Source organism: Streptomyces luteosporeus (assembly GCF_039532865.1).
In the GTDB taxonomy this organism is placed as follows: Bacteria; Actinomycetota; Actinomycetes; order Streptomycetales; family Streptomycetaceae; genus Streptomyces; species Streptomyces luteosporeus.
On sequence record NZ_BAAASL010000005.1, the window covers coordinates 55,940 to 113,610 of the forward strand.

A 57,671-nucleotide genomic window follows, 5' to 3' on the forward strand; every position below is an offset into this window, starting at 1 on the left:
CGCATGATGGTGAGGAATTCCTCCTCCTCGATGCTGCCGAGCACGGTGTTGGTGGTCCGGGCCAGCTCGGCGAACTCGTCGAAGCCCATCGGCCCGGCCGGCACCTGCTCCGTCCCGACGCCCAGCAGGTCGAGGATCCCCCGGTAGTACTCCTCGTGCGCGTGTTCCTCCAGCTCGCCCTCGTCGGCGGCCGGTTTGGCGTCCAGGCAGACGATCAGGGCGACCTCCTGGCCGCGCTCGCGCAGCCGGGCGGCCATGGCGTGGGCCACCACCCCGCCGAAGGAGTGGCCGAGCAGGTGGTACGGCCCCGACGGCTGCACCCGGAGCATCGCCTCGATGCAGTCGTCGGCCACCTCCTCCAGCGACCGCGGCAGGTCGTCGGGGTGCGCCAGGCCGCGGGCCTGCAGCCCGTACAGCGGGACGTCGGCGGCGAGGTGCGGCAGCAGGGCGGCGTAGTTCCAGCTCATGCCTCCACCGGAGTGCAGGCAGAACAGCGGCGGCCGGGCGCCCTTGGTGCGCAGCGGCAGCAGGACGTCGAAGGCGCTGGACCTCTCCCCCTCGCCGCCGAGCCGCTGCGCGAGCGCGGCCACCGTCGGTGCCTCGAACAGGGCCCGCAGGGGCAGCTCGACGCCCAGGACGTCACGGATGCGGCTGATCAGCCGGGTCGCCAGCAGGGAGTGCCCGCCCAGGTCGAAGAACCCGTCGTCGACCCCCACCCCCGGCACCGCCAGCACCTCGGTGAACAAGCCGCACAGCACCTCCTCCTGCGGGGTGCGCGGCGGCCGCGCCGGGCCGCCCCCGTAGTCCGGGGCGGGCAGGGCGCGCCGGTCGACCTTGCCGTTGGGGCTGAGGACGAGCTCGTCGAGGGCGACGACGGCCGCGGGCACCATGTACGCCGGGAGCCGCTCGCGCAGCGCCTCGCGCACGTCCGCGGCGGAGAAGGACTCCGGCTGCTCGGGCACGACGTACGCCACCAGGCGGGTGTCGCCCGCCGCGTGCCGGTCGGCGACGACGACGGCCTGCACGATGCCGGGCAGGCGCCGCAAGGCGGCCTGCACCTCGCCGGGTTCGACCCGGAAGCCGCGGATCTTGACCTGGTCGTCGGCGCGCCCGAGGAACTCCAGCTGGCCCTCGGCATTCCAGCGGACCACATCCCCCGTGCGGTACATCCGCTCGCCCGGGGCGCCGAAGGGGTGGGCGACGAAGCGCTCGGCGGTCAGCCCCGGCCGGCCCAGGTATCCCCGGGCCAGGCCGGCACCGGCCACGTACAACTCGCCCACCACGCCCCGCGGCACCAGGCGCAACCCGGCGTCCAGCACGAACCCGGACAGCCCGTACAACGGCCGGCCGATGGGCACGACCGGGGCCTCCCGCCCGGTCAGCGGCGTGCTCATGGCCGCCCCGACGGTCGACTCCGTGGGCCCGTACGCGTTGATCATGCGGCGGCCCGGGGCCCACCGGCCCACCAGGTCCGGCGGGCACGCCTCGCCCGCCACCAGCAGCACCTCCAGCCCGGCCAGCGCGCCGCCGGGCCCGTACCCGTCCAAGGTGGCCAGCACCGACGGCGGTAGCGTCACGTGCGTGACCTGTTGGCGCCGCATGGTCTCCTGCAACGCTTCACCCGCCAGCGCGTCCGCCGAAACCGCCACCAGGCTCGCCCCGGCGGCGAAGGCCATCACCAGCTCCCACACGGACACGTCGAAGCTGGGCGAGGCGAACTGCAGGACCCTGCTCTGCGATGTGAGGGCGAAGCCGTCCACTTGCGCCTTGGCCAGGTTGGCGATGCCGGCGTGGGTGACGGCCACCCCCTTGGGCCGGCCCGTGGAACCGGAGGTGTAGATGACGTACGCGGGGTGCGCGGGGTAGACGGTCACGTCGGGCGCCGTGTCCGGGTAGCGCGAGAGGTCCTCCCGCTCGGTCCATCCGTCGTCGAGCACCTGGGCGGGCTCCGCGTCCTGCAACATGAACGCGATGCGCTCGGCCGGATAGTCCGGGTCGACGGGCACGTAGGCCGCCCCGGCCTTCAGCACGCCCAGCACGGTCGCGACCAGCCCGGGGCCGCGCCGCATCAGCAGCGCCACGCGCCGCTCGGGCCCCACCCCGCGGTCGAGCAGGCAGTGCGCGATGCGGTTGGAGAGCCGGTCCAGCTCCCCGTACGACAGGTGTCCGGCGTCCCAGCGCAGCGCGACGGCGCCCGGATCCCGGGCCGCTGCCCGGGCGAAGAGCTCCGGCAGCGTCACCGCCGGCTCGTCGGACCGGTCGGCCCGCGACCACTCCAGCAGCTCTTCCCGCTCGCCGGCGCCCAGGATCTCCAGGGCACCGATCGGCCGCCCGGGATCCGCGACCGCCGCCCGCAGCAGCCGGGACCACCGGTCGGCGAGCACGCGCACGGTCTGCGCGTCGTAGAGGTCGGTGGCGTACTCGATCAGGCCGGTCAGCCCGGCGGGACGGCCCTCGTCGTCGAAGGTCTCGGCGACGCTGAAGAACACGTCGAACTTGGCCGACCCCACCCCGATCGGCTCCGTGCGCACGCGCAGCCCAGGCAGCTCGAACCGGGCGTCGTCGCCACTCTGCAGCACCAGCACCACCTGGAACAAGGGGTGATGAGCGGTGGACCGCTGAGGATTGAGCTTCTCGACGAGGTACTCGAAGGGCACGTCCTGGTGGGTGTAGGCCGCAAGGCTCGTCTCCCGGACGCGGGAGAGGAGGGTGGAGAAGGCGGGGTCGCCGGAGGTGTCGGTGCGCAGGACGAGGGTGTTGACGAAGAAGCCGACCAGATCGTCCAGCCCCTCGTCCCCCCGGCCGGCGACGGGCGAGCCCAAGGTGATGTCCTCGCCCGCCCCGAGCCGGGTGAGCAGCGCGGCCAGACCGGCCTGCAGCACCATGAAGAGCGTGGTGCCGGAGGCGCGGGCGAGTTCCTTGAGGGCGGCGTGCGTGCGGGCGTCGACCGCCAGCGGTGCCACGTCGCCCTGATGGGAGGCGACGGCCGGGCGGGGCCGGTCGGCCGGCACGGTCACCTGCTCGGGCAGAGCGGCGAGGTGGTCGGTCCAGTAGCGGGCCTGACGGACGAAGAGGCTGTCGGGATCGCTGTCGTCGCCGAGCACTTCGTGCTGCCAGAGCGTGTAGTCCGCGTACTGCACCGGCAGCGGCGACCACTGCGGCGCACCGCCCTCCAGCCGGGCCCCGTAGGCGGCCACCAGGTCACGTGCCAGCGGCCCCATCGACCAGCCGTCGCCCGCGATGTGGTGGACGACGAGCACCAGGACCGACTCCTCCGGCCCCACGGACAGCAGCCGGGCGTGCACGGGGATCTCCCGGTCGAGCGCGAATCCGTACCGCACGGTCTCGCGCACCCCCTCCGCCACCTGCTCCTCCCGCACCGGCACGACGGGCAGCGGGAGACGGGCCTCCTGCGGGGTGAGGACGTGCTGCCGGGGGCGGCCGTCGGTGTCGGGGAAGACCGTACGCAGCGGCTCGTGACGGGAAATCACGTCGTTGAGGGCTGCCTCCAGGGCCGGCACGTCCAGCTGTCCGGTCAGGCGTAGGGCGAGCGGCATGTTGTAGGTCGAGGAGGGCCCCTCGAACTTGTACAGGAACCACAGCCGCTGCTGCGCGAACGACAAGGGCAGGACGGCGGGACGCGGACGGGGGGCGAGGGCGGTACGGGCGGTGTCCGACGCGGCGCCCACGTGCTGGGCCAGGCCGGCCACCGTCGGTACGTCGAACAGCGTCCGCAGGGCGATGTCCGCGCCCAGCACGCTGCGGATGCGGCTGACGAGGCGAGTCGCCAGCAGGGAGTGCCCGCCGAGGTCGAAGAAGTCGTCGTCGATGCCGACCTCGGGCACGCCCAGCACATCCGCGAAGAGCGCGCAGAGGGCCTCCTCCTGCGGCGTGCGCGGCGCCCGTCGCGTGCCGGATCCGTAGTCCGGCGCGGGCAGCGCGGCCCGGTCCACCTTGCCGCTGGGGGTGAGCGGCAGGGCGTCCAGGACGACGACGGCCGACGGCACCATGTGCGCGGGCAGCCGGGTGCGGAGGACGTCGCGGAGGGAGGTGCTGAGGGAGGCGGACGAGGAGAGCCGCCCGTCGAGAGCGGGGGTCGGCACGACGTAGGCGACGAGGCGGGTGTCGTGTTCCTGGTGCCGGCGTGCCACGACGACGGCCTGGGCGACGCCCGGTTGGGCGTGCAGGACGGATTCCACTTCGCCGGGCTCGATACGGAAGCCCCGGATCTTCACCTGGTCGTCGGTCCGGCCCAGGAACTCCAGCTGACCGTCGCCCGCCCAGCGCACCAGATCGCCGGTCCGGTACATCCGCTCACCCGAGGCATGGAGGCAGGCCACGAACCGTTCAGCGGTCAGGTCGGGGCGGCCGAGGTAGCCGCGGGCCAGGCCGGGCCCGGCAACGTACAGCTCGCCGGGTACGCCGGGAGGGACGAGGCCGAGGCCCTCGTCGAGGACCAGGAGCCGTACGCCGGGGACGGGACCGCCCACGGGTGCTCGGTGGCCGGACAACGGGCGGCTCATCGCCACAGCGACTGTGGCCTCCGTCGGGCCGTAGGCGTTGACCATGCGACGCCCCGGGGACCAGGCCGCTACCAGCTCGGGCGGGCACGCTTCCGCGCCGACGATCAGCGTTTCCAGCTGCGGCAACCGTTCCGGGGCGCCAGCGGGCAGCGACATCAACACGGACGGCGGCAGGAACGCGTGCGTGACCCCGCCGGCCGACAGCAGGGACTCCAGCTCCTCCCCCGCCAGCTGCGCACGATCCGCTGCCACGATCAACGCCGCACCCGACGACAACGCCAGCAGCATTTCGAGAACCGACGCATCGAAACTCAGAGAGGCTGCCCGCAGCACCCGGGCGCCCGGGCGAATGCCAGACCGCTCCCGCAGCCCTGTCGCCAACCCCGCCAAGCCCTGATGCGAGACCACCACACCCTTCGGCGTGCCCGTCGAACCCGACGTATAGATCACATACGCCGGATGCTGCGGCAACCACCGCACCACAGGCCCCGAATCGCGCCGCGTCGCCAGCGCCTCGGCCAAGGCCGCGTCGTCGAGAACGACGGCGGCGTTGGAATCGGCGAGCAGCCGACGGATGCGTTCGGCGGGGTAGTCGGCATCCACGGGTACGTACGCCGCGCCCGCCTTCAGCACGCCCAGCACCGCGGCCACCTGCCCCGCACCCGCAGGCACCGACACCGCCACCACGTCCTCCGGGCCGACCCCGCGCTCGATCAACCACCACGCGACCCGGCTCGCCCGTACGTCGAGTTGCGCGTACGTCCACGTGGTGTCCCCCTCCACCACGGCCACCGCACCCGCATCGGCCCGCACCCGCTCCTCGAACAGGGCAGGCCACGTCCGCTGCGGGCCCGGTTCTCCGCCGGCGCCCCAGTCGTCGAGGAGGCGCTCCCGCTCGTCCTCGGTGAGGACCGGTAGGGCGCTGATCGGCCGGCCCGGTGCGGCTGCGGCAGCTGCCAGCAGCCGTACCCAGCGCGCCACGAGCGCCTCCACCGTCCCCCGGTCGTACAGATCCTTGGCGAACTCCACAACACCTTGAACACCGGCCGGATCGCCCGCGTTGCCGAAGGACTCCGACAGGCTCAGCGTCAGATCGAACTGCGAGCCTGCGGCGCCCGGGTCCTGGTACTGCGCACGAAGTCCGGGCAGCTCGAAGTGGACGTCTGCGGTGTTCTGCAGGGCCAGCATGACCTGGACGAGCGGGTGACGGGCCGTCGTGCGGTGCGGGTTGAGCTTCTCGACGAGGTACTCGAAGGGCACGTCCTGGTGGGTGAAGGCCGCCAGACTCGTCTCCCGCACCTGCTCCAGCAGGTCGGTGAACGTGGGGTCGCCGGAGGTGTCCGTGCGCAGGACGAGGGTGTTGACGAAGAAGCCGACCAGGTCGTCCAGCCCCTCGTCCGTACGCCCGGCGATCGGCGAACCGACGGCGATGTCGGTGCCCGCCCCGAGCCGGGTGAGGAGAGCGGCCAGGCCGGCGTGCAGCACCATGAACAAGGTGGTGCCGCTGGTACGCGCCAGCTCCCTCAGCGCCTCGTGCGCCCGCGCGTCGAGCGAGAAGGAGAGGGTGTCGCTCTCGTACGAGGCGACGGGCGGCCGCGGATGGTCGGCCGGTACCGTCACCTGCTCGGGCAGAGCGGCGAGGTGGTCGGTCCAGTAGCGGGCCTGGCGGGCGAAGACGCTGTCGGGATCGCTGTCGTCGCCGAGCAGTTCGTGCTGCCAGAGGGTGTAGTCCGCGTACTGCACGGGCAGCGGCGCCCACTGCGGCGCCTCGCCCGCCACACGCGCCGCGTACGCAACGGCCAGGTCGCGTGCCAGCGGTCCGGAGGACCAGCCGTCGCCCGCAATGTGGTGCAGGGCCAGCACCAGCACCCATGCGTCCGTTCCTTCCCCCACGGACAGCAGTCGGGCGAGGAACGGAATCTCCCGGTCAAGGGCGAACCCGTGCCGGACGATCTCATGGATCCGGGTGCGGACGGCCTCCCCCTCGTCGACCTGCTCGACGGGCAGCCGCAGTCGGGCCTCCTGCGGGGTGAGGACGTGCTGCCGGGGACGGCCGTCGGTGTCGGGGAAGACCGTCCGCAACGACTCATGGCGGGCGACCACGTCGTTGAGGGCGGCCTCCAGGGCCGGTACGTCCAGCTGCCCGGTGAGCCGGAGGGCCAGCGGCATGTTGTAGGTCGAAGACGGCCCCTCGAACTTGTACAGGAACCACAACCGCTGCTGCGCGAACGACAAGGGCAGGACGGCGGGGCGCGGACGGGGGGCGAGGGCGGTACGAGGCGCGTCGGCACTCCGCAGCTGCCGTACCAGCCGGGCCACGGTGGGGGCGTCGAAGAGGGTGCGGAGGGGCACTTCGGCGCCGAGGGTGGTGCGGATCCTGTTGATGAGTTTGGTGGCGAGGAGGGAGTGCCCGCCGAGGTCGAAGAAGTCGTCGTCGATCCCCACCTCCGCCAGGCCCAGCACCTCCGCGAACAGCCCGCACAGGATCTCCTCCTGCGGCGTGCGCGGCGCCCGCCGCGCGCCCGAGCCGTAGTCCGGCGCGGGCAGCGCGGCCCGGTCCACCTTGCCGCCGGTGGTGAGGGGCAAGGCGTCGAGGGCGACGATCGCCGACGGCACGAGGTGGGCCGGGAGCACCTCCTTGAGCGTGTGCCGCAGGTCGGTGACCAGTTCGCCGGTGCCGCGGGCGCGGGCCGGGTCGCTGACGAGCGCCGACAACGGCCGCTCGGCGACGGGCGCGTACGTCCCTGTGAATGCCCGGGACTCGTCGGAGTACGGGACGAGCACCGCGTCGTACCGGTCCACCTCCTGGGGGTTCCAGGTGAGGAGGGCCCGGCACCCCTGCTGCGCGGCCCAGCGGTGAACAGCTTCCGGATCCGGCCCTGCGTCCTCAGTCACCTCGGCCAGCAGCTCACGGATGCGCTGCACCGGCGCGCTGCCGGCCGCTGCCCGCGCGGCGGCGACCTCGCCGGTCAGGCGGGGGTTGGGGATGCCGGTGATGCGGACGGGGCCGGTGGCGGTGGCGTCGTCCAGGGTACTGATGTCCTGGCCCCAGGTGAGGCTCGGGACAGTGGAAACGTCTGTGGCTTCTCGGGATTTGTGAAGGGTGACCTCGTAGCGGTGACGGGTGAGTTCGTTGTGGCTGGTGCCGCGCTTGAGACGAACGTCGACCGCGATGTGCCGGGCAGCGGCCCAGGTGGTGAAGAAGCCGGGATCGAGGAGAAGTTCCTTCTCGGTGACCACTGCCTGCTCGACCGCTGCCCGAAGGTGATTGGTGTCCGTGGCGTGGGGGGCGTGGACGGCGGTGTGGAAGGCACGGACCGAACCACGGTGGCGGACGTCACCGACCAGGATCCGGCCGCCATCGGCCACGAGCTGCCATGCCTGCTCCAGGACACGCTGCAGGTAGTGGTGGTCGGGGAAGTACTGGACGACCGAGTTGACCACGATCGTGTCGAAGAAACCCGCCGGCAGATCAGTGAAGTCGTCGGCAGGACGGCACAACAGCTGCACGTGCTCCCAGCCAGCCGCGGCGACCTGCGCACTCAACCGGTCGATGACAGCCGGGGAGAAATCGGTGGCCCAATAGGAGTCGACCCCACCCGCCACGCGCCCCAGCAACAGGCCCGAACCTACACCGATCTCCAGCACCCGCCGCGGCTGTCGCTCACACACACGCGCCACAGCAGCATCCCGCCACTCCCGCATCTCACTCAGTGGAATCGGTTCACCGGTGTAGGAGCTGTTCCAGCCGGCGAAGTCCTCACCCAGCACCTCCGAATCCGGCCGGGCATACACCGACTCGTAGATCTCCTGCCATTCATCGACCTGCTCTCCGGCGAACGCGCTGTCCCCACCACCGTCCGAGCCGGACGGCACGATGTAGGCGACGAGGCGGGTGTCGTGTTCCTGATGCCTGCGCGCCACGACGACGGCCTGGGCCACGCCGGGCTGGGCGCGCAGGACGGACTCCACCTCGCCGGGCTCGATACGGAAGCCCCGGATCTTCACCTGGTCGTCGGTCCGGCCCAGGAACTCCAGCTGACCGTCGCCCGCCCAGCGCACCAGATCGCCGGTCCGGTACATCCGCTCACCCGGCACATAAGGACAGGCCACGAACCGCTCGGCAGTCAGATCGGGACGCCCACCGTAACCACGCGCCAGAGCGGGCCCGGCAACATACAACTCGCCCGCAACACCCTGTGGAACCACCCCCAGCCGCTCGTCGAGGACCAGCAGCCGCACCCCGGGAACGGGGGCACCCACCGGCGCGCGCTCTCCCGTCAGCGGGCGGCTCATCGCCACCGCCACCGTGGCCTCGGTCGGACCGTACGCATTCACCATGCGACGGCCCTCCGACCAAGCGGCGACCACCTCCGGCGGGCACGCTTCCGCACCCACCATCAGCGTTTCCAGCTGCGGCAACCGTTCCGACGCACTGGCAGGCAGCGACATCAACACCGACGGCGGCAGGAAGGCATGCGTGACCCCGCTGCCGGACAGCAGCGACTCCAGCCCCTCCCCCGCCAGCTGCCCACGATCCGTCGCCACCACCAACGCCGCACCCGACGACAACGCCAGCAGCATCTCCAACACCGACGCATCGAAGCTCAGCGACGCCGCCCGCAACACCCGCGCCCCCGGCCGGACCCCCGACCTCTCCCGCAGCCCCGCAGCCAACCCCGCCAAGCCCTGATGCGAGACCACCACACCCTTCGGCGTCCCCGTCGAACCCGACGTATAGATCACATACGCCGGATGCTGCGGCAACAACCGCACCACCGGCCCCGAGTCGCGCTGCATCGCCAGCGCCTCGGCCAAAGCCGCGTCGTCGAGGACCACCGCAGCACCCGCATCGTCCAGCACCTGCCGAACGCGTTCCGCCGGGTACTCCACGTCCACCGGCAGGTACGCCGCCCCCGCCTTCAGCACCCCCAGCACCGCAGCCACCTGCCCCGCACCCGCAGGCACCGACACCCCCACCACGTCCTCCGGGCCGACCCCACGCTCGATCAACCACCACGCAACGCGATCGGCACGGGCGTCCAACTCCCCGTACGACCAGGCGGTGTCCCCCTCCACCACCGCAACCGCACCCGCATCGGCCCGCACCCACTCCCCGAACAGCGCCGGCCAACTCCGCGGCTCCGCCACCCCACCGACGCCCCACTCACGCAGGAGGCGCTCCCGCTCCCCGCCCGCCAGGACCTCCAGCTCGCCGATCGCCCGCCCCGGCTCCGCCGCCGCTTCCGCCAGCAGCCGCACCCACCGGGCCGCGAACGCCTCCGCCGTCCCCCGCTCGTACAGGTCGGTGGCGAACTCCACGAAGCCCGTGACTCCGGCCGGGCGGCCCGCCTCGTCGAAGGTCTCGGAGACGCTCACAGTGAGGTCGAACTTCGATGTGCCGGTGCCGAGGGGTTCGGTGCGGACCTGCAGGTCCGGCAGGTCGAAGCGGCCCTCTTCGTTGTTCTGCAGCACCAGCGCCACCTGGAACAACGGATGCCGCCCCGCCGACCGCTGCGGATTGAGACGCTCCACCAGATACTCGAACGGGACCTCCTGATGCGCGAACGCCGCCAGACTCGACTCCCGCACCCGCTCCAGCAACTCACCGAACGACGGGTTCCCCGCCGTGTCCGTCCGCAGCACCACCGTGTTCACGAAGAATCCGACGAGATCGTCGAGGGCCTCGTCCGTGCGCCCGGCCACACCGCTGCCGACCGCGATGTCGGTGCCCGCGCCCAGCCGGGTCAGCAGCGCGGCCAGCCCCGCGTGCAGCACCATGAACAGCGTCGTGCCCGAAGAGCGCGCCAGCTGCCGCAGGGCGTCGTGCGTCTGCGGCCCGAGGTCGACGCGGATCGCGTCACCGGCGTACGAGGCCACGGCGGGCCGGGGCCGGTCGGCAGGGACGGTCACTCCGTCCGGCAGGCCGGCCAGCCGTTCCTCCCAGTACCGGAACTGCTGCCCGAACAGACTTCCCGGATCCGACTCCTCGCCCAGCACTTCACGCTGCCACACCGTGTAGTCCGCGTACTGCACCGGCAGCGCCGACCACTCCGGTCCGGCACCTCCCGCCCGCCGCGCCCCGTACGCCGCCACGACATCCCGCGCCAGCGGCCCCATGGACCAGCCGTCACCCGCAATGTGGTGAATGACGAGCACCAGCACCGACTCCTGCGGCCCCAGCACGAGCAACCGCGCCCGCACCGGCATCTCGCGCTCCAGGCGGAAGCCGAGGCGCGCGGTCTCCTCCACCGCCTGCCGGAGCCGGTGTTCGGCGATCCGCTCGACCGGCAGGTCGAGCCGCGCCTGCTGCGGGGCGAGGACGTGCTGGTACGGGTGACCGTCCCGTTCGGGGAACCGGGTGCGCAGCGGCTCGTGGCGGGCGATCACGTCGTTGAGGGCGGCTTCCAGCGCCGCCACGTCGAGCTGCCCGGTGAGGCGCAGGGCGAGGGGCATGTTGTAGGTCGCCGAGGGGCCTTCGAGCTGGTGGAGGAACCACAGCCGCTGCTGCGCGTACGACAGTGGCAGCCGCTGCGGCCGTGGCCGCGTGGTGAGTGCGGCGCGGACGTCGCCGGGGGCGAGGTGGCGGGCGAGCCGGGCGACGGAGGGTGCGTCGAAGAGGGTGCGCAGGGGCACTTCGGCGCCCAGGGCGCGGCGGATGCGGCTGACGAGCCGGGTCGCCAGCAGGGAGTGCCCGCCGAGGTCGAAGAAGTCGTCGTCGATTCCCACCTCACCGAGCCCCAGCACCTCGGCGAAGAGCGCGCAGAGGATCTCCTCCTGCGGCGTGCGCGGCGCCCGTCGCGTGCCCGGCCCGTAGTCCGGCGCGGGCAGCGCGGCGCGGTCCACCTTGCCGTTCGGGCTCAGCGGGAAGGCGTCCAGCACCACGATCGCCGACGGGACCATGTAGCCGGGCAGCCGCTCGCGCAAGACCTCGCGCACGCCGGCGTCCGACAACCGCGCGCCGTCCTCCGGTACGACGTACGCGACCAGCCGCCTGTCGTCGTCCTGGTGGTCGCGGGCGACGACGAGGGCCTGGGCGACGCCGGGCGCGCGGCGCAGTTGGGCCTCGATCTCGCCGGGTTCGACGCGGAAGCCGCGCACCTTGACCTGGTCGTCGGCCCGGCCGAGGTACTCCAGCTGTCCGTCGGAGTTCCAGCGGACGACGTCGCCGGTGCGGTACATGCGTTCGCCCGGCGCGGTGGCGTACGGGTCGGCGACGAACCGTTCGGCGGTGAGCCCGGGGCGGCCGAGGTAGCCGCGGGCCAGGGCGGGGCCGGCCACGTACAGCTCGCCGCGCACGCCCGGCGGGACGGGCCGCAGCCGGTCGTCGAGGACGTGGACGCGGGCGCCGGTCACCGGGCGGCCGATGGGCGCGCCGGCTCCGGTGAGCGGTCCGCTGGTGGTGGCGTAGACGGTGGTCTCGGTGGGCCCGTAGGCGTTGACCATCCGGCGGCCGGGCGCCCAGCGCCGGACGAGGTCGGGCGGGCAGGCCTCGCCCGCGACGACGACGCAGGCGAGGTCGGGCAGGGCGTCCTCGGTGCCGGGCGGCAGGGTCTGCAGGACGGAGGGCGGGATGAAGAGGTGGCTGATGCGCTGATCGGCGAGGACGCGGGCGAGTTCGTCCCCCGCGAGCCGGTCGGTGCCGGGCAGGACGAGGGTGGCGCCGGCGGTGAAACCCATCAGCAGTTCCATCACCGACACGTCGAAGCTGGGCGAGGTGAACTGCAGGATGCGGCTGCCGGCCGCCACGGCGAAGCGGTCGAGTGTGGCGGCGAGTGCGGGCAGTCCGGCGTGGGTGACGGTGACGCCCTTGGGGTGCCCGGTGGAGCCGGAGGTGTAGATGACGTACGCGGGGTGGTCGGCGCTCGCCCGCACACGGCAGGCGGCGTCGAGCGGGTCGGCGTCCGGTTGGTCGCTCAGTTCGGCGACGACGGCCGGGGCGTCGAGGAGGACGACCTCGGTGGGCAGGCCGGCCGGGAGGCGCTCGGCGATGGCGCGGGTGGTGAGGAGCGCGGCCGGTGCGGCGTCGGCGAGCACGGTGGCGATGCGTTCGGCCGGGTGGTCCGGGTCGACGGGCAGGTGGGCCGCTCCGGCCTTGAGGATGCCGAGGACGGCCGTGATGTGCAGCACGGTGCGGGGTGCGGCGAGGGCCACGATCCGCTCGGTTGCCGTGCCCGTTGGCGTGCCCGGCCACCGGCCCAGGAGCCAGTGGGCGATCCGGTTGGAGCGGGCGTTGAGTTCGGCGTAGGTGAGGGAGCCGGCGGCGTCGGTCAGCGCGGTGGCGTCGGGGGTGGCACGGACCTGTCGTTCGATGAGTGCCGGGAGGGGCAGGGGGGCCGCGGGATCGTCGTTGGTGCCCCAGTGGGTGAGCAGGAGTGCGTGTTCTTCGGCGGTGAGCACGGGCAGCGCGCCGACGGGTTCGTCCGGTGCGGCTGCCGCGGCGTCGAGGAGGCGGGCCCATCGGGCGGCCAGGGCCTCGACGGTGGCGGGTGCGTACAGGTCGGTGGCGTAGTCGATGATGCCGGTGAGCCCGGCGGGGTTGCCGTCGGCGTCGAAGGTCTCGGCCAGGTTGACGGTCAGGTCGAACTGGGAGCCGCCGGGGCCGGGCTGTTCGAGGCGGGTGTGGAGTCCGGGGAGCCCGAAGGTGACGTACGCGGTGTTCTGCAGGGCGAGCATGATCTGGACGAGCGGGTGGTGGGCGGTCGTGCGGCGGGGGTTGAGCTTCTCGACGAGGTACTCGAACGGCACGTCCTGGTGCGTGAAGGCCGCCAGGCTCGTCTCCCGCACCTGCTCCAGCAGATCGGCGAACGTGGGGTCGCCGGAGGTGTCGGTGCGCAGCACGAGGGTGTTGACGAAGAAGCCCACCAGGTCGTCGAGCTGCTCGTCGGTACGCCCGGCGATCGGTGAGCCCACGGCGATGTCGGTGCCCGCGCCCAGCCGGGTCAGCAGGGCGGCCAGGCCGGCGTGCAGCACCATGAAGAGCGTGGTGTCGCTGGTACGCGCCAGCTCCTTCAGTGCCGCGTGCGTCCGCGCGTCCCAGGCGAACCGGAACTCCGCCCCCCGGTAGGAGGCGACGGGCGGCCGCGGATGGTCGGCCGGGACGGTCACCAGCTCGGGGAGGCCGGCGAGGTGGTCGGTCCAGTAGCGGGCCTGGCGGGCGAAGACGCTGTCGGGATCGCTGTCGTCGCCGAGCAGTTCGTGCTGCCAGAGGGTGTAGTCCGCGTACTGCACCGGCAGCGGCCCCCACTGCGGCGCATCGCCCCGCGTGCGGGCTGCGTACGCGCTCGCCAGGTCGTCGGCCAGCGGTCCCATCGACCAGCCGTCGCCCGCGATGTGGTGCAGGACGAGGACGAGTACGGCGACGCCGGGAGCGGTGGCGAGCAGCCGGGCGTGGACGGGCATCTCCCGGTCGAGGGCGAAGTGATGGCGGGCGACCTCGTCCATGCGGGCCGCGAGCTCCTGCTCGGCGACGTCCTCGACGGGCAGCCGCAGCCGGGCCTCCTGCGGGGTGAGGACGTGCTGCCGGGGGCGGCCGTCGGTGTCGGGGAAGACCGTCCGCAACGGCTCGTGACGGAAGATCACGTCGTTGAGGGCTGCCTCCAGCGCCGCCACGTCCAGCTGCCCGGTCAGGCGCAGGGCCAGCGGCATGTTGTACGTCGACGACGGCCCCTCGAACTTGTACAGGAACCACAACCGCTGCTGCGCGAACGACAACGGCAGGACGTCCGGCCGCGGACGAGGAGCAAGGGCGGTACGGGCAGTGTCCGGCCGGCCGCCGATGTGCCGGGCCAGACCGGCCACTGTCGGTAGGTCGAACAGCGTCCGCAGGGCGATGTCCGCGCCCAGCACGCTGCGGATGCGGCTGACGAGCCGGGTCGCCAGCAGGGAGTGCCCGCCGAGGTCGAAGAAGTCGTCGTCGATTCCCACCTCCGCCAGGCCCAGCACATCGGCGAAGAGCGCGCACAGGATCTCCTCCTGCGGCGTGCGCGGCGCCCGCCGCGTGCCGGATCCGTAGTCCGGCGCGGGCAGCGCGGCCCGGTCCACCTTGCCGCTGGGGGTGAGGGGGAAGGCGTCCAGCACCACGATCGCCGACGGGACCATGTAGCCGGGCAGCCGCTCGCGCAAGACCTCGCGCACCGCCGCCTCCGAGAACCGGGCTCCGTCCTCGGGCACGACGTGGGCGATCAGGCGGTTGTCGCCGTCCTGGTGCTCGTGGGCGGTGACCAGGGCCTGGACGACGCCGGGCGCGCGGCGCAGCTCGGCCTCGATCTCGCCGGGTTCGACGCGGAAGCCGCGCACCTTGACCTGGTCGTCGGCCCGGCCGAGGTACTCCAGCCGGCCGTGGGCGTTCCAGCGGACGAGGTCGCCGGTGCGGTACATGCGCTCGCCCGGGGCATGGGGGCAGGCGAGGAACCGTTCGGCGGTCAGGTCGGGGCGGCCGAGGTAGCCGCGGGCCAGGCCGGGTCCGGCCACGTACAGCTCGCCGGGCACGCCCGGCGGCAGCAGGTCGAGCCGGTCGTCCAGGACGTACGCGGACAGGCCGGGCAGCGGGTGCCCGATGGGCACCGGCGCGGTGTCGTGGCCGGTGAGGACGTGCATGGCGGCGCCGACCGTGGATTCCGTCGGCCCGTAGGCGTTGATCATCCGGCGGCCGGGGGCCCAGCGCCCGGCCAGGTCGGGCGGGCAGGCCTCACCCGCCACGGCGAGCGTGCGCAGGCCGGGCAGGACGCCGGTCCCGTCCCCGGCCCCGGTCCCGTCCCCGTCGGCGGCACGGCCCGCGGCCCGGTCGGCGAGCTCCAGGGTGGCCAGGACAGAGGGCGGCAGCGTCGCGTTCGTCACCCGCTGCCGGCGGATCTCGTCGGCGAGTTCGGGTCCGGCCAGACCCGTGCGGTCGGGCAGCACGAGGGTGGCGCCGCCGGAGAAGGTGGTGACCAGCTCGGAGACCATCGCGTCGAAGCTGGACGGGGAGAACTGCAGCACGCGGTCCCCCGTCCCCAGCCCGAACGCCTGCCGCTTGGCAGCGGCCAGCCCGGCGATGCCCAGGTGGGTGACCTCGACGCCCTTCGGCCGGCCGGTGGAACCGGAGGTGTAGATGACGTACGCGGCCTGCGCCGGGTCGACGGCGACGCCGGGGTCGGTGGCGGGGAACCGGCCGAGGTCCTCCTGCGCCCAGGCGTCGTCGAGCACGACGGAGGGGGCGCAGTCGCCGAGCATGTGCGCCCGGCGCTCGGCCGGGTAGTCGGGGTCGACCGGTACGTAGGCGGCGCCGGTCTTGAGCACTCCGAGGAGGGCGGCGACCAGCGCGGGTCCGCGCCGCATCAGCAGGGCCACGCGGTGCCCGGGCCCGATGCCCCGCTGGAGGAGGCAGTGGGCGATGCGGTTCGACCAGCGGTCCAGGCCGGCGTACGGGATCTCGCGGTCGCCGGCGACGAGCGCGACCGCGTCCGGGGTGCTGCGGGCGGCCCGGCCGAACAGCTGCGGCAGGGTGAGCGGAGCAGGTGTCCCCGTCCTCCCGGCGCCCGACCACTCCAGCAGCCGGGCGCGCTCGGCGCGGGAGAGGATGTCCAGCGCGCCGACGGGCCGCCCCGGCTGCTGCGCGGCGGCGGCGAGCAGCCGTACGAAGCGCTCGCCGAACGCCTCGACGGTGGCCGGTTCGTACAGGTCGGTGGCGTACTCGACGAATCCGCTCACCCCCGCCGGGCTGCCGTCCTCGTCGAAGGTCTCGCCGATGTTGACGAGCAGGTCGAACTGCAGACCGCTCTGGCCGGGGTTCTCCAGCCGGGCCCGCAGCCCGGGAAGGTCGAAACGGACGTCGTCGGTGTTCTGAAGAGTGAGCATGACCTGGACGAGGGGGTGGTGGGCGGTGGTGCGCTGCGGGTTGAGCTTCTCGACGAGGTACTCGAAGGGCACATCCTGGTGGGTGAAGGCGGCGAGGCTTGTCTCCCTGACTTGCTGCAGGACGTCGGTGAACGTGGGATCGCCGGAGGTGTCGGTGCGCAGGACGAGGGTGTTGACGAAGAAGCCGACCAGGTCGTCGAGCTGCTCGTCCGTACGCCCGGCGATCGGCGAACCGACGGCGATGTCGGTGCCCGCCCCGAGCCGGGTGAGGAGAGCGGCCAGGCCGGCGTGCAGCACCATGAAGAGGGTGGTGTCGGTGGCCCGGGCGAGTTCCTTGAGGGCGGCGTGGGTGCGGGCGTCGAGGGCGAAGGGCAGCATGGCGCTGTCGTACGAGGCGACGGGCGGCCGCGGCCGGTCGGCGGGGACGGTCACCAGCTCGGGGAGAGCGGCGAGGTGGTCGGTCCAGTAGCGGGCCTGGCGGGCGAAGACGCTGTCGGGATCGCTGTCGTCGCCGAGCAGTTCGTGCTGCCAGAGGGTGTAGTCCGCGTACTGCACCGGCAGTGGCGCCCACTGCGGCGCCCGGCCCTGGAGCCGGGCCGTGTACGCAGTGGCGAGGTCCTCGGCCAGCGGGGTCATCGACCAGCCGTCAGTGGCGATGTGATGGACGACGAGCACCAGCACCCACGCGTCCGGACCGGCACCGAGCAGCGTGGCCCGTACGGGCAGGTCCCGGTCGAGCGCGAAGGTGTGGTGGGCCAGCTCGCGGATGCGCGCGTCCAGGCGCGCGCCGGACGCCCCGACGTCCTCGACCGGCAGAGCCGGACGTGCCTCGCCCGGCGGCAGGACGAGCTGGTGCGGCCGGCCGTCGACGTCCGGGTACAGGGTGCGCAGCGGCTCGTGCCGGGCCACCACGTCGCCGAGGGCGGCGGCGAGGGCGGCCGTGTCGAGATCCCCGCTCAGCCGGAGGGCGAGGGGGATGTTGTACATCGCCGACGGGCCTTCGAGCTGATGCAGGAACCACAGCCGCTGCTGCGCGAACGACAAGGGCAGGAGGTCCGGGCGCGGACGCGCGACGGGCGCCGTACGGGCCGCCCCGCCGGCGCGCAGCTCCTGGGCCAGGCGGGCCACGGTGGGGGCGTCGAAGAGGGTGCGCAGGGGCACTTCGGCGCCGAGGGTGGTGCGGATCCTGTTGATGAGTTTGGTGGCGAGGAGGGAGTGGCCGCCGAGGTCGAAGAAGTCGTCGTCGATCCCCACCTCGGGCACGCCCAGCACGCCCGCGAAGAGGGTGCAGAGGATCTCCTCCTGCGGGGTACGCGGTGCGCGTCGCGGGCCCGAAGTCGCCACGACGTGGGCCGGGTCGGGCAGGGCCGACTTGTCGACCTTGCCGCTGGGGGCGAGGGGCAGTGCGTCGAGGGCGACGACCGCCGACGGCACGAGGTGGGCCGGGAGCCGGGAGGAGAGCGCGGCCCGCAGCGTGGTCACCAGCTCGCCGGCGGAACGGGCCCGGGCGGGAGCGTTGGCGTAGGCCGCGAGCGGCCGCTCGGTGGGCGGAACGTAGGTACCGGTGAGGGGGGTGGAGGCATGGCCGGGCAGGAGGACCAGGTCGACGTCGTCCAGCCGCTGCGGGTTCCACGTGACGGCTGCCCGGAAGCCCCGCTCCTCGGCCCGGCGCAACAGCGCCTCGGGATCGACGGCGTGCTGCCGGCCGCCCTCCGCCAGACGGCGCTGCAGGAGGTGTACGGACAGGCCGGCCGCCAACCCCTCGGCGGCGGCGACCTCGCCGGTCAGGCGGGGGTTGGGGATGCCGGTGATGCGGACGGGGCCGGTGGCGGTGGCGTCGTCCAGGGAGGTGATGTCCTGGCCCCAGGTGAGGGTGGGGATGTGGGATACGTCGGTTGCGGTCGCGGTTTTGTGGAGGGTGACTTCGTAGCGGTGGCGGGTGAGTTCGTTGTGGTTGGTGCCGCGCTTGAGATGGATGTCGACCGCGATGTGTCGGGCAGCGGCCCAGGTGGTGAAGAAGCCGGGATCGAGGAGAAGTTCCTTCTCGGTGACCACTGCTTGTTCCACTGCGGCGCGGAGGTGGTTGGTGTCGGGGGCGTGGGGGGCGTGGATGGCGGTGTGGAAGGCGCGGACCGAGCCACGGTGGCGGACGTCACCGACCAGGATCCGGCCGCCGTCGGCCAGGAGCTGCCATGCCTGGTCGAGAACACGCTGCAGGTAGTGGTGGTCGGGGAAGTACTGGACGACCGAGTTGACCACGATCGTGTCGAAGAAACCCTGCGGCAGATCAGTGAAGTCGTCGGCAGGACGGCACAACAGCTGCACGTATTCCCAGCCGGCCGCGGTGACCTGCGCGCTCAACCGGTCGATGACAGCCGGGGAGAAGTCGGTGGCCCAGTAGGACTCCACGTCGGCTGCTACGTGCCCCAACAGCAGGCCGGATCCGACACCGATCTCCAGCACCCGTCGGGGCTGCTGCTCACGGATACGGGCCACGGCAGCATCGCGCCATTCCCGCATCTCGGGCAGCGGTATCGGTTCACCGGTGTAGGAGCTGTTCCAGCCGGCGAAGTCCTCACCCAGCACCTCCGAATCCGGCCGGGCATACACCGACTCGTAGATCTCCTGCCACTCCCCCACTTGCTCGGCAACGGGTTCGGCGGTGGGGACGACGTAGGCGACAAGGCGGGCGTCGTGTCCCTGGTACCGGCGCGCCACGACGACGGCCTGGGCCACGCCGGGCTGAGCACGCAGAACGGATTCCACTTCGCCGGGCTCGATACGGAAGCCCCGGATCTTCACCTGGTCGTCGGTCCGGCCCAGGAACTCCAGCTGACCGTCACCCGCCCAGCGCACCAGGTCGCCGGTCCGGTACATCCGCTCACCCGAGGCTTGGGGGCAGGTCACGAACCGTTCAGCGGTCAGGTCGGGGCGGCCGAGGTAGCCGCGGGCGAGGCCCGGCCCCACAACGTACAGCTCCCCTGGCACCCCGGGAGGAACGAGGCCGAGGCGCTCGTCCAGCACCATCAGCCGCACGCCGGGAGCGGGACCGCCTATGGGCGCACGGGTGCCGGACAGCGGGCGGCTCATCGCCACCGCCACTGTGGCTTCTGTCGGGCCGTAGGCGTTGACCATGCGACGCCCCGGGGACCAGGCCGCCACCGCCTCCGGCGGGCACGCTTCCGCGCCGACGATCAGCGTTTCCAGCCGCGGCAACCGCTCCGGGGCACCGGCAGGCAGCGACATCAACACCGACGGCGGCAGGAAGGCATGTGTGATCCCGCTGCCGGACAGCAGCGACTCCAACTCCTCCCCAGCCAGCTGCGCACGATCCGTCGCCACCACCAACGCCGCACCCGACGACAACGCCAGCAGCATCTCGAGAACCGACGCATCGAAACTCAGCGACGCGGCCCGCAGCACCCGGGCTCCCGGGCGAATGCCAGACCGCTCCCCCAGCCCTGCCGCCAGCCCCGCCAAGCCCTGATGCGAGACCACCACGCCCTTCGGCGTGCCCGTCGAACCCGACGTATAGATCACGTATGCCGGATGCTGTGGCAACAACCGCACCACGGGCTCGGAGTCGCGCTGCGTCGCCAGCGCATCCTCCAGAGCCGCGTCGTCGAGAACGACCCCGGCCCCCGCGTCGACGAGCAGCTGCTGTATTCGTTCAGCGGGGTACTCCATGTCCACCGGCAGGTACGCCGCTCCCGCCTTCAGCACCCCCAGCACCGCGGCCACCTGCCCCGCACCCGCAGGCACCGACACCCCCACCACGTCCTCCGGGCCGACCCCGCGCTCGATCAGCCACCACGCGACCCGGTTCGCACGGGCACTCAGCTCGGCGTACGTCCACGTGGTGTCCCCCTCCACCACGGCCACCGCACCCGCATCGGCCCGCACCCGCTCCTCGAACAGCGCCGGCCAGCTGCGCGACTCCGCTACCCCACCGGCGCCCCACTCGCCGAGCAGGCGCTGCCGCTCGTCATCGGCAAGCAGCCGCAGTTCGCCGATCGTCCGTCCCGACTCCGCCGCCGCTTCCGCCAGCAGCCGCACCCACCGGGCCGTGAACGCCTCCGCCGTCCCCCGCTCGTACAGGTCCGTCGAGTACTCGACGTACCCTTCGAGGCCCGCCGGTTCGCCCGCGTCGTCGAAGGTCTCCGAGAGGCTCAGCGTCAGGTCGAACTTGGAGGTGCCGGTACCGATTTCCTCCGTGTGGACCTGCAGGTCCGGCAGGTCGAAGCGGCCCTCTTCGTTGTTCTGCAGCACCAACGCCACCTGGAACAACGGATGCCGACCCGCCGACCGCTGCGGATTGAGACGCTCCACCAGATACTCGAACGGCACCTCCTGATGCGCGAACGCCGCCAGACTCGACTCCCGCACCCGCTCGAGCAACTCACCGAACGACGGGTTCCCCGCCGTGTCCGTCCGCAGCACCACCGTGTTCACGAACAGCCCGACGAGATCGTCGAGGGCCTCGTCCGTGCGTCCCGCCACCGGGGAACCGACCGCGATGTCGGTGCCGGCGCCCAGCCGGGTCAGCAGCGCAGCGAGACCGGCATGCAGCACCATGAACAGCGTCGTGCCCGAGGCCCTGGCCAGTGCCTGCAGCTGCGCATGGGTGGTGGCGTCGAGGGCGAGGCGCAGCCGGTCGCCGGCCCAGCTTCCCGCTTCCGGGCGGGGGTGGTCGGGCGGCAGGGTCACGGTCTCGGGCAGGCCGGCCAGCCGCTCCTCCCAGTAGCGGAACTGCTGCCCGAGCAGGCTCCCCGGATCCGACTCCTCGCCCAGCACTTCGCGCTGCCACACCGTGTAGTCCGCGTACTGCACCGGCAGCGCCGACCACTCCGGCCCGGCGCTGCCCGCCCGCCGTGCCGCGTACGCCGCCACGATGTCCCGGGCCAGCGGCCCCGAGGACCAGCCGTCACCCGCAATGTGGTGAATGACCAGCAGCAGTACCGACTTCTGCGGCCCCACGGTCAGCAGCCGGGCGCGTACGGGAATGCCGGTGGCCAGATCGAAGGGGTGGCGGGCAGCGCTGTGCAGTGCCTCGCCGAGTTCGTGCTCCGGCAGGGCGCGGTGGTGCAGGTCCACCGTGGCCTGTTCCGGCGGCAGGATGTGCTGGTGGACGCCGTCGGCGGTCTCGGTGAACAGGGTGCGCAGGGGCTCGTGGCGGGCGACGACGTCGTTGAGGGCGGCCTCCAGGGCGGCCGTGTCGAGGTCGCCTGTCAGCCACAGCGCGAGGGGCATGTTGTACGTCGCCGAGGGGCCTTCGAGCTGGTGGAGGAACCACAACCGCTGCTGCGCGTACGACAGCGGCAGCCGCTCCGGCCGGGGCCGGGGAACAAGCCGGGGAACAAGCCGGGGAACAACAGGGGCACGGTCGGCACGGTCGGCGCCCGGTGTGGTGCCGAGCAGTCCGGCCAGGCCGGCCACCGTGGGCGTCTCGAAGAGGGCCCGCAGGGGCAGCTCGGTGTCGAAGGTGCTGCGGATGCGGCTGATGAGCCGGGTGGCGAGGAGGGAGTGGCCGCCGATGTCGAAGAAGTTGTCGTCGATGCCGACCTCCGGCACGCCCAGCACGTCCGCGAAGAGGGCGCACAGCGTCTCCTCGCGGGGGGTGCGTGGCCTGGCGTGGGCGGAAAGGACGCCGGGTGCGGGGGAATCGGGGTCGGGCAGCGCCGTGCGGTCGATCTTGCCGTGGGCGGTGAGCGGGAGGGCGGGCAGGACGACGACCGCGGCGGGGACGAGGTGGTCGGGCAGCAGGGCCCGGAGGTGGTCGCGGAGGGTGTCGGGCGTGAGGGTGGCATCGGGTTCGGGGACGGCGTAGCCGATCAGGCGCAGGTCCCGGCCGTCGTGGTCGGCGGGGCGGGTGGTGACGGCGGCCTGGGCCACGCCGGGCAGGCCGGCGAGGGCGGTCTCCAGCTCGCCGGGTTCGGTGCGGATGCCGCGGATGCGCACCTGGTCGTCGGTGCGGCCGAGGAAGACGATCCGGCCGTCGTCGGTCCGGCGGCCGAGGTCGCCCGTGCGGTACATGCGGGTGCCGTCGGCACGGAAGGGGTCGGCGACGAAGCGCTCGGCGGTCAGGTCGTGGTGGCCGGGGTAGCCGCGGGCCACGCCGGGGCCGGCGACATAGAGTTCGCCGGCCCGGCCGGCGGTGACAGGGCGCAGGGCGTCGTCCAGGACGTACACGCGGGCGTCGGCGACGGGGGCACCGATGGGGGGCGGGCCGTCGTCGGGGCGCAGGGGGGTGCTGAGGGTGGTGGCGACCGAGCATTCGGTGGCGCCGTAGCCGTTGATGAGCCGTACCCGGTCCGACCAGCGTGCGACGAGGTCGGGCGGGCAGGGTTCGCCGCCGGTGTTGACAGTGGTGAGGTCGGGCAGCCGGTCCGGGGCGTCGGGGGGCAGGGTGGCCAGGACGGGGACGGGGAGGGTGACGTGGGTGATGCGGTGGCGGGCGAGGGCGTCGGCGAGGTCGGTGCCGAGGAGGCCCTCGTCGTGTGCGTCGCGCGGGACGACGAGGGTGCCGCCGGTGGCGAAGGCGGTGAGCATCTCCCAGACGGCGACGTCGAAGGTGGCGGGGGCGAACTGCAGGATGCGCGCGGGCCGGTGGGCGGTGTAGTGGCGCACGATGGTGGTGACCAGGCTGGCGAGGCCGGTGTGGGGGACGCCGACGGGCTTGGGGCGGCCGGTGGAGCCGGAGGTGTACATCAGGTAGGCGAGGTTCCGGTGGTGCAGCGGTGAGCGGCGGTCCTCGTCGCGGGGTGCGGTGGGGGCGTACGGCGAGCGGGCGCCGGTCGCGTCGGGGTCGTCGACGCGGGCGACGGGGGTGCCGGGTGGCACGGGCAGGGGCGTCGTGGCGTGGGTGAGGACGAGGGCGGGTGCGGCGTCGGCGAGGAGGTGGGCCAGGCGTTCGGCGGGTTGTCGCGGGTCCAGGGGGAGGTAGGCGGCGCCGGCCTTGAGGATGCCGAGGAGGGCCGCGGTGTGGGTGGTGCCGCGGGGCAGGGCGATGCCGACGACGTCCTCCGGGCCGGTGCCGCGGTCGATGAGCCAGTGGGCGATGCGGTTGGCGTGCGCGTCGAGTTCGGCGTACGTCCACGTCGTGTGCCCGTCGGTGAGGGCCGGCGCGTCGGGCGTGACGGCGGCCCGGGCCTCGAAGACCTCGGGGAGGGTCAGCGGGGGGTGGGCTGCGGCCGGCGCGTCGGCATGGCTCATGAAGAATTCACTCCCCTGGTGAGGAACACATGGCGTGGAACGGGAATGGCGAGGGCGGTGCCCGGGGCGGTCCGGTCAGGCGCGTCGTACGGCGACCGGGAACTCCTTGAGTCCGGCAATGCTCGGATTCCGGTAATAGCGCAGCGGGGCGTCGGTGCGTTCCATGGAGGTGAATCGCCGCAGGAGCCCGGTGAGGGCGGTGGCGATCTCCAGACGGGCCAGTGGTGCGCCGAGACAGTAGTGAATTCCCTGGCCGAATCCGAGGTGCTGGTTGGGTGTGCGGTGGATGTCGAAGCGGTCGGGGTCGGTGAACCGGCGTTCGTCGTGGTTGGCGGAGAGCAGGGAGAGGGAGACGAACTGGCGGGCGGGAATGGTGACGCCGCTCAGCGTGGTCTCGCGGGTGGTCAGGCGCAGGCTGGTGAGAACCGCGGGGCGGTGGCGGGCGGCTTCCTCGACGGCGGCGGGGACGAGGGCCGGGTCGGCGCGCACCTCGGCGAGTGCGGTGGGGTGTTCCAGCAGGGACTGCACCAGGCTGCCGAGGGAGCAGGCGGTGGTGACGTGGCCGCCGACGAGGAGGAGTTTGCCGAGGTTGACGACTTCGTCCTCGGTGAGGGTGCGGCCCTCGACCTCGGCGGTGGCGAGCCGGCTGAAGAGGTCGTCGCGCGGGTGCGCGCGGCGTCTGCGGTAGTGCTCGCGCAGGTAGGCGATCAGTTCGGCGCCGGCGGCGTCGATGGCCTTGACGAGGTCCTCGCCCTGCAGGTCGCCGGCCTCGAAGGAGAGCAGGCCGTCGGCCCAGCCGCGGAAGAGCGCGTGGTCCTGGGACGGCAGGCCGATGAGGTCGGCGATGACGGTGACGGGCAGGGGGTCGGCGAGGTCGCGGGCGAGGTCGATCTCGTCGCGGTCGGCGACGGCGTCGAGGAGGCCGGTGACGGTGCGCTCGATGCCGGGGGCCAGGGCGGCGACGGTGCGGGCGGTGAAGGCCTTGCCGATGAGGGTGCGCAGCAGGCGGTGGCGGGGCGGGTCCATTTCCGTGAGCCGACCCTGGCTCCAGGCGTCGCCCTTGCCCCATTCCTCGGGGTAGGCGCGCCACAGTTCGGCGGAGAAGGTGCTCCAGTCGGAGCCGGCGGCGGCGACGTCCTCGTACCGCAGGACGGACCAGGCGCCGGTGGCGGGGTCCTGGTGGACGGGGTGCCGGTCGCGCAGGGTGCGCAGCCGGGCGAGCAGGGAGGTGCCGCCGTCGAGCGCGTAGGACGGCAAGGGTTCCGTGGTAGTTCCGGTGTTGCCGGTGTTTCCGTGATCAGGTTGCACGAGGGTCCCCTCTGCACATGACGACGGGCCATCCGTGACGGTCCGGGTCGCCGGCAGCGCGTCTTTTCGCGGTGGGCGGTGGAACCGGCCGTGGGCATGCGGAATCGAGCCTCGATCAGTCGTCGCCGGGTGTCAAGTCCCGTACTGCTGACGCATCCTGAGGCGAAAAGGAGGCGGAATTTTTCCTTGAATGCCAGGGCAGTCACGGCACTGCTTCGGTGCTAACGTCCGGTGCCATGACCGCTTTCGAGAACCGTTCATTCCGATTCGGTGTCGCCCTGGTCTCCCCCGCTGCGCGAGGCGAATGGGCCGCGAAAGCACGCAAGGCCGAGGACCTCGGCTTCGACGTCGTGGCGGTGCCCGATCACCTGGGCGCGCCGGCCCCGTTTCCCGCCCTGGTGGCGGCGGCCGAGGCGACGCGGCACGTGCGCGTGGCCTCGTTCGTCCTCAACGCCGCCTTCCACAACCCGGCGTTGCTCGCCCGCGAGGTGGCCACGACGGACCTGCTGACCGACGGCCGGCTGGAGGTCGGCCTGTCGGCCGGGGCGATCCGGGAGGGCACGGTCCCGGGCCGGGTGCCGTTCCCGCCGGCGCGGGAGCGGGTGGATCAGCTGGAGGGCACGGTACGGGAGCTGCGCCGGCTGTTCGCCGATCCGCAGTTCGGCCCGCGTCCGGTGCAGCAGGGCGGTCCGCCGCTGCTGGTGGCGGGCAACGGGGACCGGGTGCTGCGGCTGGCGGCGGAGCACGCGGACGTCATCGGGTTCACCGGCATCGTGCAGCGGCGCGAGGGCAATCCGCAGCTGGCGAGCCCGGAGCAGCTGGCGGCGCGGGTGGACTTCGTCCGCGGGCACCTGGGGCAGCGGGCGGCGGCGGTGGAGCTGAACCTGCTGGTGCAGCAGGTGGTGCTGACCGAGGACCGGCGGGCGGCGGCCGAGGAGTGGTCGAGGCATCCGCTGGCGCACTTCAGCCCGGAGCAGTTGCTGGCGTCGCCGAGCTGGCTGCTGGGGACGGCGGAGGAGATCGCCGGGCAGTTGGTGGAGCACCGCAAGCGGTTCGGGTTCAGTTACATCGTGGTGCTGGAGCCGTGGATGGAGGCGTTCGCCTCGGTGATCGAGCGGCTCCGGTAGGGGCCGGGGCCCGGCCGTCACTGCGTGCCGCGGTCGCCGTCCTCCAGGGCGGTGATCGCGGCACGGATGCGTTCCAGGGCCTCGTCGCGCAACTCCATGGCGTGGCGGTAGTAGTCCGCCTGCCGTTCGGGGTGGCGGAGCATGGCGTCGCGTACGGTCGTCAGGCCCGCGGGCTCGACGGGCGGCAGGTGGGGGAAGCCGGGTCCGTCGACGCCGTTGAGCAGGTCGAGGGTGCGCCAGGCGAAGAAGTAGAAGGCGTCGGTGTAGACCGCGGCCCAGTCCCAGGCGTCCAGGAAGCGTTTGTGGCCGGCGGGTTCGTCGCCCCAGGAGGCGGGGTCGAGGGCGTCGACGACCTTGGCGAGGAGCATGTCCAGCTGGCCGAACCGGGTGTGGATCTCGGCGACGGCGCCGGCGTCGGGGTCCTGGCCCGCGGCCGTGCCGGTCAGGAGCACCGAGTAGCGCATCCACGCTTCGACGACGGGCTCATACATCCGCCCGAGTATGGCAGGTGCCGGCCCGCTATTCGAGGGCCCCGCTAGTCGAGGGCGTAGCGGGCGGCGGGGTCGGTGTGGCGCAGTTCGGGCGAGAGGTAGACCTTCAGGCGGGGCCGTAGCCGGCCGGGGCGCCAGGCGATGTAGTTGTGGATGCCGCGGGCGCCGTCCAGGGGCCGGGCGGCGGCCTCGCGCAGGACGCGGTCGTACAGTTCGGCGCTCCGTCCGGTGGTGGCCAGGACCTGGTGGAAGCGCTGCCGGACGGCTTCGTCGTGCGGGGCGTAGGTCCACATCGGCAGGTAGAGGGTGGCGGCGACGGCGGGGCCGCCGGTGCCGGTGAAGGTCAGGCAGGTGGCGGGGGCCTGTTCGGCGAGGCTGTCGCGCCCGTCGGTGAGGGTGGTGCAGAAGTCGGCGACGGGGTCGGCGGAGAAGCCGGGGTAGGGCTCCATGAGCGTGGCCATGTATTTGGTGTCGGCCTCGTAGTGGCGGAAGTAGACCTTGACGCGGGCGGCGGCGCCGGGGGCGAGGTCGAGGGAGAACAGGAAGGGCCGGTCGCGGCGCTCGTCGCGCTGGACGTGGGCGGCGACGGTGGGGTGCGCGGCGCCCAGGCCGAGGCGGTCCAGTGCCCGGGTGCACCGTTCGAGGGGGTGGTCGGCGGCGAGGTAGAACCAGACCTTGAACCGCACGGGCCGGCCGCGGGTGACCTCGGCCCCGTACATGGCGAGGTGGTCGGTGGCGGGGTCGGTGGCGGGGTCGGCGGGCAGGAAGAGGTCGGCGACGGCCGTGTGGCGGTCGGCGCAGGCGCCGTGGTGGCGGGCCAGGGCGGCCATGGTGTGCCGGGCGGCGGCCGCGCGGTCGGCGGGGGTGCCGCCGGGGGCGAGGGGTTCGACGGCGAACTGCAGGGAGGGGTGGGTGTCGTCGAAGCCGACGGCGAACTCCAGGGGGGAGCCGTCGGAGGAGACGTCGGACTCGCCGAGTCCGGTGACGGTCGCGGTGCCCCAGGATCCGGTCATCGCCCGCAGGGCGGCGGTGCAGCTCGCGGCCCGGTCCGTCAGGCCGAGCGCGCGCAACAGCCTCACCAGGCGGGCCGTGCAGACGGCCCGGGCCGTTGGTGAGCGGTCCACGTGTCCTCCCCCTCTTCGGTGCGCCGCCGGTCGTGGGCGCGCGCGTCGGTCAGTGCTCCAGGGCGACGGGCAGTGCGGCCAGGCCGCGCAGGGTGCCGTTGGGGCGTACGACGGGTGCTCCGGCCGGGCGCCAGGTGCCGCGGCGCAGCAGGGCGGCGAGGACGATGCGGGCCTCCAGGCGGGCGAGGCCGAGGCCGAGGCAGGAGTGGGAGCCGCGGCCGAAGCCGAGGTGCGGGTTGGGGGTGCGGTCGAGCCGCAGGGTGTCGGGGTCGGGGAACTGCTGCGGGTCGCGGTTGGCGGCGCCGATGAGGGCGGTGACGACCTGGCCCTTGCGGACGGTGCGGCCGCCGATGGCGGTGTCGGCGGTGCAGGCGCGGGCGAGGGCCTGGACGGGGCCGACGTGGCGGATGAGCTCCTCGACGGCGCTCTCCAGCGGGATGTCGCCGGCGCGCAGGGCCTGCCAGGCGCCGGGGGTGGCGAGCAGGGCGGCGACGGCGTTGCCGAGGAAGCGGCTGGGCACTTCGAAGCCGGCGTGGAAGAAGGCGCGCACGGAGTTGACGAGGACGTCGTCGGCGGCGACGCCGGAGCCGGGCAGGTGGGCGACGACGTGGGCCAGGACGCCGTCGGGGCCGGGGTCGGCGAGCCAGGAGCGTACGAGGTCGTTGAAGTGTGCGCGGGCCTGCCTGCCGGGTTCGGCGGCGTCGGGGTCGAGGCTCTCGTCCATGCTGTGGTCGAGGTCGTCGTTGCGGCGGGCGAACTCCTCGTCGGCGGCCGGGGGTTCGGTGCCCAGGAAGCGGGTGATGGCCGTGAGGGTGAAGGGGTCGGCGAAGTCGCGGACGAAGTCGAAGCTCCCGCGCGGGGTGAGGGTGGCGAGGAGGACGTCGGCGTGGGCGGCCAGTTCGGTGCCCAGGGCGTCGAGGTCCTGGGCGCGGACGGCGCCGAGGGCGAGGTGGCGCAGCGGGGTCTGGTCGGGCGGGTCGAGGGTCTGCAGGCTGAGCAGGGTGTCGGGGGTGGGGATGCCGATGCGGCGGAAGTCGGCGGTGAACAGGTCGGTGTCGCGCAGGACGGTGGCGCAGTCGGCGTAGCGGGTGAGGATCCAGGAGTCGATCTGCTCGTGCCAGTGGACGGGGTCGCTCTCGCGCAGGGTGCGGTAGACGGGGTAGGGGTCGGCGAGCACCGCCGGGTCGAGGGGGTTGAACAGCGGGTCGGCCGTCTCAAGGCCGGGCGTCGTGGTCACGGCTGTCTCCGTCGTCTCGGTCGGTGGTGCCCACGGCGGCGGGTACGGGCACGGGTGCCGCCCGCCGGTGCGGGGGCGTGCCGCCGGTGGGGGCGGGGCAGCCGGCGGGTGGTTGCCGGCTGTCGGGGCGGGTGAAGCCGGGCAGGGGGGTGCCGTCGTCGTAGTAGCGGTGGAAGACGGGGGTGATGCCGCCGGAGAGCGGTGGCACGATCCACGACCAGTCGGCGGGGACCTGCCGGCCGGCCTTCTCCTCGCGGGTGAGGTGGCGCAGGAAGCGCTCGGATTCGGTGTGGTGGTCGCTGATGGTGACGCCGGCGCGCCGGAAGGACCACAGGACGGCGACGTTGAGTTCGACCAGGGCCCGGTCCTTCCAGAGGGTGTGGGGGGCGGTGGTGTCCAGGCCCATGCGGTCGGCGATCAGGGGCAGCAGGTCGTAGCGGTCGGCGTCGACGAGGTTGCGGGCGCCGATCTCGGTGCCCATGTACCAGCCGTTGAAGGGGGCGGCGGGGTAGCGGACGCCGCCGATGTCGAGGGTCATGTCGGAGATGACGGGCAGGGCGTGCCAGCGCAGGTGCAGGCCGGCGAACCAGGCGAGGTCGGGGTGGGCGAGGGGCACTTCGTGGACGGCGTCGGCGGGCAGGTCGTACAGCCGGGGCGGTCCGGTGGGGCCCTGGAGGATCAGGGGCAGGACGTCGAAGGGGGTGCCGTTCCCGCCGCTCCAGCCCAGGGCGCGGGCGTGGTCGGTCAGCAGGGTGTGGGCCCGGTCGCCGGTGACGTGCCCGTCGGGGTGGCGGTGGCCGGCGTAGCGGACGAGTTGGGGGTTGTGGATGCGCGGGCCGCTGCCGTCGGGGTGCTGGGGGGCGAAGACGGTGATGGTGGGCCTGATGCGGCCGCCGTTGTAGGCGGTGTGCAGGTGCTCGACGCAGGCCTGGTGCAGGGCGTCGGGGGTGCTCAGGTGCCGGCGGTCGCGGACGACCAGGCTGCGCCAGTACAGCCGGCCGATGCAGCGGTTGCTGTTGCGCCAGGCGACGCGGGCGCCGAAGGCGAGTTCGTGGGGGGTGTGGGCGTAGGTGCCGTGCCGGCCGATCTCGGCGCGGATCTGCCGCAGGCGGTCGGCCAGGGGGCGGCGGACGGTGTTCTCGGCGTGGAACAGCCGGAGGAATTCCTCGGCCTGTGCCTCGGTGTCCGAATTCCCGTTGCCGGCCGGCCTGGTCATGCGGATCGACCCCCAGGAGAGGAGCCGTGGCCCGGCACGATCGTGCCGGGCCACGGCGACGCATCATTTCTCGCGGAATCAGTGCAGGTAGCGCATGGCGGTTCACCTCCTCCGCCTCGTCCGCGTTCATGCCGGACGCTTCGCGCCGTGGAAAGACCGTCGGACCGCCCGGCGCCGCACAAATCTAGGACCGGCCTTTCCGGGGTGTCAAAGAAGGTTTCTGAACACCGCGACCGCACCGCGGGCATTGTTTTACGGTGAAGAATTCCCGGCCCCGGAAAGGTGGTTCAGAGAGTGACGGGCAGGGCCGTCAGGTGCCAGCTGCCGGGGTTGGGCAGGCGCGGTACGTCCTGCGGGGGCACGGCGAGGGCGAGGCCGGGGTGGCGGCGCAGCAGGGCGGTGAGGGCGACCTCGGCCTCCAGCAGGGCCAGGGAGCCGCCGATGCAGTAGTGCGGGCCGTAGCCGAAGCCGTAGTGGACGGCCGTTCCGGCGGGGCGGGTGACATCGAGGCGGTCGGGGTCGGCGAAGGCCCTGGGGTCGCGGTTGGCGCTGGCGATGACGGCGACGACGGAGTCACCCTTGGCCACCGGCACGCCGCACAGGTCGGTGTCCTCGCGGGCGTAGCGGATGGCGGTGAGCAGCAGCGGGGGGCGCCAGCGCATGAGTTCCTCGACGGCGCGCGGCATCAGGTGGGGGTCGGCGCGCACGGCGGCGAGCTGGTCGGGGTGGGAGAGCAGGCCCACGACGGAGTTGGCGATGAAGTTGGCGAGGTTGTCCTGGCCGGCGAGGACGGTGTGCCAGACCATCGTGATCATCTCGGTGTCGGTGATCCGGTCGGGGTCCTCGGCCTGGGCGCGCAGCAGGTCGGAGACGAGGTCGTCGCCGGGTTCCTTGCGGCGCAGTGCGATGACGGCGCGGGCGCCGTCGACGACGGCGCGCAGGGCGGCGTCGTAGCGGGCGCCGCCGGCGCCGATCTCGGCGATGTGCTCGCGCCAGCGGGGGCGTTCGTCCTCGGGGATGCCGACGACGGCGCCGACGACGGCGGTGGGCAGCGGGCGGGCGTAGTGCTGCAGCAGATCGACGGTGCCGTTCGCGGCGTGGCCGGGCAGGTCGTCCAGGAGGCGGTCGGTGATGCGCTCGACCAGCGCTCTGCGCTCGGCGGCGCGGCGGGTGCCGAAGGCGGGCAGGGCCAGCCGGCGCAGCCGGGTGTGCTCGGGGCCGTCCATGTGGGACATGGTCAGCATGTAGGGCCGGATGTCGTCGGGTATGCGCTGGTTCCAGCTGTCGGCGGTCATGGCGAACCGGGGGTCGTTCAGGAGCGCCTTGGCGTCGTGGTGGCGGGTGACCGCCCAGATGCCGCCGAAGCCGGGCGCCACGAGCCGCACCACCGGGGATTCCTCCCGGGCTCGTCCGTAGGCGGCGACGGGATCGCGCAGCACCTCGGCGTCGGTCATGGAGATTTCCGGGATTCCGCTCCCGGCTGGTGCGCTGTGCAGCACGGCATTCCCCCATCGATGTCCGGCCCGTGGGCCGGTGCCTCTCGGTCGGGTGGTGCGGATTTCCGTTCGCCCGACGAGGCTATCCGGCCCGTGAACGGGCAGCAATGTTCGGGGGAATGCCGTGCGCCCGCTGCGCGGGTTTATCAGCTCTTGCGGTAGCGCAGGAGGCTGAGCGGCACGAAGACCAGGAGCAGGACGGCGCAGGAAATCAGGGCGGGGCCGAGTTCGCCGGGGTGGTCGCCGTTCATCAGCTGGCGTGCGGCGGTGACGACGAATCCGACGGGATTGATGTCCACGAATGCCTTGAGCCAGCCGGGCATGGTGCCGGGGCTGACGAAGATGTTGCTGGCGAAGGTGAGCAGGGACAGGATCAGCATGCCGAGGGCGGAGACGCCCTGGGGGGTGCGCAGGGCCAGGCCCAGCAGGGTCCAGATCCACGAGACGCAGAAGCCGAAGAGCACCACGAGCAGGATGCCGGCGACGACGCCCGTGAATCCGCCGTGCGGCCGGAAGCCCAGGGCCAGTCCGACGGCCACCACGACCACGGAGGAGATCAGGTAGCGCGCGACGTCGCCGAGGAGGGCGCCGGTGAGCGGGGAGGGCCGCCAGATCGGCAGGGACTTGAAGCGGTCGAAGATGCCCTGCTGCAGGTCGGTGGTCAGGGCGACGCCGGTCTGGGTGGAGATGAACAGCACGCCCTGGACGAGCACGCCCGGCAGCAGGAACTGCAGGTAGTCCCCGGTGCTGCCGCCGAGTGCCCCGCCGAAGAGGTAGGTGAAGATCAGGGTGAACATCACCGGGGTGATGGTGGCGTTGAACATCTGCCCCGGCGACCGCTTGATCTTGGTCATGGCGCGCCAGCCCAGGGTGAGCGTGGAGGACAGCGCTCCGGGGCGGGCGGGGCGCACGTCCTCGCCGAGGACCTGGTCGAGCGTGTGCCGCGCCGGTGCGGGGTGAGCGGCCGTCGTCATCGGGGCTCCCTGTGTGCTTTTCCGTGCTTGCCGTTGCGGGGGGTGCCCGGCTGCTGCTGCGGGACCTCGGTCGTCGCGGGGCGCCCGGTGAGGGCGAGGAAGACCTCGTCGAGGCTGGGGCGGTCCATGGAGAAGTCCTCGACGTCGATGGACTGGGTCAGCACGCCGAGGGCCCGGGCGACGGTGTGCGGGTCGGCGCCGCGGGCGGAGATCTGGGTGGGGCCGCCGGGGCGGGCGGGCACGCCGAGGGCGGAGGTGAGGATGCGGGTGGCGTCCTCCAGGTCCTGCGGGTCGCGCAGTTCGACGCGCAGGGAGCCGTTGCCGGCGGATTTCTTCAGGTCCTCGGGGGCGCCTTCGGCGACCAGCTTGCCGTGGTCGATGACGGCGACGCGGTCGGCGAGGTGGTCGGCCTCCTCCAGGTACTGGGTGGTGAGCAGGACGGTGGTGCCGCGCTGGACGACGGCCCGGATGATCTCCCAGACCTGGTTGCGGCTGCGCGGGTCCAGTCCGGTGGTGGGCTCGTCGAGGAACATCAGCTCGGGGCGCACGACCAGGCCGGCGGCCACGTCGAGCCGGCGGCGCATGCCGCCGGAGTAGGTGCGGGCGGGGCGGTCGGCGGACTCGGCGAGGTCGAAGGCCTCCAGCAGGTCGCGGGCGCGGGCCCGGGCGGCCTGGGCGGAGTGGCCCAGCAGCCGGGCGAGCAGGAAGAGGTTCTCCTCGCCGCTGAGTTCGTTGTCGACGCTGGCGAACTGCCCGGTCAGGCTCACCCGGCGGCGCACGTCGTCGGCCTCGCGCACGACGTCGTGGCCGAAGACGCGGGCGGAGCCGGCGTCGGGGGCCAGCAGGGTGGCCAGGATCCGCAGCGTGGTGGTCTTGCCCGCGCCGTTGGGTCCCAGTACCCCGTAGACGGCGCCGGCGGGGACGGACAGGTCGAGCCCGTCGACGGCACGGGTCTTTCCGAAGGACTTGACCAGCCCGCTGGTCTCCACTGCAAGGTCGGTACGCACGGTCACCTTCGGGTTCGGTCGTCGTCGCGGCTGTCGTCCTTGCGGCCGAGGGAGCGGCCGCAGCGCTGCTGGGCGGCCTGGGCCGAGCGCAGGCCCAGGCCGAAGGCGATCTCGGCCCAGGTCATGCCCGCTTCCCGGGCGAGGAACATCAATCCCGCCTCCAGCGCGTCCAGTTCGGCGCGGGCGCGCGGCAGCAGGGTCAGGGCGGCCAGCAGGTCGGTGGTGTCCACCGCCGGCGCCCCGCCGGGCCCGGACCTGCCGCCCGCCAGGGCGCTGACCAGGGCCACGGCCTCCTGTGCGGTCGGGCCGGGACCCGCTGCGGGGTCCTGCCCGTCCTCGGCGAGGCCGCCGAAGCGCTCCCGTATGCGGGCCAGTGCCAGGTGTTCGCGCCGGGCCCGGGCCTGGTCCGGATCCTCGGGCCGGAACGGGGTGTTCGTCGATTCGCGGTTGTCCACGTCCGGCATCGTGGCGCCGCCAACATCGCGTTGTCAACGGGACGTTGAAAACGCGGAATTGAAGATACCGTTTCGAGTGACGCGCCCTCGCACGGTCAGGCGAGGGGCGTGCACAGGACCGGAAGCCGGGAGAGGAAGCGGAAGTTGACGTTCTCGATCCGTACCGGCTCCTCGGCCAGGCGCAGGTCCGCGGTACGCGCCAGCAGCCGGGCGACGGCGATCTCGGTCTCGGCGAGCGCCAGGGCCGCGCCCAGGCAGTAGTGGATGCCGTGGCCGAAGGACAGGTGGTCGCTCGCCCGGCGCGTCACGTCCAGCCGCTCGGGGTCGGTGTACCGGCGCGGGTCGTGGTTGCCCGCGCCCAGCACCAGCGCCACCGAGTCCCCCGCCGCGATGCGGTGGCCGGCCAGCTCGATGCCGGCCAGGGCGACCCGGCTGGTGAACTGCACCGAGCTGTCGTACCGCAGGAACTCGTGCGCGGCGTTCGCGGCCAGTTCCGGCTTGTCGCGCAGGAGGTGCAGCTGGTCGGGGTGGCGCAGCAGCGCCAGGACGGCGTTGCCGATCATGTGGGTGGTGGTGGCCTGCCCGGCGTCGATGAGCAGCAGGAAGTTGGCGAAGACCTCGTCGTCGGTGTACCGCCCGCCCTGCAGCTGATCGGCGATCAGGCGGCTGAACAGGTCCGTGCCGCTGCCGTCGTGGCGGGCCCGGGCCCCCTCGTCGAACAGCTCGCGCAGGGCCCGGATGCGCGGGACCTGCCGGGCGGACTGGGTGTAGAACTCGAACAGCAGGCCCTGCCAGTTCTCCAGCAGCGGCATGCCGTGCCCGGGCACGCCGGCCAGCCGTGCGACGACCTCCCGCGTCAGCGGCTCGGAGTAGTCGTGGATCACGTCCAGGCTGCCGCCGGTGAGCGCGCGGTCGAGCAGCTCGTCGGCCTTCTCCTCGATCAGCGGCCGCATGTCGTGGATGAAGCGGGGGGTCAGTCCGGGTTTGATCAGCCGGCGCAGCCGGGTGTGCTCGGGCGGCTCGTTGAAGAGCATCATGCGCGAGAGCACGTCCCTCAGCGCCGACATCTCCGACTTCGCCGAGGCCGGCAGCTGCTCGTAGAACGCCTCGATGCGGGCGCCGGTGAGCCGTTCGTCCCGGGAGAGGCGGGTGATCTCCTCGTGCCCCAGCACCAGCCAGCTGCGCATCCACCGGTCCCAGTGGACGGGGCCCTGCTCGCGCAGCGTCCGGTACAGCGGGTAGGGGTCGGTGCCCCACTCGGGGCCGAACAGGCTCAGCAGGCTCAGGGTGCGTGCCCGGCCGGGCACGTCATGTGCCCGGCCGGTCGGCGGCCTCGGCCGCGGCGGCGTCCATTGCGTCGACGAGGCTCTTGGGCCGCATGTCGGTCCAGTTCTTGTTGACGTATTCCAGGCAGTCCGCCCGGCTCGCCTCGCCGAACACCACGCGCCAGCCGCCGGGCACCTCCAGCGCATTCGGCCACAGGGAATGCTGGAGTTCGTCGTTGATCAGCACCACGTAGGACGCGTTCTCGTCCTCGAACGGATTGGCCATCGTCCCTCCCCATTGTCGTTTCCGGCATGACATTGTCACGGCCGCGGTACGGCGGCAAGGCGTTCAATCACCAGGCGCACAACGGCGTCCGCCTGCGCGGCGAGATAGAAATGCCCGCCGGGAAACACGTGCACGCCGCCGAACGCGGCCGTGGTGTGCGCCCGCCACCGCGCGGCGTCGTCGGGGCCGGTGGTGGGGTCCTCCCGGCCGACCAGCGCCGTGAGGGGGACGCCGGTGGCCGCGCCGGGCGCGCAGGCGTACGCGGCCAGGGCCCGGTAGTCGTCCCGCAGCGCGGGCAGGTTCATCCGCAGGGCCTCGTCGTCCGGGAGCATCCCCGCGTCCGTGCCGCCCAGGCGCCGCACTTCCGCGGCGATCTGCTCGTCGCTCCACGTGCCGCGCCGGGCCTCGGCGCGCGGGTGGGCGGGGGCCCGGCTGCCGGAGGCGAACAGGTGCAGCACGCCGCCCGGGTGGCGGCTCTCCAGCAGGCGCGCGGTCTCGAAGGCGACGAGCGCCCCCATGCTGTGCCCGAGGAAGGCGGTGGGGGCCGGCGGCAGCGCCGCCACGGCCTCGGCGGCGCCCCGCGCCAGGCCGTGCAGGTCGCCGACGGCCGCCTCCGAGCGGCGCCACTGCCGGCCCGGGTACTGCACGGCGACCACGTCCAGTTCCGGTGGTGCCGCGGCGGAGAGCGGGAAGACGGAACCTGCCGATCCGCCGGCGTGCGGAAAGCACACCAGGCGCAGGGGGCATGCGGCCGGTTCGCTGCGGAAGGACATCAACCAGCGGCTGTTTCCCCCCAGGTTTTCCCTCGGGTTTCCCCTCATTCCTCCGTCCCTTTCTCCCAGCCGGGGCATTCGCGGCCCAGATGGTCCGCGAGCTCCCGGGGGCTGGGATAGTCGAATATCAGGGTCGGGGGCAGCCGGACGGACGTGGCGGCCGAAATCCTGTTGCGCAATTCGATGGCGCCGAGGGAATCGAGCCCCATCTGGGGGAAGAGCGCGTCCGGGGCCACGGCCTGCGGCCCGTCGTGCCCCAGCACGGCCGCCGTCTCCGCCCGCACCAGCTCCAGCAGCGGCGGCCGGGCCGCATCGCTCCGGGAACCGGGCTGCGGCGCGACGGTGGCCTGCGCTTCCATGAGCCGCGCGGCCACGACCGTGGGGGCGCCCGCCCGTACCGCCTCGTCGAACAGGGCGAGCCCTTCCTCGGCCGAGAGGGCACCGATGCCCTGCCGCGCGAGCCGCTGCCGGTCGAGGGCGCTCAGCCGCCCGGTGAGGGCGCTGGGCGGCTCCCACAGGCCCCAGGCGATGGACAACCCCGGCAGCCCGCCCGCGCGCCGGCGCTCCGCCAGGCCGTCGAGGACGGCGTTGGCCGCCGCGTAGTTGGCCTGCCCGGCGGAGCCGGTCGTCCCGGCCACCGAGGAGAACAGGACGAAGGCGGACAGGCCGGCGTCCCGGGTCAGCTCGTCCAGGTGCACGGCGGCGTCCGCCTTGGGGCGCAGCACCTCGTCCACGGCGGCCCGGGTCATGGTGGCGACCGCCGCGTCGTGCGTCACGCCCGCCGCGTGCACCACGGCCCCCGGCGCGATGCCCCGGCGGTCCAGGTCGGCGAGCAGTTCGGCGAGGGCCTTCCGGTCCCCGGCGTCGCAGGCGGCGACGGTGACGTCGGCGCCCAGCCCTTCCAGCTCGCGGGCCAGTTCCGCGCAGCCGGGGGTGTCCGCGCCCCGGCGGCCGGTCAGGACCAACTGCCGTACGCCGTGCGCCCGCACCAGGTGCCGGGCCACCAGCCCGCCCAGGGTGCCCAGGCCGCCCGTGACCAGCACGGGCCGGTCCGTCTCCCAGTCGCGCAGCGCCAGGACGACCTTGCCGGTGTGGCGCGCCTCGGCGACGTGCCGGAACGCCTCCGGGGCGCGGGTCGCGTGCCGCACGTCCACCGGGAGGGGCGGGAGCGCCCCGCGTTCGAGGAGGCGGGTGAGGGTGGCGAGCATGCCGCCGATGCGCTCGGGACCCGCGTCCCTGATGTCGAACCGCGTGTAGCGGGCACCCCGGTGCTCGCGGGCGACGGCGGCGGGGTCGCGGACGTCGGTCTTGCCCATCTCCAGGAAGCGCCCGCCGTCGGCCAGCACCCGCAGGGACGCGTCGGTGAGCTCCCCGGCCAGGGAGTTGAGGACCACGTCGACGCCCCTGCCCCCGGTGGCGCGGCGGAAGGCCGCGGCGAAGGCGGCGTCGCGCGAGGAGGCGATGTGGTCGTCCGGGATCCCCATCGCGCGCAGGGTCGCGTGCTTGCCGGGGCTCGCCGTCGCGAAGACCTCCGCCCCCAGGTGCCGGGCCAGCCCGGCCGCCGCCATGCCCACGGCCCCGGTGGCGGTGTGCACGAGCACCGTCTCGCCGGCCCGCAGCCCGGCCAGCTCCACCAGGCCGTAGTACGCGGTCAGGTACGCCACCGGCACCGCGGCGGCCTGCGGGAACGACCAGCCCCGCGGCATGCGGGCCACCAGGCGGTGGTCGGTGACGGAGACCGGGCCCGCGGCCGCGAACAGCCCGGCCACCCGGTCCCCCACCGCAAGCCCTGCGACGCCCGGCCCCACCTCGGTGACCACGCCGGCGCCCTCGGCGCTCTGCTCGACGGCGGATGCCCGGACGCCGTCGCGGGGACCGATCACGCCCAGGGTCAGCAGCACGTCGCGGAAGTTGACGCCCGCGGCGTGCAGCGCGACCCGTATCTCGCCGGTGCGCAGGGGCGCCGCGGCCTCCGGCCAGGGCACCAGCGCCACCTTCTCCGGGGTGCCCCGGCCCACGTGGTCCAAGCGCCAGGGCCCGGCCGGGGGCCGCAGCCCCGTGCCGGGGGCCGCGGCCGTACGGGCGGGGACGTACGCCCGGCCGTCGCGCAGGGCCAGCTGCGGTGCGCCCGCGCCGAGGGCGGCGGCAACGAGGGCGAGGGTGGGCGGCGTACCGTCGTGGTCGAGCAGCGCGAACCGGCCGGGCTCCTCCGCCTGCGCGGCCCGCAGCAGGCCCCAGACGGCCCGGCCGGCCAGGTCCGCCGGCGCCTCGCCGTCCGCCACGCCCACGGCGCCGCGGGTGACGACGGCCGTCCGGCACCCGGCCAGGGACGGCTCGGCCAACAGCTGCTGGACGAGGGCCAGGACGCGCCGCACGGTACGGCGGATCGCTTCGGCACCGCCGGCCGGCGGCGTGCACGGCACGACGACCACGCCGGGCGCCTCACCGCCGGCGGCGAGGGCCCGGACGAGCGCCGCCGGGTCCGCGTACCGCGCGGCACCGGGCAGGAGCGGGGAGGCGCCGGCCGGCGGGGCGAGGACGGCGACGCGGACGGGCTCCTGCGCCGCGGGCAGCGGGTACGGCGTCCACGCCGGGCGCCACAGCTCCGGGAGCCCAGGGGTGGTGGGCGGCCGGCGCAGGGTCAGGGAGGCCACGCTCATCACCGGCGCGCCCTTGTCGTCGGCCAGTTCCAGCCCGACCCGGTCGGTGCCCAGGGGGAGGATGCGTACCCGCAGGGCGGTGGCGCCCGTGCCGTGCACCCGCACCCCGCTCCACAGGAACGGGATGCGGGCCTTGTCGTCCTGTGCGGAGGCGTGGTGGGCGACGGCGTGCAGGGCGGCGTCGAGGAGGGCGGGGTGCAGGACGAAGCGCCCCGCTGCCGGGCCCGCGGTGGCGGGCAGTTCGACCTCCGCGTGGAGGGCGCCGTCCGCTTCCGTGCGCCACAGTGCCTTCAGGCCCCGGAACGCCGGCCCGTAGGCCAGTCCGCGCGCGGCGAGTGCGGCGTAGGCGTCGGCGGGGTCGAAGGGGAGCGGTTGTGCGCCGTCGGGCGGCCAGGTGGCGGGGCCGGCCGGTGGCGCGTCGGTCGCGGGCTGCTTGGTCAGGGCGCCGCCGGCGTTGCGTGTCCAGGCGGCGGCCGGGGCCCGCGGCGCGTCGCCGGTAGGCGGGGCCGGGCGGGAGTGCAGGGCGAAGGGGCGCCGGTCCGCCCCGTCCGGTGCCTTGAGGACCAGGCGCAGCTCGACGTCGGTGCCGTCCGCCAGGGACAGGGCCTCCTCCAGGACCAGCTCGTCCACCCGGCCGTACCCGGCCTCGCGCCCGGCCCTGCAGACCAGTTCGGCGAGCACGGCACCCGGCAGCAGCGTCCGGCCCCCGACCACGTGCTCGGTCAGCCAGGGGTGGTCGCGGGGCGAGAGCCGCCCGGACCACACCACGCTGCCGCTCTCCGGATCCTCCAGCCCGGCGCCGAGGAACGGGTGGCCGCCGGCGCCTGCCGCAGGGGTCGCCGGGCCGGGGTCGAGCCAGTACCGGCGGTGCTCGAAGGGGTACGTGGGCAGGGGCGTCGTACGGCCGGTGCCCCACGCGCCCGCGACGGTGGTCCAGTCGACGGCAAGGCCGCGGGCGTACCCGGCGGCCAGGCCCTCGACGAGCGCCACCGCCTCGTCGCGGGCGCCGCGCTGGAGCGCGACGACGTTGCGGCGGGGGCGGTCCGGGCGGCCGGGGCGCTCGGGCCCCGCGTCCGCCTCGGCCAGGACGGCCGACGCGAGCGCCGCCAGGGTGCTGCCCGGGCCGATCTCCACGAAGTGGACGGCTTCGGCGGCCCGCGCGGCGCGCACCCCCTCGGCGAAGAGGACCGGGCGGCGGATGTGCTCCACCCAGTACTGGGGGGTGGCCAGTTCGGCGGGGTCGGCCGGGCCACCGGTGACGTTCGACAGCACGGGCAGCAGCGGCGGACGGTGGGCGATCTTCTCCGCGACGTCCCGGAAGGGCTCCAGCACCGGCTCCATCAGCGGGGAGTGGAAGGCGTGGCTCACCGTGAGCGGAACGGCCTTGTGGCCGCGGGAGGCCAGCTCGGCGGTGATCTCCGCGACCGTGCCGGCCTCGCCGGAGACGACGACGGCCGTGCTCGTGTTGACGGCCGCGACGCCCGCCCGGTCCTCGCGGCCGTCCAGCAGCGGCTCGACCTCCGCCAGTGACGCCCGCACGGAGACCATGCTCCCGTCGGCGGGCGCCGCCTGCATCAGCCGGCCGCGCGCGGCCACCAGCGCCGCGGCGTCCTCCAGCGAGAACACGCCGGCGACGTGGGCCGCGACCAGCTCGCCGACGGAGTGGCCCATCACCAGGTCCGGCACCACGCCCCAGGACCGCACCAGGCGGTACAGCGCCAGCTCGGCGGCGAACAGCGCGGGCTGGGCGTACTCGGTGCGGTCGAGCAGCAGCGCCTCGGCCGTGGCGGGATGCGCGTGCACGACGGAGCGCAGGGGGCGCTCCAGGTGCGTGTCGAGGGCGGCGCACGCCTCGTCGAAGGCACCGGCGTAGACGGGGAAGGTGTCGTACAACTGCCGTCCCATGCCGGCACGCTGGGTGCCCTGCCCGGCGAACATGAACAGACGCCTGCCGGTGGGGGCCTTGTCGTCACGATCGGCCGGATCGCCACCGGCCAGCTCGCCGAGCCCGGCCAGCAGCGCGTCCCGGTCGCGAGCGGGGAACGCGGCGCGGTACGGGAAGCCCGAGTCGCGCACCGCCATGGTGTGGGTGACGTCGGCGGTCTCGGGTGGGGTGGGGGTGGTGGTGAGGTGGTCGTGGAGGGTGCGGGCGAGGCTCTGCAGGGCGGTGGGGGTCTTGGCCGACAGGACGAGGGGCAGCGGGGTGCCGGGGCGGGGCGGCGGGGTGGGCTCCGGGGGCTCTTCGAGGATGACGTGGGCGTTGGTGCCGGAGATCCCGAAGGAGGAGACACCCGCACGCCGGGGCCGACCGGGCTCGGCGGTCCATGGACGGGCCTGGGTCAGAAGGGCAACACCAGCACCGTTCCAGTCGACTTCTGGTGTGGGCTCGGTGACATGGAGCGTGCGCGGCATCAGACCGTGCTGCATGGCGAGGACGGTCTTGATGACGCCGCCGACGCCGGAAGCGGCCTGGGCGTGGCCCATGTTGGACTTCAGCGAGCCGAGCCACAGTGGTTTGCCGGGCCGGCGATGCTTGCCGTAGGCCTCGATCAGGGCACGTGCCTCGATCGGGTCGCCGAGGCGGGTGCCGGTGCCGTGGCCTTCCACGAGGTCGATGTCCGAAGGGCGTAATCCGGCGTCGGCGAGGGCGGTGGTGATGACGCGTTGCTGGGCGAGGCCGTTGGGGGCGGTCAGGCCATTGCTCGCACCATCCTGGTTCACCGCGCTGCCCCGGATCACGGCAAGGACCGGATGCCCCAGACGCCGGGCACGCGACAACCGCTCCACCACCAGTGCGCCCACGCCCTCGGCCCATCCGGTGCCCGACGCGTCCGCGGAGAAGGAGCGGCATCGGCCATCGGGCGACAAACCCTGCTGCCGCGAGAACTCCACAAAAGCACCCGGCGTCGACATCACCGTCGCACCACACGCCAACGCCGAAGAACACTCCCCCAACACCACCGACCGCACAGCCCAATGCAACGCCACCAACGACGACGAACACGCCGTATCCACCGTCACCGCCGGCCCCTCCACCCCCAACACATACGCCACCCGACCCGACAACACCCCACCCGACGAACCCGTCAACAAATAACCCCCCGACTCCCCACCCCCCTCGAACAACCGCGGACCGTACTCATACGACATCCCACCGACAAAAACCCCCACCTCGCTACCCCGTAGCCCACCGGGCGCCACCCCCGCACGCTCCAACGCCTCCCACACCACCTCCAACAACAACCGCTGCTCCGGCACCATCGCCAACGCCTCCCGCGGCGACACACCAAAAAACCCCGCATCAAACAACCCCACACCCGAAACGAACCCACCCCCACCCACACCACTCAAACCACCAACATCCCACCCCCGATCCACCGGAAACCCCGACACCACATCCAAACCACCCTCCACCACACCCCACAAACCCTCCGGCGACACCACTCCACCCGGAAAACGACACCCCATACCCACAACCACCACAGGATCATCAACCAACGAACCAGCAGGCAGAGGAAGGGGATCGACCCTGCTTTCCGAGGCGCCGGAATCCCCTGTCAGAGATTCCAGATATCCGGCGAGAGCGCTCGGGGACGGATAGTCGAAGACGACGGTGGACGGCAAAGCCAACCCCGTCTCCGCCGACAGGCGGTTCCGCAGCTCCACCCCCATCAGCGAATCCAGCCCCAGGTCACGGAACGAGGCGTCCTCGTCGAAGTCGCTCCATCCGGAGACCTCGGTGACGGCTGAGGTGACGAGGTCGCGCACGGCTGTCGCGGGCACCGCGGCAGCGCCGGGAGCGGGTGGGCGGGTGCCGGTCAGGGCGCGGAAGAGGGGCGGGGGCGCCGGCTCCGCGCGGCGTACGGCGGACAGGTCGAGCGGGGTCGCCACGACGACGGGCTCGCCGACGGCCCTGGCGGCGTCGAGGAGTCGTGGCCCGAGCCCGGTGCCGACGGGCAGCAGTCCGCCGCGGGCGAAGCGCTCCCTGTCGTGCCGGGTCAGCCGGCCCGCCATGCCCTCGTCGTGCTCCCACAGTCCCCAGGCGAGCGAACGGGCCGGCAGTCCGATGGCGTTGCGGTGCTCGGCGAGGGCGTCCAGGAAGGCGTTGGCGGCCGCGTAGTTGGCCTGGCCGGGCGTACCGGTGGTGCCGGAGACGGACGAGAAGAGGAGGAACTCCCGTACCGGCAGGTCGCGGGTGAGTTCGTGCAGGTGCCAGGCGGCGTCGGCCTTCGGCCGCAGGACGGTCGCCAGGTGCTCGGGGGTGAGCGAGGCGAGGGTCGCGTCCTGCAGGGTGCCGGCCGTGTGCACGACGGCTGTCAGGGGCCGGTCGGCGGGGATCGTGGCGAGCAGGGCGGCCAGGGCTTCCCTGTCGGCGATGTCGCAGGCGGCCGTACGTACGTGTGCGCCGAGCCCAGTGAGTTCGGCGGTGAGCGCCGCGGCGCCCGGGGCGGCGGGGCCCCGCCGGCTCGCGAGCAGCAGATGGCGTACGCCGTGCCGCGTCACCAGGTGCCGGGCGGTCAGCGCGCCCAGCGCACCGGTGCCGCCGGTGATCAGGACGGTGCCCTCGGGATCGAGCCGTTCCGCAGGGGCTCGACCGGCGGTGGGTGCGGTACGGACCAGGCGGGGGGCGTACAGCTTGCCGTCCCGTACGGCCAGTTCGGGCTCCCCGGTGTCGAGGGCGCCGGCCAGGAGGTCGGCCGGCAGTTCGGTGGGGGCGACCGGGTCGGCTGGGTCGGTGTCCAGGAGCAGGAACCTGCCCGGCTCCTCCGCCCGGGCGCTGCGGATCAGCCCCCACAGGGGGGCGTGGACGAGGTCGGGGCCCGGGTCCTGCTCCCGGACGCGGACCGCGCCGCGGGTCAGCACCACGAGGCGCGCGCCCGCGAAGCGCTCGCCGGCCACCCAGCGCCGTACGACGGCGAGGGCGCGCTGCGCCGCATCATGGACGGCCGTGGGAAGCGCGGAGCCGGGGTCGGAGGCCGGGAGGAAGGGGACGACGACCGCGCGCGGTGCCGGGCCCGCGCCGGTGGCGAACCGTTCCTCCAGGGCGTCGGGGCCGGCTACGGCCGGATCGCCCGGCACCCACCACGCGTCGTTGCGCGGCGTGCCGGGTGCGGCGTCGGGCGCGGAAAGGGGCTGCCAGTCGATGCGGAACAGCGCGTCCTCGACGGCCGCGTCCGCCGTCGGCGTGCCGGGCGCGGCCCGCAGCACGAGCGCGTCGACGGTGGCGACAGGCGCGCCGTTGCCGTCGGCGATCCGGATGCCGATCGTGTCGTCGCCCGACTGCGCGACGTGCACCCGCAGGGACGTCGGCGCGCCACGGCCGTGCAGCCGTACTCCGCGCCAGGCGTACGGCAGGCGCAGGTGCCCGTCGGCGGCCGCGTCGAGCACGGTCAGGTGCAGGGCGGCGTCCAACAGGGCGGGGTGCAGGGCGTACCCGTCACCGGTGGTGCCGTCGGGGAGGTCGAGGGCGAGGTAGGTGTCGGGGCCGTGCCGCCATGCGGCTCGCAGGGCGCGGAAGGCCGGCCCGTACGCGTACCCCAGGTCGGCCAGCCGGTCGTAGGCGGCGTCCGTCGGGACGGGCGCGGCGCCGGGCGGCGGCCAGGGGGCGAAGCCGGTCCGCTCGACGGGCCCGGCCGGCTCCGCCTGCGGTACGAGGGTGCCGCTGGCGTGGTGCTGCCAGCCGTCCCCGGCGTCGGGGGCCGGACGGGCGTGCACCGTCACCGGTCGGTTGCCGGTGGCGTCCGGTGCGTCGACGACGAGCTGCAGGTCGATCGCCGAGCCGGCGGGCACGGGCAGGGGCAGGGGCTTGTGAAGCGTGAGCTCGCCGATGCCGGCGCAGCCGGCGGCCTCAGCGGCCCGTAGCAGGCAGGCGACGAAGGCCGTGCCGGGCAGGAGGACGTCGCCGCCGATGGTGTGATCGGCCAGCCAGGGATGGGTGTCCCGGGAGAGCCGGCCGGTCAGCACGTACGCGTCGCGGTCGGCGAGGGCGACGACCGTCGGAAGCAGCTGCTGCGTCGACGGGGTACCGGGAGCAGCGGGTGTCGCGTCGAGCCAGTACCGCTGCCCGGCGAACGGATAGGTCGGCAGCGCGACGTGGCGGCGCTCGCCGTGCGGCACCGACCAGTCGACGGCGACACCGCGGACGTGGGCCTCGGCGAGCCGGTGCAGGAAGTCCGCCGGGCCCGTGCCGTCGTCGTACGGGCCCGCGATCAGCACCGCACCGGGCGCGGGCCCGTGGGCCGCCTCCGCAAGGGCCCGGGCGAGGGCGTCCGCTGGCGGGACGCAGGGGCTGATCTCGACGAACGCCCCGTGGCCGGCCTCGCGCAGGGCCCGCACCGCCGCGCCGGCGTCGCCGGTGCGGTCGGGGTGGCCGGGGGTGGGCAGCCAGTGGGCGGCGGAGGCGAGGTCCTGCGCGGTGCACGGGTGCGGGCTGCGGTCGGAGTAGTACGCGATGCCGGCCGGCCGGAAGTCGAGGGAGGAGAGGGCGTCTTCGAGGTGCCGGTGTGCGGTCCCGGCCGGTCCGGCGAGCGCCCGGGCGCGTACGGCCCAGAGCAGGGCGGCGTCGTCGAGGGTGAGGACACCGGCGACGTGGGCGGCGGCGATCGCGCTCCGGTCGGTGCCGAGCACGGCGTCGGGCCGTACGCCGTGCTGCTCCCACAGACGCGCCAGGCCGACGGTGACGGCGAAGAGGAGGGCTTCCGCCGTCTCGGGGTCGGCACTGCGCAGGCCGTCCAGGACGTCGTGTCCGAGGTGCGGGTGCAGCGCGTCGGAACAGGCGCGTACGTGGGCCGCCAGGCCCGGCGTACGCGCCAGCAGGTCCGCGGCCGCGGCGGGCGACCACGGTGCGGCGGCACCGGGGAGGACGAACACCGTCCCGCCCCGCTCGGCCGCGGTGCCGGACACCACACGCGGGTCGTGCCCGCCCGCGGCGAGCGCCCGCAGCCCCGGGAGGTGGTCGCCGGCGTCGGGCAGGACCGCGGCGCGATGGGCGAAGTGCGTGCGTCCGACGGCCAGGGTGTGGGTGACGTCGGCGGTCTCGGGTGGGGTGGGTGTGGCGGTGGTGAGGTGGTCGTGGAGGGTGCGGGCGAGGGTCTGCAGGGCGGTGGGGGTCTTGGCCGACAGGACGAGGGGCAGCGGGGTGCCGGGGCGGGGCGGCGGGGTGGGCTCCGGAGGTTCTTCGAGGATGACGTGGGCGTTGGTGCCGGAGATCCCGAAGGAGGAGACACCCGCCCGCCGGGGCCGGCCGGGCTCGGCGGCCCACGGGCGGGCCTCGGTCAGAAGGGCAACGCCCGCACCCTCCCAGTCAACTTCTGGTGTGGGCTCGGTGACATGGAGCGTGCGCGGCATCAGACCGTGCTGCATCGCCAGCACCATCTTCATCACACCGCCCACCCCCGCGGCGGCCTGCGCGTGGCCGATGTTCGACTTCAGCGAGCCGAGCCACAGGGGACGCCCGGCGGGCCTTCCCTCGCCGTACGCCTCGATCAGCGCGCCCGCTTCGATCGGGTCGCCGAGCCGCGTACCGGTGCCGTGGCCCTCGACCACGTCGATGTCGGCCGGAGTGAGGCCCGCGGAGGACAAGGCGCTCGCGATGACGCGTTGCTGGGCGAGGCCGTTGGGGGCGGTCAGGCCATTGCTCGCGCCATCCTGATTCACCGCACTACCCCGGATCACCGCGAGAACCGGATGCCCCAGACGCCGGGCACGCGACAACCGCTCCACCACCAGAGCGCCCACACCCTCCGCCCATCCGGTGCCCGACGCATCAGCGGAGAAAGACCGGCACCTGCCGTCGGGCGACAAACCCTGCTGACGGGAGAACTCCACAAAAGCGCCCGGCGTCGACATCACCGTCGCACCACACGCCAACGCCAAAGAACACTCACCCAACACCACCGACCGCACAGCCCAATGCAACGCCACCAACGACGACGAACACGCCGTATCCACCGTCACCGCCGGCCCCTCCACCCCCAACACATACGCCACCCGACCCGACAACACCCCACCCGACGAACCCGTCAACAAATAACCCCCCGACTCCCCACCCCCCTCGAACAACCGCGGACCGTACTCATACGACATCCCACCAACAAAAACCCCCACCTCACTACCCCGCAGCCCACCGGGCGCCACCCCCGCACGCTCCAACGCCTCCCACACCACCTCCAACAACAACCGCTGCTCCGGCACCATCGCCAACGCCTCCCGCGGCGACACACCAAAAAACCCCGCATCAAACAACCCCACACCCGAAACAAACCCACCCCCACCCACACCACTCAAACCACCAACATCCCACCCCCGATCCACCGGAAACCCCGACACCACATCCAAACCACCCTCCACCACACCCCACAAACCCTCCGGCGACACCACCCCACCCGGAAAACGACACCCCATACCCACAACCACCACAGGATCATCAACCAACAAATCCCGGGAGACGGAAGGCGATTCGCCCCTCAATTCCGGGGCACGGTGTTTTCCTGTCAGCGACTCCACATGTCCCGCCAGGGCATCGGGCGTCGGATAGTCGAAGACGACGGTCGACGGCAAAGCCAACCCCGTCTCCGCCGACAGCCGGTTCCGCAGCTCCACCCCCATCAGCGAATCCAGCCCCAGGTCACGGAAGGACGCCTGTGCGTCGAACGTGCTGCGACCGAGGACGTCCGCGACCGCCGCGAGCACCAGGCGGCGCCCGGTACGGGGGTGGGCCGGGCGGTCCGGGGAGCGGTGGTCGGGGGCGTCGGCGGCGGGCCACCAGTGACGGGTGCGCTGGAAGGCGTACGTGGGGAGGTCGGTCACCCGCGCGGAGCCGTGGCGGAAGGCCGGCCTCCAGTCGACGTCCGCCCCGGCGACGTGGAGCCGGGCCAGTGCGGTCAGGAGGCAGGGGGCGTCGGCGGCGGTGATGTCGGTCAGGAGCGCGTTCGCGGGCAGATCGTCCGTGCGGTCAGGGGGCGTGGTCCAGGCGTCCGCCCGGTCCTCCCCCGCCTCCTCCCCGGAGTCCCCCGCGGTCAGGAGGCGCGCCGCCTCGGGCAGGGGGAGCGTGCCGGTGACGACTGCGGCCGCCGCCGCGTCGTGCGGGGCGCCGACGACTGCGGCGGGTTCGATGCCGTACGCCGCCCACACGGCCGCGAGGCAGACCAGCAGCGAGAAGCGCCGGGGTGGCTCGGTGGGTGCGAAGGCCCGCGCACACTCCTGCCTGCGGATGCGGAACGCCTCGACGTCCCCGAACAGTTCGTGCGCCCGGTCCGCCCATGCCTCGTCGTCGCCGTCGGGGAGCACGAAGACGACGTCCTTGTTGTCCCGTACCACTCCCGTGACTGCCGTGGCCGGCGTCCGGCCGCTCGCGATGGCGGCCAGGCCGGCCAGGGCCTCCTCCCGGCCGGCTGCGGCCGGCAGTACGGCCCGGTGCGGGAAGGGAGTGCGGGTGGTGGCGAGGGAGAAGGCGGCGTCGGCGGGGCGCAGGGCGGGGTGCTGTTCGAGGTGCCGGTGCAGACGCCGGGCCTGGGCCCGCAGGGCCGCCTCGCTGCGGGCGGACAGCACCCAGGGCAGCGCGCCCGGTGCGGCCGGTGTTTCCGCCTCGTACGGGCCTTCGGCCCCGTACCGGCTCACGGCGGCCGGGGGCGCGCAGAGCACGACGTGGCAGTTGGTGCCGCCCATGCCGAACGACGAGACGCCCGCCACCTTGCGGTGCCCGGGGCGGGGCCAGGGGGTGAGGGCGGTCTGGACGCGCAGGCCCAGGGCGTCGAGGTCGATGGCGGGGCCGGGTGCGGTGAAGTTCAGGGTCGGCGGCAGGGCGTCGTGGGCGACGGCGAGGGCGACCTTGATCAGGCCGGCGACGCCCGCCGCGGCCTCCAGGTGGCCGATGCCGGGTTTGACGGAGCCGACGCGCAGCCGGTCCCCGGCGGGCCGGCCGGCGCCGAGGGCGGTGCCGAGGGCGGCGGCTTCGACGGGGTCGCCCACGGTGGTTCCGGTGCCGTGCAGTTCGACGTACTGGACGTCGGCGGGGGCGATGCCGGCCCGTTCGCAGGCGCCGCGCACCGCGGCGGCCTGGGCGGGGGCGCTGGGGACGGTCGGGCCGTCGCTCCGGCCGCCGTGGGTGACGGCGCTGCCGGCGATCACCGCGTAGACGCGGTCGCCGTCGGCGAGCGCGCGGGCGAGGGGTTTGAGGACGACGAGGCCGGCGCCCTCGCCCCGGACGTAGCCGTTGGCGCGGGCGTCGAAGGTGCGGCAGTGGCCGTCGGGCGACAGCGCGCCGGAGGACTCGGCGAGGCGGGCGCTCTGCTCGGCGAGGTTGAGGTGGACGCCGCCGGCGAGCGCGAGGTCGCTCTCCCCGGCGCGAAGGGCGGCGCAGGCGGCGTGCACGGCGGTCAGGGAGGAGGACTGGCCGGTGTCGAGGGTCTCGCTGGGGCCGCGCAGGTCCAGGGCGTGGGAGACGCGGCCCGCGATGAGGCTGCGCTGGGTGCCCGGGGTGGCGTGGTGGGTGGGCGGTGCGGCGCCGTCGCGGTGCAGGACGAAGGCGTAGTCGTGGGAGGCGGCTCCGATGAAGACGCCGGTCGTGCTGCCGCGCAGGCGGGCGGGGAGCACGCCGGCGTCCTCCAGGGCCTCCCAGCTCAGTTCGAGGACGATCCGCTGCTGGGGGTCCATGGCGTCGGCCTCGCGGGGCGAGATGCCGAAGAAGTCGGCGTCGAAGAGGTCGGCGCCGGCGAGGCGGCCCTCGCGCCGGCCGTTGCCGGCGAGGTCGGTGACCGCGGAGGTGCCGTCGCACAGCAGGCGCCAGTACGCGGCCGGCGAGGCGGCGCCGGGGAAGCGGCAGGACAGCCCGACGACGGCGATGGGCTCGGCGGTCGCCTCCGCGGCCGGTTGCCGTTCGCTGCTGCTGTCACCGGTGCGGGGTGCGGCCATGGGTCGTTCAGCTCCTTTGCTCGACTGCTGCGTGGGGAGCGGTGGGCCCGGGCGCGTCCCACCGGTGCGGTGGTCACCAGGTGACGACGAGCCGTGCCAGGCCGCGGGTGACGAGGCCGTCCTTCCACACCACGGCTTCGCCGGGGGCCAGGGCCGGGAAGCGCGTGAAGAGCCCGGCGAGGGCGGTGCGGATCTGCAGGCGTGCCAGGGGGGCGCCCAGGCAGCGGTGGATGCCGTGGCCGAAGGCGAGGTGGGGGGCGGTTCTGCCGGGGCGGATCTCGTCGGGTTCGGCGAAGACAGTGGCGTCGCGGTTGCCGTGCAGGAGGGAGACGACGACGCCCTCGCCGGCGCGGACGACGACGCCGGCCAGCTCGACGTCCTCGGTGGCGACGCGGGGGAAGCTGAGCGGGGTCGAGGGGGTGGTGCGCAGGAGTTCCTCGACGGTGTCCTCGGCCAGGGCCGGGTCGGTGAGGGCGGAGGCGGGCAGGACGCCCTGGAGGACGGCGAGGGCGGCCAGCGCGATCTGGCCGACGGTCGTCTCGTATCCGGCCGTGAGCAGGGCCAGGCCCAGGCTGACGAGTTCGGCCCGGGAGAGCACGCCGTCGTCGTGGGCGCGGATGAGCTCGGTGAGCAGGTCGTCGTCCGTACGGCTGCGCTTGTGGTCGATGAGGGCGGCCATGTAGTCGACGAGCAGGAGGCGGTGGCGGGCCTTGTGCTCGTCGCTGCTGGCGGTGATGTCGAAGAGGACTTCCACCGAGGCGTCGAAGACGGGCCGGTCGGCCGGCGGGACGCCCAGCAGGGTGCCGAGCACGGCGACGGGCAGGGGTGCGGCGAAGGCGGCGACGAGGTCGGCCGGCGGGCCCTGGCGGGCCATGTCCGCCAGGAGGCCGTCGCTCACCTTCTGCACCATGGGTGCCAGGCGGGCGACCCTGCCGGTGGTGAAGGCGGCGGCGGTGACGCGCCGCAGGCGGGCGTGGTCGTGGCCGTCCATGCTCATGATCGAGGACGGGGAGGGGCTGGCCGTGTTGAGCCTGGGGGCGTGCGGCGCGGCGGCCGCGGCCCGGCTGAATCGCGGATCGGTGAGGACGGTGCGCGCCAGCGCGTAGTCGCTCACCAGCCACATGTCGTCACCGGTGGGGGTGCGCACCCGGGTGGGCGCGGCCGTGTCGCCCGTGTCGCCCGTGTTCAACAGCTCCGGCAGCGGCCCCAATAAGTCGGTGTGCAGCACTCCCGGTTCCTTTCCAGAGGTGACCTGTGGCTAAGTTTTCTGTCGGGAACGAAATGCACTCTAGCCTTCTCGCCGCTGTCAGCCCATGGAGGGTGTGTCCGTGAACATGCCGATGGAGCAGGGGTTCTTCAGCACCGGACTTCCCTACCTGGCGTTCGGAACGGGCACGCCACTGGTGTACCTCTCGGATTTCACGATGACGCACACGGTGCCGCGTCCGGGTGCCGGGCGGGCGGCCGCCGCACGATTGGTGAGGCCTTTCGTCTCCGCCGGGTACCGGGTTTTCTGGACGAATCGGCGGCCGGGCATGGTGCCGGGTACGACCATGGGAGAGATAGCCGGCGAGCACGCGGCCGCCCTGCGCGAGGAATTCGGTCGGCCCGTGCCCGTCGTGGCGCACGGCACGGGCGGTTCCGTCGCGTTGCAGCTGGCGGTCGACCATCCGACGGGGGTGATCAGCCGGCTGGTGCTGGCGGGCGCCGCCCATGCGCTGGGGCCGGTCGGGCGACGGTTCCACCGCGACATGCTCGCGGCGGCGGAGCGCGGCAGGTCGGCCATGCACCGGGCGGCCCCGGCCATCACCCGCGACCCGCTGCTGCGCGCGCTCCTCGTCGTTCCGCTGTGGATCGCGGGCCGATTCGACGGGCCGCCGGCGGACCACTCGGACATGAAGGCGATGCTGCTGGCCGAGGACGCCTTCGACGTCCACGACCGCCTGCACCGGATCGCGGTGCCCGTGCTGGTGGTGTGGGGGGCACGCGATCATCTGTGGCCCGTGGAAATGTTCCGGCAGACCGCCGATGCGATTCCGGGGGCCAAGGGGATCGAGTATCAAAGGGCGGGTCACTCCGTCGTCTCCAGGGCCGATTTCTTCCGCGACGCGACCGCTTTCCTGAAGGCGGCCTGATCCTTTCGGGGCCACCCGGGGACCTTTCACGGGGGTTTTTCGCGGGGGCCTTTCGCGGGGACTCTTCAGGGGGCCGTGGCGCCGACGCGCTCGGCGAGCCGGTCGGCGAGGTTCTGCCACATCACGGCGCATTCGCGGGCGAGCGAGGCGATGGTCTCCTGCCGGTGGGTCGGCACGGCGTCGACGATGCGCGCCCACTGCTCGGCGTCGACGGCACAGATCCGCAGCGAGCGCAGCAGGATCTTCCCGGCGGCGGTGAAGCGCAGGGAGGGGTCCTTGGTGAGGCTGGTGAGGACGTCGGCGCTGATCCTCTTGGGGGCGCGGTGGCCGGTACGGCGCAGTGGCGCGGCTTTGCCGGGCGCGGCCTGCGCCGTGGGTAAGGCGTCCGGCGGCGGCCCGTCGTGCGCTCCGGTGCGGTGGATCCGCCGGCGTACGTCGCCCGCGGTGCCCGGTGAGATGCCGGCGGCCTTGGCGATCTCCCGCAGGGACGCCCCGGGGTGTTCCTTGAGGTAGGCCTCGGCCCGGCGGCGGCCCTCGGCGGAGTTGCGGGGCCTGATGCGGCCGTCCTGGCCGACGGTGGTGTTCAACTGCTCGTCATGAGCAGTTGAACACCGGCGTATGGCGCCGACGGTGTTGGCGGCCAGGCCCACCACCTTGGCGATGCGGCGGTCGGACCACTGTCCGTGCGAGGCGATGATCCGCTCGGCGGCCGCCTTCCGGTCGGCCAGTGACAGGGGCAGCCCGTGGGTGCCGTTCAACTCGACGGCCAGGACGAAGGCGTCGGCCGTACTGCCCTCGAAGAAGCACACGTCGACGAAGTCGTCGCCGCGCAGCACGGCGGCGCGCAGCCGGTGGGCGCCGTCGATGACGTTGAGGGTGGAGCGGTGCACCACCAGGGGTGGCAGGTCGACGTCCATCTCGGCCAGCGTGCGGACGTGTTCGGCGTCCTCCCCGGCCGTGCGCGGGGAGTCCGCGAGCTTCAGGGCGTCGACCGGCACCCGTTCCACCAGGTGTGCGCTGTGCGTCAGGGGGCGCTGCTCGGAGCCGGTGGGCCCTTCGGGGCGCAGGCTTCGTCCCATCTCCAGGTTCTTGATCATCGATCGACCCTCTCGGCTGCATGTCTGTCGTCCCCGGCGGAAAGGCCGGAGGTCTGTCCACTTCTGCAGTCAGAAAAATGCGGTGATCGCGTCTTGGCAGGCGCTGTCGCGCCAGGATCTGCCGTGCAAAAAGAGAAAGCGGCCGTTCCCGACGGCGGGGAATGTCGCCCGTCTTCGGGGAGGCCACTCATCGGTCGGGTACGGGACAAGTGCAGGATGTGTCGGTTCTGTACACGTATCCCCCCGACCGGCAGGCCGCGTTCGACGGCCGACTCCGCCGGATCCACTTGCTCGACCCAAAACGAACAGAACGAATCAAGAACGGAACGAATCAAGAACTGCAACATTCTGATCGCTGGCCCCGCCCGCGTGTCAAGCCTGCCGAACTCGCCCAAAGCACTGCCGCTGCATGCCCGAACACTGCGGTGCAGCTGTCCGGTTCACGCCTTGCGCGTGTCACGGTTCGCTCGTAGCGGGCCGGGGGCCAGGAATCAGAAAAGGCGACAAATCTTCATGACGTCATGGCGTCATACCGATGGATCGACAGACAGCGGGGCGGACCTACGGCCTGACGTAGGGGCGGGTCATGATCTCCATGTTGTGGCCGTCGGGGTCGGCGAAGTACGCGCCCCTGCCGCCGAAGAGGGTGTTGACCCTGCCCGGTTGGCCGTGGTGGGGGTCGGCGTAGTAGGTCACTCCGGCGGCCTCGAGACGGTCGATCATGCCGTCGAAGTCCTCCTCGGGCACGAGGAAGGCGAAGTGGCTGGGGGTCAGCGTCAGTTCGGTGTTCTCGTAGAAGTCGAGCGTGACGTCGTTGCTCAGGTCGACCGGGACGAACGGTCCGAAGGGGGCGCCGGCCCGGAGACCGAGGATGCCGGCGAGGAAGTCGGCCGAGGCGCGCTTGTCGGTGGCGTGGACGACGGTGTGGTTGAGCTGGACTGCCATGGGGTTCCTCGTCATGAACGTCAGGAGGTGAGGACGGAAAAAGGGTGCGGAAGGGCCCCGGAGGCGGTGGTGAAAAGCGCCGGAGCACTGCGTCCGGCTGCGGCGGGCTCCTGGCCCGCCCCGTCCTCACTCGGAGGCCGGGCAACTCTTTCGCTCGCGGCCCAAGGCCGACCCGGCAGTCATGGCAATCAGTCTAGGTCGATGCATCGTTGCAGGTCAACGACCTGATGCCGACCAGGGACGGCGTGCCACCCCCTTTACAGCGGCGAGCGGCGGACAGCGGGCGAGCCACGCCGGACGGACCCGGTTTTCCCCCGGAAAACCCGGGTCGGCCTCCCCCGTCCGGACCTGATCCACTACCGAATGGAGCAATACGGCTACCGTGCAGATGCTCCGTCCGAATTGCCGGGTGAATCTCGGATTCGAAGGAGGTACACCCAATGAAGTCAATTCGTACCGCTCTCTGCGGCGCTCTGACGGCAGCCGCCGTCGTCGCCGCACCCGCCGCCGCATTCGCCCTCGACAGCTCGGCCGCCGTGAAGGCCGGTCAGGTCGAGAGCCGTCTCGTGGCCGGTCACTCCGACTGGGACTGCGACGACGACCACGACCACGGCCGCCACGACCGTGACCGGGACTGCGACGACGACCACGGCCGCGAGCACGGGCGTGACCGCGACTGGGACGACCACGGGCGTGACCACGGACGTGACCACGACCGCGACGACCACGGGCGTGACCACGGCCGGGACCACGACCACGGGCGCGACCACGAGCACGGTCGCGACCACGAGCACGGACGTGACCACGACCACGGTCGCGACCACGAGCACGGGCGCGAACACGGCCGGGACCACGACCACGGGCGCGACCACGACCACGGCCGTCCGCACGGTCGCAACCACGCGGGTGGCGGTGCCACGGCGACCGTCGCGGCCGAGGAGTCCTCGCCCGTGAGCACCCCGGCACTCGCCCTGGCGGGCGCCACGGTGGGCATGGCCGGTGGCCTGATCTGGTACCGCCGTCGCGTGAACGCGGCGAAGCGGTAACAGGAGGCTGACCTGCGTCATGTCACCAGCGCGCACGGGCGGCAGGAATCGCCGCCTGCTGACGGGAACGGCCTGGGCGGCCTTGCTGCTCGCCCTGTGGCTGTGCGGTCACCACTCGGTCGACGAGTCGACGACCTCGGCTCCGCAGACCGGTGCCACGGCCGCACCACGCCGTAGCCATGCGCGCGACCTGCCCCCGGCGATCGATCCGTTGCCGGGGGCAGGCCCCCAGGGGCTCGCCATCAAGGCCATGGGGCTGGAGGCCCCGATCGAGGCCCACGGCCTCGATCCCCGCGGCGGCGTCGAGACTCCGCCGTACAGCAGGCCCAACGCCGTCTCCTGGTACCAGGACGGGCCCGCCCCCGGCAGCACGGGTGCCGCCGTCCTCGTGGGGCACGTGGACACCCAGCAGTCGCCGGCCGTCTTCTACGAACTGAGCACCATCAAGCGCGGCGTGAAGATCACGGTCACCCGCAAGGACGGCAGCGTCGCCGAGTTCACGGTCGAGGACGTCACGGTCGTCGACAAGGACCACTGGGACGACGAGAAGGTGTACGCCCCCAAGGACCCCGAGCGCGCCGAACTGCGCCTGATCACGTGCGGTGGCGACTACAACCGCACCAAGCACGAATACACCGCCAACGTCGTGGTCTCGGCCTATCTCACCGGGGTCGGCCACACCGCCGCCGCCCCCAAGCCGTCGCCGGCCGCCCCCGCCGAGGAGGGCGAGGAGGACGAGGGCCAGACGCAGGCCCGGGCACTTGCCCGGACCCGTGCCTGACGAACGCCCGTGACCTGGCGATCAGTTGCTCTCCCGGGCAGGCTGTCCCCTCTCGGTACGTCGAGGAGGGTGAGCCGATGGACCCCCACTCGGGCCGGCGGGTTCCCGCCGTCTCCCGCATCGCCCTGACGCCCGCCGCCGCCCGGCTGGTCCGCCGGCTGCGGGAGCGGCACGGGCCGCTCATGTTCCACCAGTCCGGCGGCTGCTGCGACGGCAGTTCGCCCATGTGCTATCCGCTCGGGGAGTTCCGCACCGGCGGCTCGGACGTGCTGCTGGCGGAGCTGGCCGTCGAAGGGGTGCCCGAGCGCGTCGGCTTCTGGATGGCGGCCGAGCAGTTCGAGCTGTGGCGCCACACCCACCTGACGGTGGATGTGGTGCCCGGTCGCGGCAGAGGCTTCTCGCTGGAGGCGCCCGAGGGCGTGCGCTTCCTGATCCGTTCGCGGTTGCTCACGGACGCCGAGGCGCGCGTGCTGGACAGGCTGGACGAAGGGGCCGGCTGACGTGCCCGTCAGGAGGCGGCCGGCGGGGCGCCGGCCGGGCAGGTGGCGGCGTCGGCCAGCGAGAGGGCGTGCAGCCGGTCGGGCGGGCCCGGGCGGGCGTAGTACCAGCCCTGGGCCGTGTCGCAGCCGAGTAACCGCAGGTGGTCGGCCTGGGTGCCGGTCTCCACGCCCTCGACCGTGACCGACAGGTCGAGCGTGTGGGCGAGGGAGACGATGCCTTCCACGATCTTGACGTCGACGGGGTCGGCGGGGGCGCACTGCATGCCGCGGGTGAAGGAGCGGTCGAGCTTGAGCGTGCTGACCGGCAGCCGGCGCAGGTAGGAGAGGTTGGAGTAGCCGGTGCCGAAGTCGTCGAGGGCGATGTCGACGCCGAGGTCGGCGAGTTGGCGCAGCGGGCGCAGTTCCGCCTCGTCGGCGCCGATGAGGGCGTTCTCGGTGACCTCCAGGCACAGGGCGGAGGGGTCGAGGCCGGCTCCAGCCAGGACGGCGACGGTGTCGGCGACGAGGGCGGGGTGGCGCAGCTGGGACGGCGAGAGGTTGACGTTGACGCGGAAGGGGTGGTCGGCGGCGTGCCAGGCGCGGGCCTGGCGGACGGCCTGTTCCAGCACCCAGCGGCCGAGCGGGACGATGAGCCCGGTGCTCTCGGCCAGGGGTATGAAGCGGTCGGGGCCGAGGACCCCGTGGACGGGGTGCAGCCAGCGCACGAGTGCCTCGGCGCCGCGTACGGTGCCGTCGTCGAGCCGGACGAGCGGCTGGTACTCGATGAAGAACTCGCCGTTGTCGAGGGCGGCGGGCAGCCGGGTGGTCAGGCCGTGCCGGACGATGACGCGGGCGTCGGAGTCGGCGTCGGCCAGCTCGTAGCGGTTGCCGCCGGCCGCCTTGGCCCGGTACATGGTGATGTCCGCGCTGCGCAGCACCTCCGCCGCTTCGAGCTCGCCGGCGGCGCCCTCGACGACGCCTATGCTCGCGCGCACCGACAGGTCGCGGTCGTCGAGGCGGACGGGGTCGGCGAGGGCCGTGAGCATGCGCCGGGCCAGGGCCGGGGCCTCGCCGGGGGCCGGGTCGTGGACGAGGGCGACGAATTCGTCGCCGCCGAGCCGGGCGACGAGTTCGCGGGGGGAGGCGGCGCAGGCGCGCAGCCGGTCGGCGACGGCGACGAGCAGGCGGTCCCCGACCGTGTGGCCGAGGCTGTCGTTGACGGCTTTGAAGCCGTCGAGGTCGAGGTAGCACAGGCCGAACCGGCCGGGGGTGCCGGCCTCCGGCG

23 protein-coding genes (2 of these 23 running past the window's edge) are annotated in these 57,671 nt (G+C 73.3%); 5 read left to right on the forward strand and 18 right to left on the reverse strand.

Annotated elements, in window-relative coordinates; translation table 11 throughout:
- Together ABD361_RS07565 and ABD361_RS07570 are read right to left on the reverse strand one after the other, a co-directional pair.
- Positions 1–23,573 carry the 5' portion of a non-ribosomal peptide synthetase gene (locus tag ABD361_RS07565; RefSeq protein WP_344434036.1) on the reverse strand. The gene continues 244 nt to the left of window position 1, outside the view, so 23,573 of the gene's 23,817 nt are visible here — the first part of the coding sequence; the start codon lies at positions 23,571–23,573; the stop codon falls past the left edge of the window.
- A 75-nt stretch (positions 23,574–23,648) separates the two neighbouring features.
- Complete coding sequence (locus tag ABD361_RS07570) at positions 23,649–24,830, reverse strand: cytochrome P450 (RefSeq protein WP_344434037.1); 1,182 nt, start codon at positions 24,828–24,830, stop codon at positions 23,649–23,651.
- Positions 24,831–25,117: 287 nt separating this feature from the next.
- On the opposite strand from ABD361_RS07570, the gene ABD361_RS07575 reads away from it, so the two are divergent.
- Positions 25,118–26,008, forward strand: coding sequence for an LLM class F420-dependent oxidoreductase (locus ABD361_RS07575; RefSeq protein WP_344434039.1), 891 nt, complete (start codon positions 25,118–25,120; stop codon positions 26,006–26,008).
- 17 nt (positions 26,009–26,025) lie between these two features.
- Here ABD361_RS07575 and ABD361_RS07580 read toward each other — a convergent pair whose 3' ends face one another.
- From ABD361_RS07580 to ABD361_RS07640, 13 genes are all read right to left on the reverse strand, one after another.
- Complete coding sequence (locus ABD361_RS07580) at positions 26,026–26,499, reverse strand: hypothetical protein (RefSeq protein WP_344434041.1); 474 nt, start codon at positions 26,497–26,499, stop codon at positions 26,026–26,028.
- Between the two features lie 44 nt (positions 26,500–26,543).
- Positions 26,544–27,623, reverse strand: coding sequence for a tryptophan dimethylallyltransferase family protein (locus ABD361_RS07585; RefSeq protein ID WP_344434042.1), 1,080 nt, complete (start codon positions 27,621–27,623; stop codon positions 26,544–26,546).
- 49 nt (positions 27,624–27,672) lie between these two features.
- The gene (locus tag ABD361_RS07590; RefSeq protein ID WP_344434043.1) at positions 27,673–28,860 is read right to left on the reverse strand and encodes a cytochrome P450; all 1,188 of its coding nucleotides are present in this window, start codon (positions 28,858–28,860) and stop codon (positions 27,673–27,675) included.
- Positions 28,838–30,076, reverse strand: coding sequence for a nitric oxide synthase oxygenase (locus ABD361_RS07595; RefSeq protein WP_344434044.1), 1,239 nt, complete (start codon positions 30,074–30,076; stop codon positions 28,838–28,840). The genes ABD361_RS07590 and ABD361_RS07595 overlap by 23 nt, the downstream gene beginning before the upstream one ends.
- Before the next feature lie 287 nt (positions 30,077–30,363).
- Complete coding sequence (locus ABD361_RS07600; protein WP_344434045.1) at positions 30,364–31,530, reverse strand: cytochrome P450 family protein; 1,167 nt, start codon at positions 31,528–31,530, stop codon at positions 30,364–30,366.
- A gap of 188 nt (positions 31,531–31,718) precedes the next feature.
- Entirely contained in the window at positions 31,719–32,546 is an 828-nt protein-coding gene (locus ABD361_RS07605) for an ABC transporter permease (RefSeq protein ID WP_344434046.1), read from the reverse strand.
- On the reverse strand, positions 32,543–33,553 hold the full coding sequence (locus ABD361_RS07610) for an ATP-binding cassette domain-containing protein (protein ID WP_344434047.1): 1,011 nt from the start codon (positions 33,551–33,553) through the stop codon (positions 32,543–32,545). Before ABD361_RS07610 ends, ABD361_RS07605 begins: the two co-directional genes overlap by 4 nt.
- 2 nt (positions 33,554–33,555) lie before the next feature.
- Positions 33,556–34,008, reverse strand: a complete 453-nt coding sequence (locus ABD361_RS07615; protein WP_344434048.1) for a DNA-binding protein — start codon at positions 34,006–34,008, stop codon at positions 33,556–33,558.
- A gap of 95 nt (positions 34,009–34,103) precedes the next feature.
- Entirely contained in the window at positions 34,104–35,315 is a 1,212-nt protein-coding gene (locus ABD361_RS07620) for a cytochrome P450 (protein ID WP_344434049.1), read from the reverse strand.
- A gap of 1 nt (position 35,316) precedes the next feature.
- Entirely contained in the window at positions 35,317–35,559 is a 243-nt protein-coding gene (locus tag ABD361_RS07625) for an MbtH family protein (protein WP_344434050.1), read from the reverse strand.
- A 35-nt stretch (positions 35,560–35,594) separates the two neighbouring features.
- On the reverse strand, positions 35,595–36,332 hold the full coding sequence (locus ABD361_RS07630) for a thioesterase II family protein (protein WP_344434051.1): 738 nt from the start codon (positions 36,330–36,332) through the stop codon (positions 35,595–35,597).
- 44 nt (positions 36,333–36,376) lie between these two features.
- Positions 36,377–49,903 (reverse strand): SDR family NAD(P)-dependent oxidoreductase, encoded by a 13,527-nt coding sequence (locus ABD361_RS07635; protein WP_344434052.1) that lies wholly within the window; start codon positions 49,901–49,903, stop codon positions 36,377–36,379.
- A gap of 73 nt (positions 49,904–49,976) precedes the next feature.
- Positions 49,977–51,131, reverse strand: coding sequence for a cytochrome P450 (locus tag ABD361_RS07640; RefSeq protein ID WP_344434053.1), 1,155 nt, complete (start codon positions 51,129–51,131; stop codon positions 49,977–49,979).
- Positions 51,132–51,237: 106 nt separating this feature from the next.
- Here ABD361_RS07640 and ABD361_RS07645 point away from each other — a divergent pair, with 106 nt between their 5' ends.
- Positions 51,238–52,038 (forward strand): alpha/beta fold hydrolase, encoded by an 801-nt coding sequence (locus ABD361_RS07645; protein WP_344434279.1) that lies wholly within the window; start codon positions 51,238–51,240, stop codon positions 52,036–52,038.
- 65 nt (positions 52,039–52,103) lie between these two features.
- On the opposite strand, the gene ABD361_RS07650 is transcribed toward ABD361_RS07645, so the two are convergent.
- A complete protein-coding gene (locus ABD361_RS07650; RefSeq protein WP_344434055.1) occupies positions 52,104–53,135 on the reverse strand; it encodes a ParB and winged helix-turn-helix domain-containing protein in 1,032 nt (343 codons plus the stop codon).
- Positions 53,136–53,696: 561 nt separating this feature from the next.
- A complete protein-coding gene (locus ABD361_RS07655; RefSeq protein WP_425583180.1) occupies positions 53,697–54,080 on the reverse strand; it encodes a VOC family protein in 384 nt (127 codons plus the stop codon).
- 440 nt (positions 54,081–54,520) lie between these two features.
- Between ABD361_RS07655 and ABD361_RS07660 the strand changes: the two genes are divergently transcribed.
- The 3 genes from ABD361_RS07660 to ABD361_RS07670 all read left to right on the forward strand — a co-directional run bounded on the left by ABD361_RS07660 (position 54,521) and on the right by ABD361_RS07670 (position 56,407).
- On the forward strand, positions 54,521–55,126 hold the full coding sequence (locus ABD361_RS07660; protein ID WP_344434057.1) for a hypothetical protein: 606 nt from the start codon (positions 54,521–54,523) through the stop codon (positions 55,124–55,126).
- A gap of 19 nt (positions 55,127–55,145) precedes the next feature.
- On the forward strand, positions 55,146–55,907 hold the full coding sequence (locus tag ABD361_RS07665; protein WP_344434058.1) for a class F sortase: 762 nt from the start codon (positions 55,146–55,148) through the stop codon (positions 55,905–55,907).
- A 77-nt stretch (positions 55,908–55,984) separates the two neighbouring features.
- Complete coding sequence (locus ABD361_RS07670; protein WP_344434059.1) at positions 55,985–56,407, forward strand: DUF779 domain-containing protein; 423 nt, start codon at positions 55,985–55,987, stop codon at positions 56,405–56,407.
- An 8-nt stretch (positions 56,408–56,415) separates the two neighbouring features.
- On the opposite strand, the gene ABD361_RS07675 is transcribed toward ABD361_RS07670, so the two are convergent.
- Positions 56,416–57,671, reverse strand: the 3' portion of a protein-coding gene (locus ABD361_RS07675; RefSeq protein ID WP_344434060.1) for a putative bifunctional diguanylate cyclase/phosphodiesterase. The gene runs 925 nt beyond the window's last position; only the last 1,256 of its 2,181 coding nucleotides appear in the window; the start codon falls outside the window, past its right edge; its stop codon occupies positions 56,416–56,418.

Excerpts from the sequence above, each read along its gene's own strand:
- ABD361_RS07575 (WP_344434039.1), top strand. The coding sequence starts at position 25,118 with ATGACCGCTTTCGAGAACCGTTCATTCCGATTCGGTGTCGCCCTGGTC.
- ABD361_RS07580 (WP_344434041.1), bottom strand. The coding sequence starts at position 26,499 with ATGTATGAGCCCGTCGTCGAAGCGTGGATGCGCTACTCGGTGCTCCTG.
- ABD361_RS07595 (WP_344434044.1), bottom strand. The coding sequence starts at position 30,076 with ATGACCAGGCCGGCCGGCAACGGGAATTCGGACACCGAGGCACAGGCC.
- ABD361_RS07600 (WP_344434045.1), bottom strand. The coding sequence starts at position 31,530 with ATGACCGACGCCGAGGTGCTGCGCGATCCCGTCGCCGCCTACGGACGA.
- ABD361_RS07605 (WP_344434046.1), bottom strand. The coding sequence starts at position 32,546 with ATGACGACGGCCGCTCACCCCGCACCGGCGCGGCACACGCTCGACCAG.
- ABD361_RS07625 (WP_344434050.1), bottom strand. The coding sequence starts at position 35,559 with ATGGCCAATCCGTTCGAGGACGAGAACGCGTCCTACGTGGTGCTGATC.
- ABD361_RS07630 (WP_344434051.1), bottom strand. The coding sequence starts at position 36,332 with ATGTCCTTCCGCAGCGAACCGGCCGCATGCCCCCTGCGCCTGGTGTGC.
- ABD361_RS07635 (WP_344434052.1), bottom strand. The coding sequence starts at position 49,903 with ATGGCCGCACCCCGCACCGGTGACAGCAGCAGCGAACGGCAACCGGCC.
- ABD361_RS07645 (WP_344434279.1), top strand. The coding sequence starts at position 51,238 with ATGCCGATGGAGCAGGGGTTCTTCAGCACCGGACTTCCCTACCTGGCG.
- ABD361_RS07650 (WP_344434055.1), bottom strand. The coding sequence starts at position 53,135 with ATGATCAAGAACCTGGAGATGGGACGAAGCCTGCGCCCCGAAGGGCCC.
- ABD361_RS07655 (WP_425583180.1), bottom strand. The coding sequence starts at position 54,080 with ATGGCAGTCCAGCTCAACCACACCGTCGTCCACGCCACCGACAAGCGC.
- ABD361_RS07660 (WP_344434057.1), top strand. The coding sequence starts at position 54,521 with ATGAAGTCAATTCGTACCGCTCTCTGCGGCGCTCTGACGGCAGCCGCC.
- ABD361_RS07665 (WP_344434058.1), top strand. The coding sequence starts at position 55,146 with ATGTCACCAGCGCGCACGGGCGGCAGGAATCGCCGCCTGCTGACGGGA.
- ABD361_RS07670 (WP_344434059.1), top strand. The coding sequence starts at position 55,985 with ATGGACCCCCACTCGGGCCGGCGGGTTCCCGCCGTCTCCCGCATCGCC.